Source organism: Phycicoccus sp. CSK15P-2, assembly GCF_016888005.1.
Lineage (GTDB): Bacteria > Actinomycetota > Actinomycetes > Actinomycetales > Dermatophilaceae > Phycicoccus.
In genome coordinates this window covers 55,658-112,089 of record NZ_JAFDVE010000025.1, presented here as the reverse complement: position 1 = coordinate 112,089, position 56,432 = coordinate 55,658, and the positions used below count along the sequence as shown (strand labels likewise).

Sequence of the window (56,432 nt, the reverse complement as noted above, 5' to 3'; positions counted from 1 at the left end):
CGTCGCCGTGCATGTCCTGGCCGGTGTCGGCGGCGAGGTCCTCGAGGTCGCCGGAGCGCGCCTCCTCGCCCTGCACCGTGAAGTACGCGTAGACGTCCGAGCCCATCGACTCCACGAGGTCCAGCGGCACGGTCACCTCCGCACCGGGCTTGTCGCCGACGATCGAGGCGTCCTCGAAGTGCTCCGGGCGCAGCCCGATGATCACCTGCTTGCCGCTCGACTCCGACACCGCCCGGCGCACCGGGTCGGGCATCGTCAGCGCCCCGAGCCCGGTGTCCAGCCGGTCGCCGTCGATCGTCGCCGGCAGGAAGTTCATCGACGGGCTGCCGATGAAGCCACCGACGAAGAGGTTCGTCGGGTGCTCGTACAGCTCGGTCGGGGAGCCCACCTGCTGCACGATCCCGCCGCGCATCACGACGACCCGGTCGCCGAGGGTCATCGCCTCGGTCTGGTCATGCGTGACGTACACCGTCGTCGTCTTCAGCGACTTCTGGATGCGTGAGACCTGGGTGCGCATCTGCACGCGCAGCTTGGCATCGAGGTTGGAGAGCGGCTCGTCCATGAGGAACGCCTTCGGGCTGCGCACGATCGCGCGCCCCATCGCCACCCGCTGGCGCTGCCCACCGGAGAGGTTGGCCGGCTTGCGGTCCAGGTGCTGGGTCAGCTCGAGCATCGTCGCGGCCTCGTCCACCTTGGTCTTGATGGTCGACGAGTCCACCCCGGCGAGCACGAGTGGGAAGGCCATGTTGTCGAACACCGTCATGTGCGGGTAGAGCGCGTACGACTGGAACACCATCGCGATGTCGCGGTCCTTGGGGGCCTTGTCGTTGACGACCTCGCCGTCGATCCGCAGCTCGCCCTGGGTGATGTCCTCGAGCCCGGCGATCATGTTCAGCGTCGTGGACTTCCCGCAGCCCGACGGGCCGACGAGGATGATGAACTCGCCGTCGCCGATCTCGAGGTTGAAGTCGTCGACGGCCAGTGCGCCGTCGGGGTACCGCTTGACCACGTGGTCGAGGACGATCTCTGCCATGGGGTGCGCTCCTTTGGTCCGGGTCGCGGGCCTCAGCCCTTGACCGCTCCCGAGGTCAGGCCGGCGACGATCCGTCGCTGGAAGAACAGGACGAAGAGGACGATGGGGATGGTGATGACGACCGCGGCCGCCGCGATGGCCGCCGTCGGCTTCTCGAACGTCGTCGCCCCCGTGAAGTACGACATCGCGGCCGGCACGGTGCGTGCCGAGTTCGTCGACGTCAGGGAGATGGCGAAGAGGAAGTCGTTCCAGCAGGCGATGAACACGAGGATCGCCGTCGTGAACACGCCCGGCAGGGCGAGCGGGGCGATGACCCGCCGGAACGCCTGGTAGGGCGTCGCCCCGTCCATCTGGGCCGCCTTCTCCAGCTCCCACGGGATCTCCCGGAAGAAGGCGGAGAGGGTGTAGATGCCGAGCGGCAGCGCGAAGGTGATGTACGGGAGGATCAGCCCCGGCCAGGTGTCGAAGATGCCGATCGCCGTCTCGATCTTGAACAGCGGGGTGACCAGCGCGATCTGCGGGAACATCGAGATGAGCAGCGAGGTGGCGACGATCGCCTGCTTGCCGGGGAAGTCGAGGCGGGCGATCGCGTAGGCCGCCATCGTCGCGAGCAGCAGGGCGATGCCGGTGGCGATGAGGCAGATGCCGATCGAGTTGACCAGCGCCCGCACGAAGTCGGTGTTGCTGAAGATCTGCGTGTACGCCTCGCTCGTGGGGTTCAGCGGCAGGTAGTTCCCGTCGTTGAGGGTGTCGTCGCCCTTGAGGGACAGCGAGATGATCCAGACGATCGGGACGAACGCGTAGAGCAGGACGACGACGTTCGCGACGCTCCAGCCGATCCGGCGCTGGGGGGTGACGGTGACGGCGGTCATCGCTTCTCACTCCCTCCCGGGGCCGCGGCCCCGAAGAGCTTGACGAACAGGAAGGCGATGATCGCGGTCGTGAGGAAGATGAGCACCGCCATCGTCGAGCCGATGCCGAGGTTCAGGCCGCGGATCAGGTTGTTGTAGGCGACCATCGACACCGACGACGTCTCGTTGCTCCCGCTGGTCAGGACGAAGATGTTGTCGAAGACGCGGAACGCGTCGAGGGTGCGGAACAGCAGCGCCACGAGGATCGACGGCTTGATGAGCGGCACCGTCACCTTCCAGAACCGCTGCCAGGCCGACGCGCCGTCCATCGACGCCGCCTTGAGGAGGTCCTCCGGCACCAGCGCCAGCCCGGCCATGAGCAGCAGCGCCATGAACGGCACGGTCTTCCAGACCTCGGCGAGGATGATGATCCAGATCGAGGGCCATCGGTCGGTCAGCGGGGCGCCGTCGCCCGCGAGCCAGCCGATGCCCTGGGTCCACGCGAAGCGCCAGGAGAACGCGGCCACCACGGTGACGATCGCGTAGGGGACCAGGGCCGAGGTGCGCACCAGCCCGCGGCCCACGATCGTCCGGTGCATGACGATGGCGAGCAGCATCCCGAGGACGAGCTCGGCCGCCGCCCCGATAACCGTGATGAACATCGTGACGCCGAAGGACGTCCACCAGATCGGGCTGCTCAGCACCGTGACGTAGTTGGAGAGCCCGACGAACTCGTTGGCGTCGGGCTGACGCAGGTCGGCCTTGAAGAACGACAGGTAGATCGCGTACAGGATCGGGTATGCCGCGACGGTGAGCATGACGAGGACGGCGGGAGCGCACAGCATGAGCCCGAGACGCTGCTCGGCCCGACGGCCCTCGCTCGCGCGCTTCCGGGCGATGGCCAGGCCCTCGTCCGCCTCGTCGACGGGGTCGACGGCGTCCGTGGGCGGCGGGGCGACGGTGCTCACGGCAGGATCCCCTTCCCGTCGATGGCGTCCTGGATCTTCTCCTCGAGGGCCTGGGCGGTGTCCTCCGGCTGGATCGACGACGGCGGCGACAGCGTCGAGGAGACGATCGTCGAGATGTTCTGGTACAGCGGGGTCTTGGGACGGGGCACCGCGGTCTCCATCTCCTCGAGGATGTCCTCGTACATCGGGTACGCCTCCTGGAACTGCGGGTCCTCGAAGACCTCGCGCAGGACCGGGACGTTGCCGGCGTCGAGCGCGCCGTTGAGCTCGCTCTCGGGGTTACGGAGGCACATGGCCGCCTCGAACGCGAGCCCGGGGTGCTTGCTGTACGTGCTGATGGCGTAGTTCATCCCGCCGAGCGTCGCCTTGGCCGGCGTGCCCTCCGCGAACTCCGGCAGCTTCGTCCAGGCCAGGTCCTCCGCGACGTCCGGGTCGGCCTCGCGCATCGCGGACAGCACGTAGGGCCAGTTGATCGCGAACGCGGCCTCCCCGTTCTGGAGCTGGGCGAAGACCTCCGGCTCCTGGCTGTTCGACAGCGACGCACTGGCCAGCCCGTCGGTCGCCAGGCTCTTGAGGATCTCCAGCGCCTGCACCGTCTTGTCGTCGACCGTCGGCTGCGTGCTGTCCTCGTTCACCAGCGTCCCGCCGAGCGAGGAGAGGATCGTGTTGAAGCCGACGACGTACCCCTCGTACTGGGCGCCGGTGAGCCCGATGACATGGGGCTCACCCTCGGACTTCAGCTCCTCCGAGCGCTGCACCACCTGGTCCCAGGTGGTGGGCGGGTCGGGCACGAGCGACGTGCGGTACCAGAGCAGCTGGACGTTCGTGCTGCGCGGGATGCCGTAGAGCTTGTCCTTCCACGTCGCGGTGTCGATGGGCGGCTGCAGCACGCCCTCGGTCGCCGCCTGCGCCTGCTCGCCCTCGAGCTCGCGGATCCACCCGGCCTCGGCGAACTCGGCGGTCCACGTGACGTCCATCCCGAGGATGTCCATGCCGTCGTCCTGGGCGGCGAGGCGCCGGACGAACTGCTCGCGCTGGCTGTCGGCGTCGCTCGGGATGAGGTTGGGGCGGATGACGTACCTGCCCGCCGCTGCCTCGTTGCACGGGCCGAGCACCTTCTCGAAGCCGGCGTCGGCGGTGCTGCCGTAGATGTTGATGACGGGGACCCCGCCGTCGTCCCCACTGCAGGCCCCCAGGGCCGCGACGAGGACCGCGACCACCCCCGGTCCGGTGAGTGTGCGCAGCCTCATCCGTCACTCCCTCCATTGGAAGCATCACGTGGCGTCAGGGTCACCACGCGACCTTCGTGACGCTAGACCTGTGCCCAGGACCTGGCAAGAGGACGCTCTGCCGAGAGCGACACGCATCGACGGGACTGCTTGTGGCGCAGTGCGGTTCGGCTGTTGAAGGTCAGTGGCACCGGGGGCAGAGGGTTGCCGGCCGGAGCTCAGCGTCCGGCGGCGACGACCGTGTCGAGGACGTCGAGCAGATGGCGTCGCAGACCGTTCGAACGCCCGACGAAGGCCCGCTGCCGGGCGAGGTACTCGGCCTTGCCCTCGGGGGTCTCGATCCGGACCGGGTCGTAGCCCAGCTCGCGCAGGTCGTACGGCGACGCCTGCATGTCGAGGACCCGGATGTCGCGGGCGAGCTCGAACGCGTCGGCGGTGACCTCGCTCGGGACGAGCGGGGCCAGCTTGAAGGCCCACTTGTAGACGTCCATCCCCGCGTGCAGGCACCCCGGCTGCTCGAGCTCGACCTGGCGCTCCCGGGTCGGCGTGAACGTGTTGCGCGGGGCCGCCGACGCCGTGAAGAACCGGTAGGCGTCGGCGTGGGTGCACCGCACGGTGTGCCGGTCGAGCACCTCATCGGTGCCGGCCGGGCCGAGCCGCAGCGGCCAGCCCGGGTGGCGCACGTCGTCCTCCGGGAGCCGGTGCACCATCGCCCACTCGTGCAGGCCGAGACACCCGAGGTGTGGCGGGCGGGACAACGTCGCGGTCAGGAGCTCGCGCACGAAGCGGACGGTGTCGCCACGCGCCTCGAGGAACGACGCGGTGTCGAGGACGACGGCGTCACCGACGACCCGGTGGTGACGCCAGGTGGCGCGTTCGGTGGCCGCCGCGCCCTCCAGCGCGACCCACGGGCCGGGGTGCCATCGGCGCAGCTTCGCGGGGGAGTGGTTGTAGTAGCGGAAGAGGAAGTCCTCGACCGGGTGGCTCCGTCCGTCCGTCCGGCGCGTGCGGTGGCCCCACGTCGCGGCGTCGACCCGGGCGGCGTGGGCCTCGGCCCGCGCCGCCCACTCCGCCGAGGGGAGGACGGTGGTCGTGGTGGACGGCACGGCGTCACCGTACCGGCCGGCGTGGGCTCAGGCCGGAGCCGGCTGGCCCTTGGGGTTGGGGCCGTACTCGTTGTCCGGCTTGCTGTCCTGGAGGCACATGACGAACACGATGATCGCGCCGATGCCGCAGAGGAGGGACAGCAGCCACCACCAGCCGGACCGGCCGGTGTCGTGCAGCCGCCGGAAGGTGACCGCGATGCCCGGCACCAGGACGGCGAGGGCGAAGATCAGGCTGAGGAACCCGGTGGCGGGCTGGCCCATGACCTCGGCGTCGCTGACCTTCAGGCCCAGCGCGCCGTCGACGATGCTCAGGATGATGACGGCGACCGTGACGAACAGCCACCACCACCAGTACTCGCTGCGTCTCGCGCGACCGCTGAAGGTCGCGTACTTCGACAGGACTGTCTTGATCGACTCACCGAAGGACATGACGGGTACTCCCCTCATAGAGACAGGGCACGTCCATGACGGACGTGCCCCTGCGGAAAATGACGCTAGCACCGATGGAAGCCGCCGACGAGTGGGGACATCTGCCGCGGTGTCGTCGTTGAACAGGCACGATGGGGTTGCAGCGGACCCGAGTCGACGCTTCGGAGGCGCCACGTGACACGTTCCTTCCTCGCCGCCGCGCTGGTGGCGGCAGCCGTCCTCGCGGGGTGCAGCGGCGCCGACGACGCGCCCGCGGCGGCCCCGGCCACGTCCTCTCCCGCGCCACCGAGCGAGACCCCCTCGACCACCCCGTCCGCTGCCGGAGACGTCTATCTCGCGCTCGGTGACTCCCTCGCGGCGGGCTACCAGCCCGGTGGGGCCGAGCTGCGCGACTCCGCGTACCCGGCGCTCGCAGCAGCCCGGATCGGCCGCGACGGCGACGACCTGGCCGTCGAGAACCTCGCCTGCAGTGGGGAGTCCACGACGTCGTTCCTCGAGGGCGGGCTGTGCGACTACGACGACGGCAGCCAGATGGAGCAGGCCGAGGCGCTCCTCGCCGAGCGCGCCGGGGAGGTCGCCCTGGTGAGCATCGACATCGGGGGCAACGACCTCCGGCGCTGCGTCGGGCGCGAGCTCACGGTCGACGCGTCGTGCGTGGAGGACGGCCTCGGGACGGTGCGTGAGAACCTGCCGACGATCCTGTCCCGCCTCCGCGCGGCGGCGGGGCCGGACGTCCCGGTGCTCGTCCTCGGCTACTACAACCCCTGGCTCGCCGCGTCCTACCTCGGCGAAGGGCAGGCCGAGCTGGACGCCGCCTCCGACGCCTACTCGGCGCTCGACACCGCGATCACCCGGGCTGCGAAGGGCGCTGGGGCGCAGTCCGTCCCGCTCACGGCGGCGTTCAAGCTCGACGACGACAGCCCGACGACGTTCGGCGGGCGCGAGGTGCCGACGAACGTCGCCCAGGTGTGCACGCTCACGTACATCTGCACCGCCTTCGACATCCATCTCACCGACGAGGGGGCGGCCGTCGTCGCCCGGGTCCTCGCCGACGCCGCCGACAAGGCCGGGGTCTGAGCGGGGCGTCCGCGGTCGTAGGCTCCGAGCATGCGCATCGCGAGGTTCACGACCGGTGAGGACCCCGTCTACGGGCTCGTCGACGGGGCGGGGGAGAAGATCGCCGAGGTCACCGGCGACCCGCTCTACCAGCGGATCGAGCTGACCGGGGCGACCCACCTCGTCGAGGACGTCCGGCTGCTCGCGCCGGTCATCCCACGGAGCAAGGTCATCGGCATCGGCAAGAACTACGCCGACCACGCGGCTGAGATGGGCGGCGAGGCTCCGGAGGAGCCGTTGATGTTCCTCGTGCCGAACACCGCCGTCGTGGGCCCGGGTGACCCGGTCGTGCTGCCGCCGCAGTCCGCCGAGGTGCACTACGAGGGCGAGCTCGCGGTCGTCATCGGGCGGATGTGCAAGGACGTCGAGCCCGAGGACGCGCTCGGCGTCATCTTCGGCTACACGTGCGCGGACGACGTGACGGCCCGCGACCTCCAGCGCTCTGACGGCCAGTGGGCCCGGGCCAAGGGCTTCGACACCTTCTGCCCGCTCGGGCCGTGGGTCGAGACCGACCTCGACCCGTCCGCGCTCTCGGTCGTCACCCGGCTCGACGGCGAGGTCGTGCAGGACGGCTCGACCGCCGACATGGTGCACGGTGTCGCGGCCCTGGTCTCGCACGCGTCGAAGGCGTTCACGCTGCTGCCCGGCGACGTCATCCTCACCGGGACGCCGGCCGGGGTCGGGCCGGTGGCCGAGGGGCAGCGGGTCGAGGTCGAGGTCGAGGGGATCGGGACGCTGTCGAACCCCTTCGTGCGCCACTGACCGACGGGTGTCGGTCACGCGGCACGGTCGTGCCCGTCGGGGTGGCGCGGGTGGCCGCGACCCGGGTCGGCCGCACACGGTGGCCCGTTCGGGAGCCGGGTGAGCGCACGGTCATAGGAGCCGTCGGTGAGGTCCCAGACGACGGATCGGCCACGGTCGTCACGGCGTTCCCGGACCTGCGCCCACAGGCGTCTGCGGTGGACCGTGGTGTGGTGGCGCTGGCAGAGCAGTGCGGCGTTCGCGACGTCGGTGGCACCTCCATCGGCCCAGTGCCGCACATGGTGCGCGCGGGCTCGGTCCGGAGGAGAGGTGCACCCGGGGTATGTGCATCCTCGGTCGCGGAGCCGCAGCAGCCGGCGCTGGGCGCGGGTGAAGAGGCGCGCCAGACGGCCGACATCGAGTACCTCGCCGGCGCTGCCGAGCACGTAGGGGATGACCGCGGCATCGCAGGCGATCTGCCGCAGGGTCTCGGGGGAGACGATCGTGCCGTCGGCAACCGAGCCGATCACCTCGCCTGCCCCGATGCGGGCCTCCAGGTCCGCGAGGTCGACGCCGACGTGGAGGACGGCACCCGCGACCGACGGGTCGCCGGCGGCCTCGGCCGCTGTCGTGGAAGCGGCCCGGCAGAGCTCGGTGAGCGCCTCGACCCGCCGTTGCCCGGCCGGGCGGAGGTCCGGCTCCCCGGTCTCCCCGTTGGGTGCCGGAGCGGACGACGGCCCGATGGCTGCCTCCAGCGTCGCTGCCTGTTCGGGGGTCATCCACAGCTGGTACTCGGTGAGGTCGCCGGACTCGACGTGCGGCATCGAGAGCCTCGCCGCCGATGCGAGCCGCTGCTGCAGGTCGTCGAGGGCTCCGTCGTGACCGTGCTCGGCGAGGAGCTGCGGCCGAAGCCGCCGCATCATCGACGGGCCCCATCGCTCCGCGAGGTCGACGAGCGCGGAGGTGACGGTGGGGACGGCCTCGGTGCGCAGGAGTGGATCGAGCCGGCGTGCCTCGCGCAGGACCGCACACCCGGTGCCCGCCTCGACGCGGCCGAGCCGCACCGCGTTCCAGACGATGCCGATGGGTGAGCAGGCCTCCGGGGCGGCGCCGGTGAGACCGGTCGCGGCGGCGACGTCGACCGCGATGCGGGCCACCGATGCCGCGCCGCCCTGCCGCAAGGACCGCGCGTTCTCGCGGACCCATGCCTGCACCTCGGAGCCGGCTGCCTCGCCCCGTCGGGTCGCCTCGACAGCGACGGTGACCCGGGCAGCCGAACCGGCGGCAGCCAGGTCGTCGACGAGGCCCATGAGCTCGGCCAGCTCGGCGCCCGAGGCCTCGTGCAGGACGTCGTCCAGACCCGCCAGCGCCTCGCGCGCAGCGATGACCCGGGAGCGTCGCTCCGCGAGGTCTGGGGTGCTCGAGGCCATGACTCAGTCTATCGAACATATGTATGAATAGGAGATGTTCGCCGCGCCGAGTGTCCGAGTTCGCCTACAGCAGAACGAGACCGGCTGGTGCCGGTCACGCAGGGCAGAGCGCGATGTCGTCGGATCGCGCCGTTCCGGCCTCTCGACCTGAGCCGCCGGTGACGCCGTCCGAGCCCCGGCTGCCGGCCACGCCCGCCGAACCCCAGCACGTGCGCCACGCCGCGTCTCCTGCACCCGCCCTGTCGTGCCCATCTCCGTCGTGACGGGCCCTCGATGCGCCGAGGTCCGGGCCGGCGTCGGTCCTGCGGCTCCGTGCCGCGCCGCGCTCACTACGCTGGGCCCATCATGACGACCGACACCCCAGCAGCAGCCCCGTCCGGTGACCTCCCCGGGCCCGTCCGCCTCCGCGTCGCCCCGTCGCCCACAGGCGACCCGCATGTCGGCACGGCGTACATGTCGCTGTTCAACCTGGCCTTCGCGCGACAGCAGGGCGGGCGCTTCCTCCTGCGCATCGAGGACACCGACCGCACCCGCTTCCGCGAGGACTCCGAGCAGCAGGTCTTCGACACCCTCCGGTGGCTCGGCCTCACCTGGGACGAGGGGCCCGACATCGGCGGCCCGGCCGCGCCCTACCGGCAGAGCGAGCGGCTCACCACCTACCGGCCGTACGTCGAGCGGCTGCTCGCCGAGGGGCACGCGTACCACTGCTGGTGCTCCACCGAGCGGCTCGCCGAGATGCGTGCCGAGCAGCAGCGGCTCAAGGAGCCCACCGGCTACGACCGGCTCTGCCATGGCAAGACGGAGGAGGAGCGGCGCGCGCTACCGGGATTCAGCGAGACCCCGGTCGTGCGGATGCTCGTCCCCGACGACGTCGAGCTGCACTTCGACGACCTCGTCCGCGGCCGGCTCTCCGCTCCGCGCCCCGACGACCAGGTCATCCTCAAGGCGGACGGGTTCCCCACCTACCACCTCGCCGTCGTCGTCGACGACCACGAGATGGGCATCACCCACGTCGTCCGCGGCGAGGAGTGGATCAGCTCCACGCCCAAGCACGTCCTTCTCTACCGCTGGCTCGGCCTCGAGCCGCCGGCCTTCGCGCACATGCCGCTGCTGCGCAACGAGAACAAGTCCAAGATCAGCAAGCGCAAGAACCCCGAGGCCCGGCTCACCTGGTTCGAGGAGGAGGGCTACCTCCCGGAGGCGCTCGTCAACTTCCTCGGCCTGCTCGCCTACCCGCCGGCCCAGGACGCCGACGGCAACGACGTCGAGGTCTTCACCTTCGAGGAGTTCTCGGCGCGCTTCGCCTGGGGTGAGGTCAACCCCGTCGGGCCGATCTTCGACCTCAAGAAGCTCGACTGGCTCAACGGCGTGCACATCCGCGCCCTCCAGCTCCAGGACTTCGCCTCGCGCCTGCTGCCGTTCCTCCAGCGCGACGGCGTGCTCGGCGAGGCCCCCTCGCTCGGCGAGCTGGCGAGGCTCGAGGCCGTGGCCGAGCTCATCCAGACCCGGATCGCGCACCTCACCGAGGCGAGCGACCTCGTCGGGCCCTTCTACGTCGCCGACGACGCAGTGGCCGTCGCCGACGACGCCCGGGCGCAGCTGAAGGACGACGCCGGGACGGTGCTCGACGCCGCGACGACCGCGCTGGCCGACGTGCCGGACCAGCACGACGGGCTGCTCGGCTCGGAGCCGTCCTGGCGAGCGGAGACCATCGAGGCCGCCCTGCGGGCCGCCGTGATCGACGGGCTGGGGATCAAGCCCAAGTTCGCCTTCGGCCCGCTGCGCACGGCCGTCTCCGGTCGCCGGGTCAGCCCTCCGCTGTTCGAGTCGATGGAGATCCTCGGCAAGACCGCCACGCTGACCCGGCTCGCGGCGCTGCGGGCCACCCTGTGAGCATGCTCGCGGGCCCGCGCGTCGAGGCCGTTCTCCTCGACGCCGACGACACCCTCTACGACACCCGCTCGGCGATGCACGCCGCCGGCGCGGCGGCCGCCCGCGCGCTCTGGCCGGACGCCGACCCCGAGCGGCTCGCTGCCGCGGGCGTCCGGTTCCGCAGCGATCCCGAGGGACACTTCGTCGCCTACTCGCGCGGCGAGATCGAGTTCGACGAGATGCGCCGCGCCCGGGTCGCCGAGCTCGCCGGCTGGCTCGGGCAGAGCACCGAGCGGGACTGGTGGGACGGCTTCGAGCAGACGTACGAACCCGCGTTCCTCGCCGGGCTGCGGGCGTTCGACGACGTCGCACCGGCGGTCGAGCGGCTGCTCGCCGCCGGGGTCGTCGTCGGCGTGCTCACGAACTCGTCGTCGACGTACACCGACCGCAAGATGCACGCCGCAGGCCTCGCGGGTCTCTTCGACGTCGTCTGCACGCGCGACACCCTCGGCTTCGGCAAGCCGGACGAGCGCGCCTTCCACGAGGCGTGCCGCCGGATGGGGGCGCTGCCTGCGACGACGATGCACGTCGGCGACGAGCTCGCGGCCGACCCGCTCGGCGCCGCGGAGGCGGGTCTCGCGGCGGCCTGGCTCGTCCGGGACGGCCAGCCGGACGAGCGCGCCCTCCGGCTCGTCGAGGCGCGCAAGGTGCCGGTCGTCCGCTCGCTCGCCTCGGTCCCGGAGCTGGTGGACGGCGATGCCGCGCGATTTGGGCCGGGCGCGGCCGCCCGGTAGTATCGCCACTCGGTTCGCCGGTCGGAGACCCTCGCGGGAGACTGGTCGGCATACCCCTTGGGGTATGGTGTAATTGGCAACACAGGTGATTCTGGTTCATCCGTTCTAGGTTCGAGTCCTGGTACCCCAGCTCTCGTCCCGGCCGTGGCCGGGGCGATTCGGAGAAAGCCCTCCCGTTCGGTAAGGTTCTCTCTCGTTGCCCGGCCGCCTCGCGGTCCAGGCGACAGCCACGGCCCCGTTGTGTAGTGGCCTAGCACGCCGCCCTCTCAAGGCGGTAGCGCGGGTTCGAATCCCGTCGGGGCTACATCGGTGGAAGGCCCGGTCCGGTACGGACCGGGCCTTCGTCGTCCCCGGCCCGGGTCATCCGCGCTGCTCACGCACCCGGGCAGCCATCGCGCAGACGCGGGCGTCCAGCTGCGCGTCGCCCGTGGCGGCGTGGACCAGCCACGCGCGGCGCAGGTCCCTGGGCGTCGGCCAGCGGTTCTCCCAGGTCACGAGATGCTCGACCAGCAGGTCGAAGACGTCGTCGCACAGGGTCGGGGAGAACACGACGACCGGCGTGCGGGAACGGGTCAGGTGGGCGGCCCGGCGAGCGGCGAGGGCGCCACCACCGACGACCACCGCGGCACGGTCGGGGCGTGGGAAGGCGAGCAGCCGGGTCCGGTCTCGGACGGCGCGGGGTCCGGGGTTCGGTGGCACGGTCGGGCCCTCCTCCTCGTGGAAGGTCGGATCGTCGTTCCCGATGGTCCCACGTCCGCGGCCGGCTGGGACAGGCCCGTGTCGGGAGGTGGGACGAGCGGCCGCGGTTGCGGACGCGTGCCTCACGCACGCCCCTGTCAGGCGTTGAGACTCAACACCGTCAGGGCTACCCGGGTCGACGGCCCGGGCCGTCGCCGTCCGTGCGTCGGACGTCGTTCTACGCGCTCAGGTCGGGGCGAGCGTCGTGAGCAGTGCGGCAAGGACTAGCACGACCGAGCCGGCCGCCGCCTCACGGCGCAGGGCGCTCCTGAGCGCGGCCGTGCGCCGGTGCACCGGACGCACCCGGGTCGCGGTCCCACCGCCGTCGACCGAGTGGGGGGCCGCTTCCGCCGGTCGGCGCAGGTCGAGCACCGCGCGGTGGGTCCTGGCGGCACACGCGACCAGCGCGGCGACGAAGACGAGCTTCGCGGCGAGGACGGCTCCGTAGGGTGAGGTCAGCGCCGCGACGTCCAGCCCGTCGGTGAGCCGGTAGGCGAGGACCGACCCCGTTCCGAGAGTCACGACGGCGCAGTTGCGGGCGGTCCGCGAGAAGGCGGCGGCGGCCTCGGGATCGGGCTCCCGCTGCCTGGCGCCCAGCCAGAGCCAGGCCAGACCGCCGATCCACAGGCTGACGGCCCCGAGGTGGACCATGCCGACGAGCAGGGTCATCAGCGCCCACACGTCCCCGGCCGAGTGCGAGGACCCCACGACTCCGAGCAGCAGCGGGATCGCCGCCGCGAACAGGGCGTTCTGCCGGTTCGGAGAGCGCGGTCGGTCCGGTTCGTCGTGACGAGACCAGGCGATCATCGCCGCGAGGACGGCGGTCGCGGCCGCCATCCGGAGACCGAGGAGGCGCCCGGCCTGGGTGGCGGCGATGCTCCCGAGGGACGGGTACGCCTCCACGCGCATCGACGCGACGACCAGGACGGCGCCGAGCAGGACGGCCCCTGCGCCCGCCGCCGTGTGGACCCGCGCCCGACCCGACCTCGTCGACCCGGGCCAGACCCAGGTCGCGACGTAGCCGAACCCGAGACCGACGAGGCCGACTCCGGTCGCCAGCGCCCCCAGCGCCGCGAGGGCACGGGCGACTGGTCCGTTGCTCGGGGATCCGCCACCCTCGATGCGGACCACCGGCGCGTCACCCACGGCGAAGGCGAAGACCGAGCGAACGGAGTGCCCGTCCGGGCCCTGCGCCGCCACGGTGACAAGGTAGCTGCCGTCCGACAGGGCGGGGAGGTCGAGGGTGCCGGAGGATACGGCCGGGTCGGTCGAGTCGCTCGTGAGCGGTCCACTGACCAGCACCTCACCCGCTGCCGAGGTGACCTCGACGTCAGTGTCCCGGAGGGGCAGGGGTTCGGAGAAGGCCACCTGGAGCGCGGCGGGCGGTGCCTCGAGGTGGGCGCCATCCCGGGGGCTCGTGAGCTCGATGCGGGTGTGCGCGTGCGCCGCTCCCGGCGCGGACAGGGCGGCCACGGCGAGGAACAGGACGATGCATCGGAGTATACGCCGGGGCATGTCGGCCTAACGTCCCGCCCCGGCCGTCCGGCCGCGGCGCAGGACCATAGTGACGACCATGGGGATCGTGACGATCGTGTTGTAGAACAGGTGCAATTCGACCCGGGGGACGAAGAACTGGAGCAGGCTCATGGGCACGGGACTGCCGCCGAGGTTGTGCCCGATGGTCGCCTGGCCAAAGAGGAGTAGGTGCTCGGCGTGGTGCCAGAACTGGAGCACGAACGAGAGCATCCACCACTGCCGCGCGGCTCCGGCGAACCCATTCCGCAGGACCCACAGGCCGACGACCATGACGAGGGCGTAGCCGTAGTGCATGAGCTCGGAGGTCACGAGCCACGGGAATGCCAGCCCGAGGACTCCCTGGGCCTCGGGGACCGGCCACCCCAGGGCGTAGATCTGCACGGCTTGGACGATGTGCTCGCTCCAGTGGCCGAGCACGACGGCGCCGAAACCGATCAACAGGACCGAATGGGAGCTGCGCACGAGGTCGTCGACCCGGGCGGCGACGGAGATGGGGACGGAGAGGCTCATCGGAGCACCTCCTGCGCCCGGATCGTGGAGGCGGCCTGGGGGTGCGGGAAGAACCAGCGTACGAACCGGTCCCAGTTCGTCTCCCCGATAAGGCCGCGCATCGTGCCGAGGAGGCGGACCGGCAGCCCGATCCGGTACCGGATCCTCGGTTGTCGGGCGCCGGCGGCACGGACCACGCACCGGGCGACGGCCTCCGACGTCACGGCAGTTCGCCCCCGGCCGGTCGGGCGTTCGGTCTCGCGGTAGGTCTCGTGCCAGCGGACGAAGTGCTCCCAGAACGGCCCGTAGACCTCCTCGCGCCCGCTGAGCCCGAGAGCGGACACGTCATCGGGGACGAACCCGCCCCGGATGGGCGAGGGCTCGACGACGACGACGTCGAGGCCGAGGTTGCGCACCTCGAGGCGCAGGGCGTCGCTCAGACCCTCAAGGGCATGCTTGGACGCCTCGTAGTACCCGCGGCCCGCCGTGCCGAAGAGCCCGAAGATCGACGACATCATGACGATCCGGCCGGACCTGGCGGCGATCATGTCCGGCAGGACCATCCGGGTCAGCTCGAAGGTGCCGAAGAGGTTGGTCTCGAACTGGTCGCGGGCGGCGTCGATCGAGGTCTCCAGGACCGTGCCGTTGAGGCTGTACGCGGCGTTGTTCACGAGGAGGCCGACCGAGCCGTGGTGATCCTGGATCTCGGTGACGACCTCCTTCATCGACTGGGGGTCAGTGAGGTCCAGACGCCGGGTGTGGATGCCGCGGGCGGCGAGATCGCCCATCACCTCCGGGTCCCGCCCCGTCGCATACACCTCCCAGCCCTGCTCCTGGAGCAGGATGGCGAGGTGCCGGCCGGTGCCCGAGGAGAGACCGCTCGTGGACCCACACCCGGTGACGAGTGCGGCGCACGAGACCGGGCTCCACGACAGGGGAGGTGCAGTGGTCGTCGACATGGCTCAGGCCGTCTCTCGGTCGAACTTCTCAATCGTGTTCCAGAAGTTCTGGCCGGCGGTGGGGGCCTCGGCGTCCTCGTAGCGGTCGTGGTGTCGCCACCAGTCCCAGGGGTGGTCCAGCTGCTCCTCCTGGCGGCCCATCGGCGTGAGGTCGAGGTAGTTGTAGAAGTTCTTGAAGATGTCGCCGCCGCGGTCGAACACCGAGTAGGTGTAGTAGACGTCCTCGCCGTCGCGGATGAAGACGCTCACGCCGGGGATGTCACCCTCGTCGGTCGTGACGCCGTAGTCCCGGTTGAAGACGTCCCCGACCGTGGTGAACCAGGGGATGTCCCACCCCATCCGGTCGGCGAACGCGGTGAGCCGGTCCTGCTCGGCGCGGCTCGTCATGACGAACGTGGTGTCCCGTGCGTTCATGTGGGCCAAGTGGCCCACAGAGTCGGCCTGCATCGAGCAGCCGATACACCCCTCGCTCCACTCGGGTTGGAACATGAAGTGGCGCACGATGAGCTGCCGGCGGCCCTCGAAGAGTCCGAGCAGGGTGGTCTCGCCGTCGGGGCCGACGAACCGGTAGTCCTTCTCGACCCGGACGACCCCCATCTCGCGACGCCGCGCCGAGACCTCGTCTCGGAGCCTGGTCGCCTCCTTCTCAAGATCGAGCAGCTCCTGACGCTCTGCCACCCACTCCGTTCGCGTGATGACCCGGTTCATGGCGACCTTCCTTCCGATGGTACTGGCGTATTCGAGACGATCCTGTCCCGAACCGTCCGGGTGACGCTTCTTCCAGATTGCTCAAAAGCGCTGTGCGACAGGGATTTACCTGGCATCGACTGGGAGACCTCACGGCTCGGCGGCGATTGCCGCGATCTCGTCACCCGCCTGCACGGTGCGTCCGGGAGCGACGTGGACGGCGGTGACCACTCCGGCGCGGTCGGCGAGGACCGGGATCTCCATCTTCATTGACTCCAGGAGCGCGACCTGGGTCTCGCGGTCGACGGCACGGCCGATGTCGACGTCGACCTGGAGCACCGTGGCCACGAGCTCGGCCCGGACGATGAACTCGCTGTCCACGGCCGGGCCCTCAGGGGGTGAGCGGCCGCGCGAGCAGGTCGCGGCCGCCGGCCGCGTCGCCGATCCAGGTCGTCTCGTCGTCCGGGACCGATCGCTTCCACAGGGCGAGGTACAGGTGCTCGGCCGGTCCTCCGAGCGAGGCGACGACCGGGCCCTCACCGATGATCCAGTGCTGGAGCGTGTCGGTCGTGTGGAGGACGACGGCCCGGTCGTCGGGCAGGGTCAGCCGCCCCTGGTGGATCCCGAGCGGGACCGTGCCGTTGACGACCTCGTCGATCCCGTCCGCGGCCAGGTCGGTGTCGATCGGGCCGGGCCTGCGGATCGAGGCCTCGACGTCCCGGCGGTGCACGGCGTTCTCCAGCGCGGCCCGCCGCTGCCAGAAGCCGACCGTCGCGTGACCGGGGGCGAAGGACCACGCCGGATCGGTGGGGTTGCGGTCCAGGACCTCGAGCAGGCGGCGGCCGCCGTCGCGGATCCACGTGGCGAGGTCCCCGTCGGCCGGGGGGACCGCCCGACGGTCCGGCGCCCGGCCGGTCTCGATCGCCTCCGCCGCCATGCGGTGCACGACGCCGATGTGGAGGACGAGGTCGTAGAGGGTCCAGCCGGGGCAGTCCGGCACCGGTGCCGCCCAGTTCTCGGCCGGGGACAGCAGGTCCGCGACCCGAGCGACGTCCGCGCTCAGCGACTCCAGGTAGCTGGTGGTGAGGACGGGCATGGTCGACTCCTTCCGAGTCAGGTGGTTCGTGGTCGTCAGGCGATCCGCGGCCGCGTGGCCGCTCGACGGGACAGCCGGTGGTAGTCGCCGTCGAGGTAGACGAGCACGTGCTGGTCGTTGCGGTGGCGGTGGAGAGCGAGCACCTCGCCGATGTAGATGACGTGGTCGCCACCGTCGTGGGCCTTCCAGACCCGGCACTCGAGCGTCGACGAGGCCTCGGTGACGACGGGCGCGCCGACGGTGCTGCCCCATTCCCACTCGACCGGGCGGAAGCTGTCGACCCCGGTCCCGCGGGTCGAGGAGGCGAAGTGCCGTGCGGCGTGCTCCTGCTCGCCGGTCAGGACGTTGACCGTGAAGGCGGTGTCCTCCTCGAGGCGCGCGGCCACCTTGGAGCTGCGCCGCGCACAGAACAGGACGAGGGGCGGGTCCAGGGACACCGAGGTGAACGAGTTCGTCGTCATGCCGACGGGATCCGGACCGCCGGTCGCGATGACCGTGATCCCGGTGGCGAACGTCCCGAGCACGTCGCGCAGGTCACGGTCGTCCCACAGGGCGGGGGCGGGGGAGGCGGGCGAGGCATTGACTGGCATGACGTGCTCCTTAAGCCCGGCCGGCGAGGCTGGGGGAACGGGTGGCATAGGGCTCCAGGGCCGAGACGAGGGCCGCGGGCACCCGGGAGGGCGCGGTGTCGCGGTTGTCGCCCCGCATGCAGGCGACCCGTTGGCGACCCCTCGCGACGAGGACCTCCTCGCCTCCGGGCCGGAGGTGGACGTAGTCGAAGGTGAACTCGACCTGGGTCTGGGTCAGGTCGGCCAGGGACATCCGGATGGACATCTCGTCGAACGCCGTCACCTCGTTGAAGTACTCGCAGTCCACCTTGATGGTGAAGAGCTTGAGGTCGTCCTGGAGGTCCGCGAGGACCGCCGGCGCCTTCTCCTTGAGGAACATCTCCCGGCAGCGTCCCTGCCAGCGCAGGTAGTTGACGTAGTAGACGTTGCCGACGAGGTTGGTCTCCTCGAAGCCGATCACGTGCCGGATCTCGTAGTACGCACTCGTCATGACGACGCCTCCTTCGCCACGGCGACCACGTAGACGCCGTCTGGCTCGTTGATCGAGGCGCAGAACGTCTCGACGGTCACGTCGCCGTGGGTGAAGCCGGCCCAGCCCTCGGTGTCGGCGTCCGCGTCGGTGCTGTGGAGCGGCGCGGACGTCACGGCATGGCCGATCTTGACCAAGGCCTCGCGAGCCGCCCAGACCCGCGTCGCACTCGTGTCGGCCGTCTCGTGACGGACCGCCGCGACGTGCTGGGCGAGTCCGTAGCCGTCCTCGCCGAGGAGGTCCTGCCAGACCTCCTCCGGGCGCCCGTCCACCCTCTCGAGGTCGCAGCCGAGCTCGATCTCGCCGAGGACGGCCAGGGTAACGGGCCCGCTGTGGGCCGCGCTGATCCTGTACCCGTTGAGCGCCGGCTTGCCGTCGCCGCGGTACTCGACCTCGACCGGCTCGCCGACGATGGCGCTCACGACCGTGGCCGTCGCCTGGCGACGCTCCGCCGGTGCGGTGTCGCCGTCGCCCACTCCGCGCTGCATCGCGACCCGGAACTCGTCGCCGAGCCGGCGCTCGAGGTAGGGGCCGAGCAGCTCCGGGACCCAGGGGCCCGTGGCACCCCGGTCGCGGACCGCGTGCAGCTCCAGCCCGGTCCACTCGGCGTAGACCGTGCCCTCGAGGTCGGTGACCCACAGGTCGTACCAGTACGAGCTCCCCTCGCGTCGCCGCTCGTGGGCGTGGAGGACGAGGGTGCGGGTCCCCTCCGGAAGCGGCAGCTCCTGGATCCGCTCCGCGGCGGCCGGCAGGAGGGTCGCGTTCGGGACGCAGACCTGGATGCCGTGCATGAAGGCGTCCCGCGCCGCCGGGCTCGCGAGGAGGAGGTCCTGCGGGCTCTGGTGGCCGAACCACGGCTGTTCGTCGCCGAGGCCGATCCGCGCGACGGCGGAGGTCGCCGAGATGCTCTGGTAGCCGGTGATGACCTGGAAGCGGGCACCCTGGAACATGATCGTCCCGTAGAAGTCGTCCGCCACGTCCATCGGCACCTGCATGTCGTGCACCGTGCTCGGCGGGCTCGTGAGCTCGGGCGCACCGGAACGCGCCGTCGCCGCGAAGTGGTCGGTGTGGAACCCGGTGTCCCGGGTGCGGATGACGACGTCCACCGTGTCGTCCCGGCGCAGCGCGGCGACCCGCACGGTGAGGGTCTCGCCGTCGGGGACGACGATCGGCTGGTCGAAGCGCACGTCCTCGAGCCGGACCGGCTCGCCGGTGTCGAGCAGGGCGCCCGCCACGTGGGCCATCGCCTCCATCCCCATGACGGCGGGGAAGAGGAGCGCACCGTCGAGGTCGTGCTCCAGGAGGTAGGGGTCGCTCGTCGTCGCGAGGTCGGCCTCGACGACGAGCTCCACCCCGGGCACGTGGACGAGCGGACGCTCGAGGAACCGCCAGAGGGGCAGCTCCTGCTCGTCGTAGGAGATCGTCGGGAGCGAGCCGGTGCGTCCGACGACGACGACCGAGGTCGGCGTCGTGGGGTCGCCGAGGAGCGCGCGGAGGACCCCGAGCCCCTCGTCGAGCGGGATCGGCTGGATCCCGTCCCGCACGAGCGAGTCCAGGACCCCCAGGCGCTCGCCCATCCCGGCGCCGGCCCAGACCGACCACTCGATGGTGAGGCACCGGCAGTCCGGGAGGTCGACCGCAGCCGCCTCGACGGCGCGCCGCAGGTCGTCGTTCGCCGTCGCGTAGTGCGCCTCGCCGCGCAGCCCGGCCCGGCCGATGATGCTGCCGAAGGCGAGCAGCAGGCGCAGCCCGTCCCGGTCCACCGCGTCGAGCACGGCAGCGAGCCCGGCGACCTTGGTGTCCCAGGTGCGTCCGAAGGCGTCGGGGTCGAGCGTCTCGAGCGGTGCCGGCTCGTTGAGGCCGGCTCCGTGGAGCACACCGGTGACCCGGCCGAGCTCCTCGCCCGCCCGGTCCACCGCCGCCCGCACGGCCTCGCGGTCCGTGACGTCGGCGACGTAGTAGCGCGCGCGGACCCCGGCGGACTCCAGCCGCCCGAGCGCCTCGGCGACCGTCGGCGAGTCGGCCGCGCTCCGGCCGAGGAGGGCGAGACCACAGCCGGTCTCCGTGGCGAGCGTCAGGGCGCACTCGATCGTGATGCCCTGGGCGCCGCCGGTCACGACGACGACGTCGTCGGCGCCGAGGACGGCGCGGTCGGTGTCGCCGAGCTCCAGCGGGGTGAGCACGGGGACGGTCCGGCTGCCGTCCGTGCCGTACGCGACCTCGCGGAACGAGGTGGTGGCGGCGACGTCGGCGGCGATCTGCTCCGCCCAGGCCGGGTCGGGGTCCGGCGGCAGCTGGACGACCGTCGTCGGGATCTCGGCGTGCTCCAGATGGAGGGTCTTGGCCAGGCCGGCCGATCCCCGGACACCGTCGAGCGTCACGAACCTCGTCCCGCCGGCGATCGCCTCGCGCGCCGCCTCGAGCAGGTCGGCGGGCTCGACGCCCTCACCTGCGGAGCCGGAGCGGACGACCACCCCGCCGACCGGCAGCAGCTCGCGGAGCCGGGCGAGGACGCGCTCGGCGACCTCGTCGGACCGGCCGACGAGCCGCCACTGTCCCTCCCCGGGCTCGGCGGCCCGGGGCTCCCCGACGGCCGGGGCCGTGCGGGCCCGGACCGCGAACGCGCGCACCCAGGGGCCCACGCCGGCCGCGGCCTCGCCCGCCTCGGTCGGCGCCTCGGCGCCGTCCGCGGCCTGGAGGACCTCGGCGATGTCGCTCACGGTGGCCGTGGCCATCGTCGTGTTGAGCGGAGGAAGGCTCACCCCCAGCGCTCGCGCGGCCTCGCCGGCGATCTGGGTGACCGTGATGCTGCTCAGGTGCAGCTCGTCCAGGGGACGGGTCTCCGGGGTGACCTGGCTGAGCGGCAGCTCGACCCGCTCGGCGAGCAGGTGGCGCAGGGTCTCCAGCGCGTCCCGGCTCTCACCGGCTCCGGCGTCGGTCGACGTCTGCACGGCGTCGTCACCGGCCGGCTGACCGGCGACCTCCGGCAGGTGGTCGACCTGGGGGGCCTTCTCGCAGGGCGACTCGAAGAAACGCAGCTCGCGCTCCAGGTCGACCGGGCGGGCGTAGCGGTCCGCGACGAGCGGGTGCAGGTCGACGTCGGCGCCGACGGCGTACGCCGCGCCGACGGCGGACAGGACACCGGACAGGCTGTCACCGTCGGTCGTGAGGGCGACGGCGGGCACGTCGGGGCAGATGTCCCGGGCCAGGGCCGAGAGTGCCTGGCCGGGCCCGACCTCCAGCAGGAGGTCGCACTCCGCGCCGAGACCGCGCAGCGCGGTGCCGAAGCGGACCGGCTCGCGGACCTGCTCCTCGAGCAGGGCCGGGACCTCGGTGCCGACGGGCAGGGCGTCGCCGCTGACCGTGGAGTACAGGCCGGTCCGCTCGACGGCGCTCGTGCCGGCCGCATCGTCGAGGTAGCAGCGCAGCCGGTCCGCCGCGGGGGCCACGTCGGGGGAGTGGAAGGCGTGCGACACGTTGAGCGGGGTCGCGTCGATACCCTTCCCCTGGGCCGCCTGGACGAGGCTGTCCACCGCGATCGTGGGACCGGAGACGACGGTCTGGCGCGGGCCGTTGAAGCCCGAGATGACGACCGAGGTGTCCGCGATGAGCGGCTCGACCTCCTCCGGAGCGCACCGCAGCGAGGCCATGGCCCCACCGGCCGCGGACGCGGACGCCATGATCCGACCCCGCTCGGCGGCGGCCGCGAGCACCTGGTCCTGGCTGAAGGCGCCGGCCCAGTGCAGCGAGGTCAGCTCGCCGAGGCTGTGCCCCACGCAGCCGACGGCGTCGACCCCGAGCTCCTCGAGGAGGCGGAGCCCGGCGAGCGAGGCCGTGACGATGCGCGGCTGCGCGGTCTCGGTCGCGGCTCCCGCCGCGCTGCGCCCTGCGGCGTCGTACAACGCCTCGACGACGGGGAACCGGCGTGCGACGGCTCCGCCGTCACCGTGGCCGGGAGCGCCCTGGCCCGGGAACATCAGCCCGAGCCGGGGGGCCCGGACGGCGGCACCGAGGAACCGGCCGCCGGCCGGGTCGACGAGCGAGGTCTCCCCCTCGTCGACCCGGTCGGCGAGGTCGCGCATCCGGGCCGCGGCCTGGACGGGGTCGGCGCTGACGACGGCCGCGCGGTGCCGGTGACCCTCGTCGGACGACAGGAGCGCGGCGGACAGGTCGGCGAGCTCGCCGTACGACATCGCGCCTGCGCGCTCCGCGAGCGTGCGGAGCCGGTCGGCGAGCCGCGCCGGGTCCGGGGCGGACACCACGAGCAGCTCGGCGTCCTGGCGCCCCCGCGCGACCCGGCGGGCGGTGCGGAACCGGCCGACCGACGACGGGGCGGGCGGCCCCTCCATCGTGATGTGCCCGTTGATGCCGCCGAAGCCCATCGACGACACCGCGGCCCGGCGCGGCCCCTCCGGCCACTCCTCGGGCTCCTGGGCGAGCCGGATCCCGGCCCCCTCGGCCTCGAACAGCGGGTGGGCGCTCGTCGTGCCGGTGACCGGAGGGATGACGCCGTGGTGGATCGTCAGGGCCGCCTTGATGAGTCCGGCCACGCCGGCGGCGGCCTTCGTGTGGCCGATGTTGCCCTTGATCGAGCCGACCGGGACCGGCGGGCCCCCGGCCCGGCGCCGCGCGGCGTCGAAGACGCCGAGCTCGGTCTCGTCGCCGAGCTTGGTGCCGGTGCCGTGGCCCTCGACGTAGCCGAGGCTGTCGAAGCCGTACCCGGCCATGTCGTAGGCGCGCTCGATGGCCAGGCGGTGGCCGCTCGCCTCCGGGCGGGTGATGCCGCCGATTCCGTCCGACGAGTAGCCCCAGCCGGTCAGGGTGGCGTAGATCCGGTGCTCCGAGGCGAGGGCCTCCTCCTCGCGCATGAGGACGAGCACGCCGCAGCCCTCGCCCGGCCAGAAGCCGTTGGACCGTCGGTCGTACACGCGCATCTCGCTCGTCGACAGGGCGCCGGTCTTGGCGAACCCGACGACCTCGAAGGGGTCGATGGACAGGTCCACCCCGCCGACGACCGCGGCGTCGAGGTGCCGGTTGGTCAGCGCGTCCGCCGCGTTCGTCACGGCGAGGATCGAGGAGGAGCAGGCGCCGTCGACCGTGTAGCCGCCGCCGCCGAAGTCGTAGTAGTTGCAGATCCGCCCGGCGATCGTGTTGGCGAGGCCGCCGGCGAGGGTGTCCTCGGTGATCGGCGGGAACGCGCTCTTGTACGAGGCCTCGTAGGAGGCGAGGAACTCCGCGATCCGCTCGGGATCCCAGTCCTGCTCCTCGAGGGCGGCCGCCAGGGTCCGCCGGACGTAGGGCCAGCGCAGCCGCATCTGGCTGGCGCGGCTGAACTCACCGGTGAGGGTGTTGCCGAGGATGACGCCGGTCCGGGTGGTGTCCAGGCCGCTGCCTCCGGTGTGGCCGGCGTCGTCGAGCGCACGCTCCACGGTGTCGAGGGCGAGCCAGTGGGTGAGGTCGGTCGAGCGGTAGGTGCTGCCCGAGACGCGGTACTTCGTCCGGTCGAACTCCCATCCCTCGATGACGGCGGCCTTCGTCGCGTAGTGCCGGTCCGGCGTCGCGGCGTCCTCGGAGTAGTAGTCGGAGCTCATCCGCTCGGGGGGCAGGGCACGGAAGGCCCGGCGCCCGGCCAGGACGTTGTCCCACAGCGTGGCGGTGTCGGGGGCGTCGGGGTACTGGCAGGCCATCCCGACGACGGCGATGCGGCTCATGCCGGCACCCCCTCACCGACGGGGACCCGGCGCGCTCGGCGGCGGGAGAGCAGGTCGTAGCCCCACCAGCCGATGCCACGGGCCAGGCAGACGATGGTGACCGCGAAGAACAGCGTGTAGACGACGTTGAAGACCACGAGGAGCCCGTAGACGAACGCGGTGGCGGAGCCGAACATGAACTGGGCTCGCGCCTTGAACGGGGTCGTCCCGGGGTCGGAGATCATGTAGTTGGTGAAGAGGATGAACGCGATCCCGCTCATGACGCTCAGCGCGGACATGAGGGCCACGTCGAAGACCCAGTGCCGCACCACGGCCTGGATGACGAAGCCGCCGAGCCAGCCCACGATGAGCGGGACCTTCTTGGTGAGCGTCGCGTTGAGCACCGTCCCGGCCGTCGCGATGATGAGCGGGATGCCGATCCGGATGAACGAGTTGACGTTCTCACCGAACTGGTACGGGGGAGCCACGCTGATCCAGGAGCCGAAGGCGAGCAGGGCCATCGTGATCCCGAAGTTCGACGGGTTCATGTAGTGGCGCATCCGACCGTTGATCGGAGCCTGGAGGACGTGCTTGGCCGTGACCCCGGCGACGACCCCGAAGAGGATCGGCAGCAGCTGGTTGTTGGCGTAGAGCAGCATGTTGACCGCGATGGCCGTGATGTGGCTCGGCAGGAGGAACTCGTAGAGCCCGCGCAGGCCGCGGCCCCGGAACCGGGCCTCGCGCTGCTGCGCCCAGGCGCTGAGCGACTCGAAGGTGAGCTCGGTCGTGTACGCGGTGAGGATGGCGAGGATCGGCCAGAGGTAGGGCTGCTCGAAGCCGAGGAGCCAGTACCCGAAGATGTTGAAGACCGAGACGGAGATCGCGAAGTTGCGCAGCGCGAGGTACCGGGGGTCGGCCGGGGGCTTGGCCTCGGGCCGGGCCGGAGCCGGGACGGGGCGCGCCGTGGTCGGCTCGGCGGTGGGGATCTTCGGAGGAGCGTCGGGGGAGAGTGCGGTGCTCACTTCGTGTACTCCTTGACCTGGTCCGTGAGGAGGAGGGTGTGCCGGCCCGGCAGGAGCCGGACGGGCTCGGAATGTGCTCGGCCGCTCCGGTCGAGCCAGGCGACGGTGGCCGTGACCGGCCCGTCCGAGTCGCCGAGGCCGACGTGGACGGTGAAGGCCCGCTTGCCGCTGTGGCCGCTGCCGCCGTCGAGCTGGGTCACCTGTTCGCGGCCGTCGGCGTCGCGCACGGTGACCGTGGCCCCGTACGCCGGGACGGTCGAGGACCCCGTGAGGCTGTCGCGGCGCAGCGAGAGCTCGAGGCTGCGGCCGACCGTGGAGGTGTTGCGGTAGAAGACCGGCTCGTCCCACTGGTAGGCGACGGCGAAGTCGAGGACGCCGGTCCCGGTCGTGTCGCCGATCGCGATGCCGCGGCTGGGGGTCTCGATGTCCGTGCCGATCTCGTGGGTGATGTTCGTGAAGCGGCCCGAACCGTCGGGGGCGTAGAAGGCCAGGGGCTGATGACCCGCCAGGTCGTCGCCCGGCTGCTGGTTCGGCCACATCGAGGGCTCGCGCACGAGCACGTCGTTGGCCGTCGCGAGCTCCTGGAGCCACGCCCAGCGGTTGTGCTCACCCTTGACGAACCCGGCGGTCTGGATGACGTCGGGGGAGCCGGAGTTGCGGAAGTCGCCGGCCTTGACGTCCCAGGACCATCCCGTCCACGCCATGCCGCGCTCCTGGGCGGTCTGGGTGAAGGGCGCGTGCCCCCGGGCCAGGTGTGCCGTCATGTCCTCGCCCGAGCGGGCGTCGTTGCGCCAGACGAAGTTGCTCTCCTCGAGCCCCCATGCCGTCGTGATGTTGCTGACGACCATGTCGAACTTGGCCCTGCCGTCGAGGTCGACGAAGTCGACGCCCATCCCCTTGAACGAGCCCTTGCCGACGACGAAGGACTTGGGGGTCGTCGGCCCGCGCGACCCGACCGCGGTGCTGAACTGGATCCGGCCGCGGGTCGAGGTGTTGCGCAGCAGGTGGTCGTGGCCGAAGTCGTTGGCGACGTACACCTCGGGGAGCAGGTCGCCGGTGAGGTCGGCGCCGGCGAGGCCGAGGGCCCACCCGCTCGCGTCCTCGTAGGGCACCGCGTCCTTGTCCTCGACGTACTGCGGACGTCCGTCGGCGTCGTTGCGCACCCAGCGCAGGACCCGCATGCCGCCCCCGTTGTTGGCCCGGGAGAGCGAGTCGTTCATGTAGACGTCCTTGCGTCCCGACGGGTCGAGCACACCGGACTGCGGGAAGTAGTTCCCCACGATGATGTCCGGGTGGGAGTCGCCGTCGAGGTCGCGCACGAGGACGGCGTTGGTGTTCCACGGCTCGCCTGAGTAGTCCCGGCCCTCCGCCGAGGACGGGACGAGCTCGACCTCCTCGTATGCAGAGGTGCTCGGCATCCGGACGTCGTCCTTGGCCTGGAAGACGATCGGGGTGCGGCCCCAGTAGTAGACAAGGATGTCGGTACGGCCGTCCTCGTCGAAGTCCCCCGGCGCGCAGCCCATCGGCGCCATGATGTCGCTCGTCGGGAGGTGCTTCGGCGCCAGGACGAACGGCTCGAAGCGGTCCTCGGCGGGAGCCGTCGGGGTGTACGTGACGACGACGCTGTCGGTGCGGGTGTCGACGAGACACATGCCGCTGTCGCGTCCGTGCCCTGCCAGGTCGTTGATGGCGATGCCGGCCCCGACCGAGGAGATCCACGAGCGGATGTGGTGGTACGACGGGTTGACGGTGCGGACGGTGCGCTTCTCGAGCGCGTCGTAGCCCGGCGGCATGGCGATGTCCATCCGCTCGAACGAGTACCCGTCCGCGGTCGGCGTCGGGTCCGGGTTCGCAGCGCTGACCGTCGCGGCCCCGTACAGGACGGCGAGCACGAGCACGGCGGCGAGCCCTGGTGTGTGACGGCGGAATTGCATATCGGAAGTCCTTCCCCGGAGTAGTGGTGTACGACACCATTGCTGGTATTCACGCTTTCACTGCCCCCGCGGTAAATGCTTCTCCCAAATTGCTCAGCGAAACTCCGAAACAATGTCAGGCGCATATTGCGAGCCGACGGGAACGTCGGTCCGGAACGGGGTGGCAGGGATGGGTCAGGCGGCCCTTTCCTCGATCTGGGCGGCCACCTTCTCGCCGATCATGATGCTCGTGAGGTTGGTGTTGGCACTGGCGATGTTCGGCATGATCGAGGCGTCGGCGACGACGAGCCCCTCGATGCCGTGGACCCGTCCGTACTGGTCGACGACCGCGGTGTCGTCCTCGGCCGGCCCCATCTTCGCCGTCCCCACCGGGTGGTAGCTGCTGTCGAGGGTCGCCTTGAGGTAGACCCGCACGAGGTCCTCGTCGTCGACGTCCTCGTCGCGCAGGATGAGCTGCCGCTCGCGGTTGGCCATGACGTAGTCGTGCCGCATGAGCCGCGCGCACTCCCGGATCCCCTCGACCATGGTGTCGACGTCGTCCGGGTGGCTGAGGAAGTTGAGGTCGATCTGCGGCTCGCTGCGCGGGTCGGGGTCGGTGAGCCGCAGCCGGCCCCGCGACTTCGGCCGCTGCTGGCACACCATGACCCCGTTGATGAGCGAGGCCTGCGAGAGCCGCTTCAGGTGGGGGAACGGGTCGAGGCTGAAGTGGTTGACCATGTAGTACTGCATGTCGTTCGTCGTCTCGCCCGACCGCGACGTCGTGCGGAGGATGCTCTGGAGGAAGGCGTTCTCGCCGTCGAGGGTGCCGTCCTTGGGGATGATGAAGATGCCGCTGCGGGGGTGGTCGACGAGGTTGAGCCCGACCCCCGGGAGGTCGCGGGTCACGGGGATGCCGAGCGCCTCGAGGTCCTCGCGCGGGCCGATGCCGGACCGGAGGAGGATCGCAGGCGAGTTGATCGCCCCGCTCGCGAGGACGACGGTCCCTGCGGTGACGGTCTCGACGGCCCCGGAGGAGCTGCGCACCTCGACCCCGACGGCTCGGTCCCCGGACACGAGGACCCGGTCGACGGTGGCCTGGGCGAACACCGTGAGGTTGGGCCGGCCGTCCGACGGGCGGAGGTAGGCCTCGGCCGTGGACACCCGGCGGAACCCGTCCCGGCGGTTGGACGGGATCGCGCCGAAGCCCGTCGCGTCCGGGTCGTTGTGGTCACGGACCCGGTCGTAGCCGGCTGCGGCGCACGCCTCTTCGAAGGCGTTCTGCCACCGGGTCATCTCGTCGGGGCGCCAGCGGCGGATGGGGATCGGGCCGGTCCCCCCGTGCAGGGCGCTGTCGCCGTAGTCCAGGTCGGTCTCGAGGGCCCGGAAGTACGGCAGGACCTGGTCCCAGGCCCACTCGGGGTTGCCGAGCTCGGCCCACTCGTCGAAGTCCGAGGGCATGCCGCGCAGGGCGATGGTAGCGCCGACGGCCGAGGAGCCGCCGGTCACCCGTCCGCGGGGCAGGCGGATGTCGCGGCCGCGGAAGATGTCGGCGCGGTACCCCCAGTCGTGCGCGTCCAGCGACATCCGGTTGCCGTTGCGCAAGTCCTGGGGCAGCGCGTCGACGTCGGCGTAGTCGGGTCCGGACTCGATGACGGCGACGCGTCGGGCGGGGTCCTCGCTCAGCCGCGCGGCGAGCGCGGCGCCGGAGGATCCGCAGCCGACGATGAGGACGTCGAATGGTGCGTGCATGGGTTGCTCTCTCTGCTCGGGGATGTGGCTCTCCACACCTCGCGGGTGGTCAGGCGGCCGTCTGCGATCGGGCCTCCTGCCGGGACCGGACCGCGACACGGAGGCCCCGCGCGGGTCTCAGGGTGAGGAGGGGCTCCATCCGCGCCGCCCTGGCGGGAGGGTCGAAGGCCACCTCGCGGCACAGCCGGGTCAGCGCGATCGTCGACTCCGTGAGCCCGAGGCTGCGCCCGATGCAGCTGCGCGGCCCGGCGCCGAAGGGGATGTAGGCATACCGGCTGGAGGCCGGGAACTCGTCGAGGAAGCGGTCCGGGGCGAAGGTGTGCGGGTCGGTCCAGAACCGGGCGTCGCGATGGAGCGCGTAGGGGCAGACGAGGACGTCCGCGCCGGCCGGGACGGTGTAGCGGCCGACGAGGTCGGCCGACTTGGCTCGTCGGCTGATGAGCCACACCGCCGGGTACAGGCGCAGCACCTCGTGGATGACCGCGGTCGTGAACGGGAGCCCGGCGACGAGCCGCTCCGGTTCGGCGCTCACCCCGTCTCCGAGGGCCACCTCGGCCTCGGACCGGATCCGGGCCTGGACGTCGGGGTGGCTCGCGACCAGGCTGATCGCCCAGCCGAGGGTGCTCGCCGTCGTCTCGTGCCCGGCGAGGAGCATCGTGATGAGCTCGTCCCGCAGGCGGCGACGGGGCGCGACCTCCCCGGCCGGCTCGCGGAGCACCGCCGTGACGAGGGTGTCGCCGGGCTCGTCCCGGCCCCGGTCGACGAGGTCGTCGACGACGTGCTCGAGGTAGCGCATCGCCCGGTCGAACCGGTGGTTCGACGGCAGCGGCGCCCACGTCGGGACCGCGTTGAGCGTGAGCATCTCGCGGATCGCGTGGGCCTGCACGGTGTCGAAGGAGGCGCCCAGCCGGTCGTAGCGGGTGAGGTCCTGCCCGATGAGCGCCGGTCCGAGGACCCGGATCGTGTAGTCGGTGAGCACGGCGCGCACGTCGATCTCGGTGCCGCTCGGCAGGTCCCCCAGCCGGTCGGCCAGCGCGAGCGCCTCCTCCTCGACGATGGCGGTCTGGGCGGCGGCCTGCGAGCGGCCGAAGAGCGGGCGCATCGTCGAGCGGGCTCGCTGCCACGCGGCGCCCTCGTTCGTCAGGAGGCCGTCGCCGAGGGCCTGGCGGGCGTGCGACTGCCCGATGCCCTTCTCGTAGTTGTCGGCGTTGTGCGTCAGGATGTGCTGGGCGTCCTCCGGGCGGCTGAAGTAGTACAGGTGACGGCGGCCGAACGGGAGACGCACGGCGTCGTGCTGCTCGGCCAGCCGGCTCATGAGGGTCGGCCGGTCGCTCACCATCCCCGCGAGCGCCCGGACGGCGCCGCGGCGGGACAGGGTCGGGGGATGCTCAGGCCGACTCACTGAGCTCTCCGCAGTGGCTCATGATGCGGTCGCGCCAGACATCGAACGAGGCGTCGCCCCCGACGTAGCGGGTGTCCGGCCGCGTGCCGAGGGCGATGTCGGACGCCTCGACGACGGACAGGCCGGTGAGCGCCCGCACCGCCCGTTCGGTGTCCGGGGTGACGTTGCCTGCGCGGCGCCGGGCCTCCGCGGCGAAGACCGACCCCTGGAACAGGCTCGGGCGGAGCGGACCGGCGCGCCGGCCCAGCTCGGCGAGCTGCTCGTCGTTCGCGCCTCCGGCGTACGTCGCGGCGAGCCCGACACCGGAGTAGAGGTCCCCACGGCGGTCGGGCGCGAAGGTCTCGACCCGGTGCGCGACCCGGCGGGGGTAGGCGCCCTCGACGAACCACAGGGCGCGGCCCACCCCCTGGTCGATGGCGTGCCGGGAGTACCCGGTCTCGTCCCAGGCGGGCCAGGGGAAGTGGTCCTCGACGCGACCCTCCGCGAGGTACTCCTCGGTGCGGAAGTACGTCTGGTGGAACCCGTAGCCGTCGAGCGCCAGCCAGGTGAGCACCGGGTCCTCCAGGCCTCGGGTGGCGGCCTCCCAGCGCGCCTTGGGGAGCCGGGCCAGGGCCCAGCCGGCCCCGACGTACACCATGTACACGTGGCGGGCGCCCTCGTGCTCGAGCAGCCGCCGCATGTGGTGGCCGCGGGCGCCGGGGACGGCGTCGAGCATCGCGAGCGCCATGCCGGCCCCCTCGTAGGCGAAACCCCGGCGGAGCGGGTCGATCGCCTCGAGCCCGTGGACGAGCCGGTCGGTCGTGCGCGTGCTGGCGGCGAGCGAGAAGCCGTCGAGGAAGCCGTGGCCGGCCCGCTCCAGGTTCGCCCGGGCCTCGGGACGCGGGGCGGCGAACCCCCGCCTGACCAGGTCGACCTCTCGTCGGGGCGGGGTCATCAGCCGTCCCCGGAGCGCCAGGAACGGCTGTGCGGGGATGTCGAGAATTCTGCTCATGGACATGGGGTCTCCTCTTATGGCCTCGGTCCACCGTGGCAGCAGCACCGGGGATCTGGCTTTCGCGAAATTGCTCTGCGGCGGTCCCGTGCTCGGTCCGCATATCCGGTGGGCAATCTGGAAGAAGCGAATTGCTCCGGCCCTCCCCATTGTGGTGACGAATCGAATTGCCACAAAAGGAGATTCCCGTGACGATCCAGGTGACCCTCATCGACGAGAACGACGCCGGCCCGGAGCTGGCACCCCTCTACGGGGCGATCAAGAGCTCCCTCGGGATCGACTTCGTCCCCGACATGTTCCGGCTGCTCTCCACCCGGCCCGACCTGCTGGGCGCGATCCTCGGCGGCTACCAGGCGGTCTTCCTCGGCGGGTCGGTCGACCGGCGCACGAAGGAGGTGGTGGCGGCCTGGACCTCGGGTCTCAACCAGTGCCCGTACTGCGTCGGGACGCACAACTACTTCGCCCGCGCCTTCGGGGGCAGCCCCGAGCTCACCGCGGCGATCGAGCGGGGGGCCCCGGTCTCCGAGCTCCCCGTGGACGAGCCGCTGCGGACCCTCCTCGCCTTCGTCGAGAAGGTCACGCGGACGCCGTACAAGGTCGTGGAAGGGGACTGGGCCGACACCATCGCCGCGGGCTGGACCCGTGACCAGGTGCTCGAGGTCCTCTTCACGTCGGCCCTGTTCTGCACGATCACCCGGCTCGTGGACGTCACCGGCCTCGGGTCGAGCGTCGACCAGAGCCGGATCTCCGAGTTGCAAACCGACCGTGCGTCCGGTTGAGTCGACAGGAACCTGTCGTGAGCGGACGCCTCCGACACCAGGTGCAGCGTGGCCCGCGGGGCACTCCGAGCGAGTCGGACACGAGAACCACACCAGCGACCAGAGGGGGATCCATGCTCCTGGGCACGACCTCACCGGGACGCCCGCGTGCCCTCGCACCGGCTCGCCGTGTCGTCCGCCTCACCGGGACCACGCTCCGGCTCGGGGCCCGAGCCCTGGCCCGGGCGACCGCCAGCCCGCCGGGGGAGCGCCGCGAGGCCGCGCTCGTGGCCGTGGCCGACGGCTGGTCGGGCCTCGGCCCGGTGGCGGTCAAGCTGGCCCAGCTCCTCGCGACGCGGCGCGACATCCTCCCACCGTCGGTCTGCGACCGCCTCGAGGCGCTCTGGGGCCAGGGCCCACGCTCCTTCGACCGGGGCGACGAGCCCGTCGCCCTGCGGCTGGCCGCCGCCTCCGGTCAACCGGCCGGCACCGAGTTCTCGCTCGTCGGCAGCGGGTCCATCGCCTACGTCCTCCACGCCACCCGGCCCGACGGCGGGCATCGGGCGGTCAAGGTGGTCAAGCCGGGGGTGCGCGAGGCGGTCGACGTCGACCTCGCCCTCGTCCGCGGTGTCGCGCGGGTGCTCCAGCACCTCCCGGCGTTCTCCGGCATCCCGGTCCGGGCGATGGTCGACCACCTGGCGTCGGCGATCGAGGCCCAGACCGACCTCGTGGCCGAGGGCCGCAGCCTCGTGGAGCTCGGGGCGGCGTTCGCCGACCTCGGTCACGTCCGCGTCCCGCGCCACGTCCGGACGGAGAGCTCCGCGGACACCCTGGTCATGGAGTGGGTACCGGCGGCCGGCGGCGTCGCGCGACCGTCCGAGGAGCGGGCCGAGGACATCATGGTCCTGGTCTACGAGATGCTCTTCACCCACGGCCTCGTCCACGTCGACCTCCACCCGGGCAACCTCGACACCCACGGGGACGAGGTCGTCGTCTACGACGCGGGCTTCGTCATGCGGGTCGACCACTCGACCCGCCGCTCGCTCGGCCTGTTCTTCCTCGGGCTGGCCGTCGGCGACGGGCAGGCCTGCGCCCGGGCGGTCGTAGAGTCCTGCGAGCAGGTCCCGCCGGACGCGGACCTCGACGGGTTCACCGAGGCGATGCAGACCGTCGTCGACGCCAACACCGGTGCCCGCTCCGGGGAGTTCAACGTCGTGTCGTTCTCGCAGGACCTCTTCACCGCCCAGCGGGCGTTCGGCCTCTACCCGGACGCCTCCTTCGTCTTCCCGCTCATGTCCCTCGTCGCCGTCGAGGGTCAGGTGCGGGCGCTCCACCCCGGGCTTGACTTCCAGTCGCTGTCCATCCCGTACGTCGGCGCGGCCCTGGAGGCCCCACACCCCGACAGTCCCCGAAAGGAGCTCATCCATGGATGACGACGCCGTCCTCGACGCGATCAAGTTCATGTGGCTCAACTACGACCAGGAGCTCACCCTGGACCGGTTGGCCTCGCATGCCATGTACAGCAAGTTCTACTTCCTGCGCCGCTTCAAGAGCGCGACCGGCGTGACACCCGGGCGGTTCCTCACGGCGATCCGGCTGGCGCGCAGCAAGCAGATCCTCGCGCACGACCAGTCGATCTCCATCACCGACCTGTCCCTCGCCGTGGGCTACGACAGCATGGGCGCCTTCAGCACCAAGTTCCACCAGGTCGTCGGGATGACCCCCTCCGAGTACCGCACCCTCCACCGGGAGGAGCGGCCGGACATCGTGTCCTCGTGGGCGGAGCAGTACAAGCGGCTCACGCTGCCCGCGAGGACCGGGAAGCCGCTCGTGGCGGGCACGGTCGAGCCACCGGCGGACGCGACCCGGGACGCGCTCACGTACATCGGTGTCTTCGCGAGGGACATCGCGACCGGACGCCCGGTCGCCTGCACCGTGCTCCCGGCCGACCAGCGCGAGTTCGCCGTCCACGGTGCCGCGCCGGCGGGGGAGTGGAGGGTCCATGCGGTGACGCTCGACCCCGAGGCGGCCGAGCCGACCGCGACGGCGACGGCGACGGTGCCGCGCGCCCCGCGGGCGCAGGTCGAGGAGGACCCCCGGACGGCCGCGGCGAACGACGTGACGCTGCGGATGGCCGGCGTGGGCGGCACGTCGCTCCCCATCCTCACCGCGCTCCCGGAGCTGCACTCGCGGGCGGTCGTGTCGGGAAGCCTCGAGCACGAGGCCGCCCCGCCGTCCGGCTACAGGGCAATGCAGGAGAAGCGCCGGGTCGTCGCGGCCGTCCACGCTTAGGACGTCCGGTTCCGACCCCGGGAGGCCCGATGTCCACCCTCGCATCCACCCGTCCGTGGAGCAGCGCAGCACGGGACCCGCGGGCCCCGGAGACGCGGCTCGACCGGCTCTTCACCGGCCCCCGGGAGGCTCTTGCGGACGCACCCGGTTCCGGGGTCGTCGCGGGGACCGGAGAGATCCACGGTCGCCGTGTCGTCGCCTTCTGCACCGACCCCCGGATCATGGGCGGAGCGCTCGGCGCGGAGGGCTGCTCGGTCATCGAGGCGGCCTACGAGACGGCCATCGCCCACGACCGGCCCGTCGTCGGGATCTGGCACAGCGGAGGCGCTCGGCTCGCGGAGGGGGTGGGGTCGCTCGACGCGATCGGGCGGATCTTCGCGGTCATGACGCGCAGCTCCGGTCGCATCCCCCAGCTCTCGATCGTCCTCGGCCCGGCCGCCGGCGGCGCCGCGTACGGCCCGGCGCTCACCGACCTCGTCGTCCTCGCTCCCGAGGCGCGGCTGTTCGTCACGGGCCCCGGGGTCATCCAGTCCGTGACCGGGGAGTCGGTGAGCATGGAGGACCTCGGCGGCCCCGAGGTCCACGACCGGCTCTCGGGGGTCTCCCACGTCGCGGCCCGCGACCTCGACGACGCGTTCCGGGTCACCCAGGACCTCGTCGGCCTCGTCTCACCCTCCCTCCACGGCGCCGACCCGGTCGAGGACACCGACCTCGGCGCCGTCCTCCCCGAGAACCCCCGCCGCGCGTACGACGTCCAGCTGCTCGTCGAGACCCTGCTCGACGACGGCTCGACCCTCGTCCTTCAGAAGAACTGGGCACCCAACATCCTCACCGCGCTCGGCCGGCTCGGCGGCGCGCGCGTCGGCGTCATCGCGAACAACCCCCTGCGGCTCGGGGGGTGCCTGGAGTCCCGGTCCGCCGAGAAGGCGGCCCGGTTCGTCCGCATGTGCGATGCGTTCGGGATCCCGCTCGTCGTCGTCGTCGACGTGCCCGGATACCTCCCGGGGAGCCGGCAGGAGGGCGACGGCGTGCTCCGCCGCGGCGCCAAGCTCCTGCACGCCTTCAGTGGGGCCACGATCCCGCGGGCCACGCTCATCACCCGCAAGGCCTACGGCGGGGCCTACATCGCGATGAACGCCCGCTCTCTCGGCGCCCAGGCCGTGTACGCCTGGCCGGGCGCCGAGATCGCGGTGATGAGCGCCGTCGCGGCCGTGCGGGTGCTGCACCGCAAGCGGCTCGCCGAGGTCGAGGAGGCGACGGCCCGCGAGGAGCTCGAGGCCGAGCTGGCCCTGGAGCACGAGGCCGAGAGCGGTGGGCTGGCCCGCGCCGTGGAGCTCGGGGTCGTCGACGAGGTCATCGCCCCCGACGCGACGCGGTCCCGCCTCGCGGAGTGGCTGCGGTCCGTCTCGACGGCCGGCGTGCCCCGCGGTCGCCAGCGCAACATCCCGCTCTGAGCGAGACAGCAATCGGGAAGAAGCAATTCGCGGCGCCGCACGTGAGGCTGGAGGCGTTCCGGAAAACTCCCGAGATCTGAGGAGCACCACCATGACAGCCGTGGCCAACCCCACGAAGGAAGACCTGCTCAAGGGCGTGGACGACGCCATCTCCGTCATCAAGGAGCGGGCGTCCTGGTCGGCGGAGAACCGCCGCCTCCACGAGGACACCATCGCCGCGCTCCAGGACGCGGGTGTCTTCCGGATGCGGGTCCCCGCGCAGTACGGCGGGCTCGAGACCGATGCCAAGACGATGGTGGAGGTCGCCGACCGGCTCGCCCAGGCGGACGGGTCCACCGCGTGGCTCGTGGCCTGCTCGTGGATCGCGACCTGGGGGCTCGGGCTCTTCCCCGACCACATCCAGGACGAGGTCTTCTCCGACCCGGACTCGCAGGTCTGTACGACGATCGGGCCGGGCAGCGCGGTCGCGACCCCGGCCGACGGGGGCGTCGTCGTCAACGGCTCCTGGCCGTGCATCAGCGGCGCGCACCACAGCACCTACCAGCAGATCGCGGCGATCTACATGAACCCGGACGGTGAGCCGTACCCGGTCATGGGCCCGGTCCGCATCGACGACCTGGAGATCACCGACGACTGGGACACCCTCGGCTTCCGCAGCACCGGAAGCGTCGGCACCAGCGCCAAGGACCTGTTCGTGCCTAAGGACCGCCTCATGCCGGCGCCCGCCGTGGTCTCCGGTCAGTCCGCCTCCGAGCGCAACGCCGACACCGAGATGTACCGCGCACCGTTCATCGCCATGGGCTCGGCCGCGACCGTCGGGTGCGCGACCGGCATGGCCAAGGCGGTCCGCGACATCTTCATGGAGCGGCTGCCCGGGCGCGCGGTCACGTACACGGAGTACGGCAAGCAGGCCGAGGCTCCCGTGACGCACCTGCGGGTCGCGGAGGCCATGCTCAAGATTGACGAGGCGGAGTTCCACGCCCGCCGGCTCGCCGAGACCGTCGACGACAAGGCCGCCTCCGGCGAGGAGTGGTCGATGGTCGAGCGCGCCCGCTGCCGCGCCGACGAGGGTGCCGCGGTGCGCCTGTGCATCGAGGCCGCGGAGATCTTCGCCGCCGCCAGCGGTGGGTCCTCGGCCTACAAGCGGGTCCCGATCCAGCAGATCGTCACCGACCTCAAGACCTTCTCGCTGCACGCGATGATGGGCCCGGACGTCAACGCGGAGATCTACGGCCGCGTCTTGTGCGGTCTCGAGCCCAACACCTACTTCATCTGACCCCGCCGGCGGCTGCCCACCCGATCCGTCGGTGCGGCAGCCGCCGGACGACCATGTCCGACGTCACCGAGGAAGACCACATCATGACCACCGAACAGTCAGGTCACGTCCGTTTCGACGGTCGTCAGCGAGCCATCCTCCTGCTCCTCATGGGAGCCGGGTTCCTCCTGTCCGCCGACTTCTCGATCCTCAACGTCGCGATCCCCGAGATCGGCGCGGGGGTCGGGCTCCAGCTGCACCAGCTGGCCTGGATCAGCACGGCCTTCGCCCTGCCGGCCGCGGGGTTCACCCTCCTCTTCGGCCGGTTCGCCGACCTGTTCGGGCGACGGCGGATGTTCATGACCGCGATGGTCCTGCTCGTCGTCGCGTCGGTCATCGGCGGCCTGGCCACCACCCCGGCCGTGCTCCTCACCGCCCGGGCCCTCCAGGGTCTGGCGACGGCGATGGCCATCCCGGCCAGCATGTCCCTGCTCACGACGACCTTCGCGGAGGGCTCCCTCCGAGAGCGCGTCCTCGGCCTGAACGGTGCGCTCCTGTCGGGTGGCTTCAGCTTCGGGGCCCTCGCCGGCGGTGCTCTCGTCAGCTCGCTCGGCTGGCGGTCGGCCTTCTGGATCAACGTCCCCGTGGCCCTGGTCATCCTCGCCGCCGCGCCGGTGCTCCTCCGCGAGAGCCGGACCCCGGGTCGGGTGGTCCTCGACGTGCCCGGCGCCCTGGCGGTGACCGGCGGTCTGCTCGCGCTCGTCTACGGGATCGTCGAGGGGGTCTGGCCGCTCGTCGGACTCGGCGTGCTGCTCCTCGTCGCCTTCTGGGTCATCGAGATGCGCGCGACGGCGCCGCTGGCCCCCGTGCAGATCCTGCGCCGCGGGTCGGTGACCTGGGGCAACCTCGCGGGTCTCACGATCTTCGCCATGGAGACGGGGATGATCTTCCTGATGACCCTCTACCTCCAGAAGGCGATGGGTCTCTCCCCGCTCATGACGGGGGTCGTCTTCGGCGTCCCCGGGCTCATGGCCATCGTCGCCGGCATCATCGCGGGCCGGCTCATCGGCGCGTTCGGCAACGTCAGGCTGCTGGCTCTCGGGATGACCGTCCAGAGCCTGGCGATCCTGCCGCTCGTCTTCGCCGGCACCTCGCGCAGCGCCCTGTTCGTCATCGTGCCCTGCCTGTTCGTCGGGTTCTTCGGGCACGTGGCCGCCATCGTCGCCTTCACCGTGACGGCGACGTCCGGGCTCCCCGACGAGGAGCAGGGTCTGGCGACGGGCCTGACGTCGATGACCCAGCAGGTGGCGATCACGGTCGGCACGCCGGTCCTCAGCGCGATCGCCGCGAGCCGGGTCGACGAGGCGGCCGGAATCCGGTTCGCCCTGGTCGTCAACGTCGTCCTCACCCTCGTTAGCATGGCAGTCGTGTGGTTCGGACTGCACGCGCCGTCGCGGCGACCGGTCCAGAGCCCGACGCTCGACAAGGTGGAGGTGTGAGCCGCCCCGACGCCACCCACCCACCGCAACAGCATCTCGCCCCCTGGGGCACCGACTGGAGGGAGTCACATGTCTGACCTGTCGTGCACGTACACGATCTACCTCGCCGCCTCCGCGGAGGAGGTCTGGGACGCGTTCACCGACCCCGACCGCACCGGCACGTGGTGGGGCCACCGCAACGAGTCGGACTGGCAGGAGGGCTCGGACTGGACCCACGTTCGGGCCGACCGCAGTGGTGACGACGGGGGCGGGACGGTGCTCGAGAGCCGCCGACCGTCGCGGCTGGCGTTCACCTTCCCGACCGGTGAGCCGTCGACGGTCTCGTTCGACATCGTCGAGCACGGCGACATCGTGCGGCTCACGATGAACCACACGGATCTGCCGAACGAGCAGATTCAGGGGGTCGTGTCCAAGGTCTGGCCGGCCATCCTGTCGAACCTCAAGTCCTACCTCGAAGGCGGCTCGGTCATGCCCAGCTCTCCGTTGGAGGCCATGGACGCCTAGTCGCGCCGGACCGAGATGAGCGAATCCGCACACCACCTCACCCCGTCAGACCAGGACCTGGCCGCATCGCTCGGCGCGTTCACGAGCCGACTCGCCGTACACCGCCACGTCCGCCTGCGCTACGTCATCGGTGGCGAGGGTCCCCTCCTCGTGCTCCTGCCGAGCTGGCCGGAGACCTGGTGGACCTTCCGCAAGGTCATGCCCGCCCTCGCGGCGGCGAGACGGACCGTCCTGGCGGTCGACCTGCCCGGGATGGGCGCCTCGGACCCGCTCCGCGGCGGATACGACCGGAAGGCGATGGCGGCCCGGATCCGCGACCTCGTCGTCGGCCTGGGCTACCGGAAGGCCGACGTCGCCGGCCACGGGATCGGCGCGCAGGTCGCGTTCAGCCTGGCCGCGAACTCCGGCGACCTCGTCGACCGCGTCGTCCTCATGGAGTCGGCGCATCCCGACGAGGAGCTGTACACCCTGCCGCTCGTGCCGCGGCGCGAGGTGGACCTACATCCGTGGTGGGTCGCGCTGCACTGGGTGCCCGACCTCGCCGAGACGGTGCTGCGCGGGCCGATGCGCCCGTTCGTCGACCTCGTGCTCGATGCCGAGCTCGTCGACCCGACGAACGTCGCCGACCTCGACCGCGAGGTCTACGCGGCCGCGCTCCAGTCGCCCGGGGCAGTCTCGGCGGCGGCGGGGTGGTTCCGCAGCCTCGCCACGGACATCCGTGACCTGGAGGGCTACGACCAGATACCGCACCCGACCCTGGGGCTGGCGTCCTGGGCCGGTGACGGCACGGTCTCGCGCCGGCTGAAGTCCGCCCTGGCCCGCCAGACGCGGGACGGGTCGGTCGTCACGATCCCGGACAGCGGTCACTTCTTCCCCGAGGAACGCCCGCGCCTCGTCGTGGCCGAGATGCTCAACTTCCTCGAGTGACCGCGATGCTGCGGCGTGCCACGCCGGGCTCTGGTCGAGGAAACCGGTTCTGTAGGAGGGCAATCTGTGCGTAGCCCGGCCTCGGCGACGGTGTGAGGCTGAGAGTCCGGGCCCTGCCTTGGACCGTCCAAGCGCGCACTACGGGCCCGCGACAGAAGGGAAGCCGATCGTGACGACGACCATGGAACGGCCGACAGCACCGAGCGACGAAGAACGGGCCGCCTCACTGGGAGACGGCTTCGAGAGTGCATTCGAGACCGTGGACGGGGTGCGGCTGCACTACGTCTCGGGTGGCTCGGGTCCCCTCCTGCTCCTCCTGCCCGGCTGGCCCCAGACCTGGTGGGAGTTCCGCAGGATCATGCCGGCGCTGGCGGGCTCCCGTCGCGTCGTGGCCCTCGACCTGCCGGGCATGGGTGCCTCGGACAAGCCGGAGGGCGGATACGACAAGAAGTCCATGGCCCGGGTGGTGGCAGGGTTCATCGAGCAGCTCGGGTACGAGCGCGCCGACGTCGCCGGCCACGACGTCGGCTCCCAGGTGGCCTTCGCCCTCGCCGCCACCCACCCGGAGCGGGTCGAGCGGGTCGCGCTGCTCGACATCCTGCATCCCGACGAGTCGAACTACGAGTTCCGGATGCTCCCGCACAAGGACATGCCCCTGTTCCCCTGGTGGTTCGCGTTCAACCAGGTCCAGGGGCTGCCCGAGCGGCTCATCGAGGGCCGGGCCCACCACCTCATCGACTGGGTCTTCGACACCTTCCTGCCGGACCCGGAGGCGGTCTCGCCGCTCGACCGGGCGGTGTACGCCGACGCGTACGACTCGCCCGACGCGATCCGTGGCGGCAACGGCTGGTACCAGGCGTTCCCCCAGGACATCGAGGACCTCGCCGACTACGACCGGCTCACGATGCCGGTGCTCGGGATGGTCTCCGGTCTGGCGGACGGCATGTTCGCCGCGCACATGCAGCAGACGCTGCCGCAGCAGGCGGCCGATGCGCGCGTCGTCGTCATCCCGGAGGCCGGGCACTACTTCGTCGAGGAGGCCCCGGACGAGGTGATCGAGGAGTTCCGCCGGTTCTTCGCCTGACGGGACGCGGGGTCCCGAGGCACGGGCGAGGCCGGGGGGCGCGGGGGGGCGGGGGGGCGGGGGCGGGGGGGGGGCGGGGGGGGCGGGGGGGGGGCGCCCCCCCGGGGGGGGGGGCCCCCCCCCCCCCCCCGGGGGGGGGGGGGGCCCCCCCACCCGGGGGGGGGGGGGGGGGGGGGGGGGGGGGGGGCCCCCCCGGGGCGGGCCCCCCCCGTCGACGGTGGGGTGCGGATCAGGCCGTGTCGACGTACGAGCCGCGGAGGTAGGCGTGCACCTCGTCCTCCGGGACCCGGAACGATCGGCCGACACGGATCGCCGGGAGCTCCCCGGCGTGGACCATGCGGTAGACCGTCATCTTCGACACGCGCATGATCGTGGCGACCTCGGCGACGGTGAGGAACCGCACTTCCCCGAGCTGGCGCTCCGTGGACATCGTGACCTCGTTATTCCGCCGTCGCAGGTGCCGGACATCAGCACCGGCATGCTTCCCTGCGTCGTGCTGTCGCAACCATAGGGGCAGTTGTGACGGCTGGGAAGGGAAATGGCCAGATTGACAGCCGATTGTCCAGTCGACACGCCGAACGGACACCCGTTGTTTCGGGTGTCGCACCATCCGGCTCAGTCGAACCAGGGGTCGAGCCCGTGGTGCGGGAAGACGGCCTGCCGGGTGGCGAACACCGCGTGGTCGACCGGGTTGTCCGGGTTGTGTCCCATCGTCCACGGCTGGACCCAGATGGGCAACCGGTCGGCGGGCAGGTCCCCCATCCGCCTCGGACCCGGCCGGCCGAACAGCCGCTGGACGTGCGCCCGCCAGTCCTCGGGGACGGGCGTGCCGAGCTGGACGGGGGTGTGTGCGGCGATGGCGGTCAGGTGCGTCCAGGACCGGGGGACGACGTCGACGAGCTCGTAACCGCCCCCGCCGACCGCGACCCAGCGTCCGTCGCACACCTCGTGGGCGAGGTCGTGCAGCTCGTCGTGGGCCCGGCGCTGGGCGTCGACGGTGATCGCGAGATGGGCGAGCGGGTCCTCGAGGTGGGTGTCGCAGCCGTGCTGGGTGACGAGGACCTCGGGGCGGAAGGCGCGGACGAGCGGGGGCACGACGGCGTCGAGGGCGCGCAGCCACGAGGCGTCCGTCGTCCCCGGGGGGAGCGCGACGTTGGCGGCGCTGCCCCGTGCCTCGGGGCCGCCGACGTCGCCGGGCCAGCCGGTGCCGGGGAAGAGGTGCCGGCCGTTCTCGTGGAGCGAGACCGTGAGGACCCGGGGGTCGTTCCAGAACACCCGCTCGACGCCGTCTCCGTGGTGGACGTCGATGTCGACGTACGCGACGCGGTCGACGCCGTGGTCGAGCAGCCACTGGATGCCGACCGCGATGTCGTTGTAGATGCAGAAGCCGCTCGCGTGCGTCGGCATCGCGTGGTGCAGGCCTCCGCAGAAGTTCACGCCGTGATCGGTCTCGCCCTCCCAGACACGCCGGCAGAGGTCGACGGTCCCCTGGACCACCCGGGCGGACGCGTCGTGCATGCCCACGAACGCGGGGTCGTCGTCGGTGCCCAGACCACGGCGAGGGTCGGCGAGCCGGGGGTCGTCCGAGGCGGCCCGCACCGCCGCGACGTACTCGGCCTCGTGCACGGTCGTGAGGAGCTCGTCCGGAGCCACCGCGGGTGCGACGACGTCGACGTGGTCGAGCACCCCGAGCGCCCGGGCGAGCCGGGTCGTGAGGTCCAGGCGCACCGGGCCCATCGGGTGGTCCGGGCCGAAGTCGTAGGCGCAGAACACGTCGTCCCACACGACGCTCGTCCGATGGCCCATGGATGCACGCTACTCGCCGGGCGGTCCGTGGCAGGCTGGGCCCGCAGCCAGTGACTCCGGGAGGTCGAGATGGGTAAGGGCTCGCGCACCGACGACGAGGTGCTCGTCATCGGGCTCGGCCGGTTCGGCGCCGCCGCGGCGCTCGAGCTGCGGCGGCTCGGCCACAAGGTCACCGTCATCGAGAAGGACGGCTTCCTCGCCGAGAAGTTCCTCGGCCGGATCAGCCAGGTCGTCCACGGCGACGCGAGCGACGCCGGAGTCATCCGGGACGCCAAGGCCGGGCGCTTCCCCATCGCCGTCGTCGCGATCGGCTCGTCGGTGGAGGCGTCGGTGCTCGCGGCCGCGAACCTCGTGGACGCCGGGGTGCCGGCCATCTGGGCCAAGGCGCTCTCGCCGGAGCACGCCCGCATCCTCGACCGCATCGGCGTGCACCACATCGTCCGCCCGGAGGCCGACACCGGACGCCGGGTCGCCCATCTCGTCGGCGGCCGGATGCAGGACTACATCGAGTTCGACGACGGCTTCGCCATCGTCAAGATGCGCCCCCCGACCGAGACGATCGGGTTCACGCTCGAACAGAGCCAGGTGCGCAGCAAGTACGGCGTGACGGTGGTGGGCGTGAAGGCCCCGGGGGAGGACTTCACCTACGCGGTCCCCTCGACGAAGGTGTCGGCGCACGACACCCTCATCGTGAGCGGCCCGACGACGCTCATCGAGCGGCTCGCGGCCCGCCCGTAGCTCAGAGGCTCGGGATGCCCCCGCGGTCGCCGCCGAGAGCGAGGGTCATCGCGACCTCCTCCTCGCCGTCGTCCTCGGAGCGCACCCGCATCGGACGGCGGTGACCGGTGGGCCGGAAGCCGAAGCTGCTCGCGAACGCGACCGCCCGGCCGTTCTCGGTGCCCACCCAGTAGTAGAGCTGGCCGCGGCCCTGCTCGGCCGCCACCTGGGCGCCTGCCTTGACGAGACGGGCGGCGACACCGCTGCCGCGCGCCTCGGGACGCACCCACAGCCCGAAGAGCTGGGCGACGCCCTCCTCGTCCGCGTAGTCGCCGACGCTCGCGATGCCGAGGCCCTCACCGTCGCGCTCGGCGAGCAGACGGGTCGAGCGCCTCATCCGGGCCAGCCAGAAGTCGTCGGGCTCCGCCTCCTCGTCGGCGTGTGCCGCGACGAACGCCTCGGGGGACTCCGACAGCGCGGTCAGCCGCATGGAGCGGTACTGCTCCCACTCGTCCACGCCCAGCGGGCGGACCGTGATGTCGCTCATGGCACGTCACCTTCTCACGACACCCTCAGGGTGCGGCAACCGGGGGAAACGAACTGGCGTCAGCGCAGGTCGAGCGCCATCCGCTCCTCGACGCAGGTGGGGTCCCACGGCATGGTGCCCGTCTCGCCGGTCGGGACGAAGCCCCGGCGACGGTAGAAGCGTGCCGCGCGGCCGTTCTCGCGGGCGGCGTCGAGGAGGACGCGGGTCCACCCCTGCCGCCGGGCCTCGGCGAGCGCCGTGTCGACGAGGGCGTCCGCGGCCCCGGTGCCGCGCGCCGGGGCCGCGACCCACATCCCGACGAGGTGGACCTCGTCGTCGGCGAGGTGTGGGGCGTGCCAGAGCCCGACAGTGCCGACCGGGCGCTCTGCGTGCCACGCGAGCCAGGTGAGGCCCGTGGACGCGGCCCGCTCGCGCCACTCCTCGTCGGTGCGCGCGGCGCTCTCGGCGTACGTGGTCCAGAACGCGCGGGGGCTGTCGAGGAGCGATGCCTGCCGGACGTCCCGGTAGGCCCGCCAGGAGTCCTCGGTGACCCGCTCGACCCGCAGGGCAGGTCCGATGCCGGGGGCGGCGCCCGGGTCTGTCGGCTGCCCGGCGGCGTCAGCCACCGGCGAGCTCGCGGCTGCGGGTGGCCGCGGCCTCCATCGCGCTGATGAACGCGGCGCGGACCTTGTGGTCGTCGAGCTCGCGCAGCGCGGCGGCGGTCGTCCCACCCGGTGAGGTCACCTGCTCGCGCAGGACGGTGGGGTGCTGGCCGGTCTCCCTGATCATCGTCGCGGCCCCGTAGAGGGTCTGGACGACGAGGTCGGTGGCCGTCTGACGAGGCATCCCGAGGACGACGCCGGCCTCGATCATGGCCTCGACGACGTAGAAGATGTACGCGGGACCGCTGCCGGAGATCGCCGTGACGGCGTCCAGCATCCGCTCGGGGACCTCGACCACCTTGCCCGTCGCGGCGAGCAGCTCCTGGGCCTCGGCGAGGTGCTCCGGCGGGCAGTGCGCGCCTCCGGAGACGGCGGCCATCCCCTGGTCGACGAGGGCCGGCGTGTTCGGCATGACCCGCACGACCGAGCGGCCCTCGGGCAGCCGGGCCTCGAGGAAGCCGGTGGTGATCCCCGCGGCGAGGCTGACGACGAGGTTGCCGGGGTCGACGTGCGGCGCTATCTCGTCGAGCAGGGTGCCCATGTCCTGCGGCTTGACGACGAGGACGAGCGTGTCGGCCGCGGCCGCGGCCTCGGCGTTGTCGAGGACCCGGACGCCGTAGCGCTCGGTGAGCTCGGCCGCGCGCTCCGGACGGCGCTCGGTGATGACGAGGGCGTCGACCGGACGGCCGGCGCGCAGCAGCCCCGACAGGAGCGTCTCGCCCATGACCCCGGCCCCGAAGATCGCGACGGTTCCCATGGCTCCTCCTCTGTCACGCTGCGACCGGCAGGGCGCAGGAGCGACGTCGTGGTGGTGTGTGGTGCGGCGCTCGACCCTAGCCGTCAGCCGCTCGAGGCGAGGGACCGGAGGAAGAAGCGGACGTTGGCCGGCCGCTCGGCGAGGCGCCGGACGAGGTAGCCGTACCAGTCCTCGCCGAACGGGACGTAGACCCGCATCTGGTGGCCGCGGTCGGCGATCCGCTTCTGCTCGACGGCCCGGACGCCGAGGAGCATCTGGAACTCGTAGGAGTCCGGGGTGCGGCCGTGGTGGCTCGCGAGCGCCTGGGCGATCTCGACGAGCCGGGGGTCGTGGCTCGCGACCATCGGGTAGCCCTCGCCGGCCATGAGCACCTTGAGGCAGCGGACGTAGGAGAGGTCGACGTCGTCGCCGTCCTGGAAGGCGACCGACGACGGCTCGTTGTAGGCGCCCTTACAGAGCCGGACGCGGCTGCCCTCCCCGGCGAGGTCGCGACAGTCGGCCTCGGTGCGGTGCAGGTAGGCCTGGAGGACCGCACCGACCCACGGGAAGTCCTCGCGCAGCGCCCGGACCGCCTCGAGGGTGCGGTCGGTCGTCGTGTGGTCCTCCATGTCGAGGGTGACGGTCGTGCCGGCGCGCTCGGCCGCCGCGCAGATCTCCCGGGCGTGGTCGAGGGCGATGGCGTCGCCGTCCCCGGGGATGGACTGGCCGACGGCGCTCAGCTTGACGCTGACCTCGGCTGCGCCGAACCGGGCGAGGTCGGCTTCGGAGAGGGCGTCGAGCAGGGCCACGTAGGTGTCCCGGGTGTGCTCGGCCTGGGCGCGGTCGGTGACGTCCTCGCCGAGATGGTCGATCGTCGCGAGCCGGTTCGTCGTGCGCAGCCCGCCCGTGACCCGGACGGCGTCGGGCACCTCCTCCCCCGCCACGTAGCGGGCGACGACGGCCCGGCTCATCGGCGCCTTGACGACGGCCGATCGCACGGTGTCGGACTCGGAGATCTGCAGGAGCGCTCCGCGGAGCAGGTCTGAGGCGTCCACGGTCAGCAGGCTATCGGGGACGTCAGGGGGTACGGCGACGCAAGGTCAGGCTGCCGAGCACGAGCGCCGCGGCGACCCAGAGCAGCATGACGCCGAGGCTCGGCAGGACGTCCCCGAGCGGGTCGGCCGTGGCGGTGACGTCCTTCATCGCGTCGACCGCGTAGGACAGCGGGAGGACGTCCGAGACGGTCTCGAGGACGCCGGGCATGCGGTCGCGCGGCATGAGCAGCCCGCAGAGGAGGAACTGCGGGAGGATGAACGCCGGCATGAACTGGACCGCCTGGAACTCCGTGCGCGCGAAGCCGCTGGCGAGCAGCCCGAGGGCCGTGCCGAGCACCGCGTCGACGACCGCGATGACGACGAGCAGCCACACCGGGCCGGCGATGTCGAGCCCGCAGACCCAGATCGCGAAGCTGCTGGCGATGACGGCCTGCAGCAGCGCCATGACCCCGAACGCGAGGGCGTAGCCGAGCATGAGGTCGCCCTTGCCGAGCGGTGTGGTGAGGAGCCGCTCCAGGGTGCCGGTGGTCCGCTCCCGCAGGGTCGCGATGCTCGTGACGATGAACATGACGACGAGCGGGAACACCCCGAGCAGCGCCGGACCGATCCGGTCGAAGACGTCCCCCGGGGCGTCCGAGTAGACCCACGCGAGGAGGCCGAGGAGCACGCAGGGCACGACGAGCATGAGGGCGACCGTTCGGTGGTCGCCGCGCAGCTGGCGCAGGATGCGGCCGGCGGTGGCGAGGGTGATCCGCGGGTTCACGAGGGCTCGTCCTCCTCGTCGACGAGGTGCCGTCCGTGGTAGCCGCCGTCCGGGGTGCCATCGTCCGGGGTGCCACCGTCCGGTCGGCCACCGTCGGGGGCGCCACGGTCGGCGGTTCGGCCACTGTCGGGGGTACGGCCGCCCGCCTCGTCGACGAGGGCGAGGAACGCCGACTCGGCGTCCTCGGCCCCGGTGCGCTCGAGGAGCTCGGCGAGGGTCGAGTCGCTGAGGATGCTGCCGTCGCGCAGGAGGAGCAGGCGGTCGCACCGGACCGCCTCGTCCATGACGTGGCTCGAGACGAGCAGCGTGCGTCCCTGCTCGGCGAGGCCCCGGAAGATGCTCCACAGCTCGCGGCGCAGGACGGGGTCGAGCCCGACGGTCGGCTCGTCGAGGACGAGGAGGTCGGGGTCGCCGACGAGCGTGCACGCGAGGCTCGCTCGCGAGAGCTGCCCGCCGGAGAGGTTCTCGACCCGGGCGTCGGCGTGTCCGGCGAGGTCGACGGCCTCGACGGCCCGGTCGGCGGCCTCGGGGTCGACGCCGACGACCCGGGCGAAGTAGCGGACGTTGGCGCGCACCGAGAGGTCGGCGTAGACGCTCGGCGCCTGGGTCAGGTAACCGACGCGGCGGCGCAGGCCGGGTGACCCGGCGGGCTCGCCGAGGACGGTGACGGTCCCGCCGGCGACCACCTGGACGCCGACGACGGAGCGCATGAGGGTCGACTTGCCGCCGCCGCTCGGGCCGAGCAGCCCGACCACCTGGCCCTCGGGGACGCGTACCGAGAGGTCCGGCAGGACGTCGCGTCCACCGCGCTGGACGCGCAGGTGCTCGACGACGACGGCGTCACTGTCCATGCACTGACGATGGCACCTCCGCGGCCTGTCGTCGAGGGTCCCCGCGGGGTGGCGGCGGGGCGGTGGCCGGTCAGCCGGGGACGGGCTCGAGGTGCAGACGGGCGAAGGCGAGCGACTCGGCGAGGTCGAGCTCGCGTCGTGCCTGGTCACCACGCCGGGTCCCGACCTCGACGACGACGTCGCCCGCGAAGCCGCCGGACGCGAGCCGCTCCAGGACCGGTCCGCACGGCTGCCGCCCTCGTCCCGGGACGAGGTGCTCGTCGCGCGCGGACCCGGTCCCGTCCGCCAGGTGCAGGTGGGCGAGGCGGCGCCCCAGCGCGTCGACCATCGCAAGCGCGTCGGAGCCGGCGGTCGCGGTGTGCGACAGGTCGAGGGTGACCGAGTCGTAGGGCTGCGGCACTGGGTCCCAGTGCGGGAGGTAGGCCTCGAGCTCGCGCGAGCGCGGCGCCCGCCACGGGTACATGTTCTCGACCGCGAGCCGGATGCCGCTGTCGTGCTCGCGCAGCGCGATGCCGTCGACGAACCCTCGGGCGTACTCGCGCTGCCACCGGAACGGCGGGTGGAGGACGACGACCTCCGCCCCGACCTCGTAGGCGAGCTCGACGGAACGGTCGACCTTCCCCCACGGGTCGGCACCCCAGACCCGCTGGGTCACGAGGAGCGTCGGGGCGTGGACCGAGAGGATGCGCATGCCGTGGTGCTCGGCGAGCCGGCGCAGCGCACCGGCCTCCTGGGTCAGCGGGTCGGTCCAGACCATGACCTCGACGCCGTCGTAGCCGAGCCGGGCCGCGGTGGCGAAGGCCGCGGCGCAGCCCTCGGGGTACACCGAGGCGGTGGCGAGCCCGACGCGCGGCGCCCGCACGGGCACGGGGTCGGGGTCGGGACCGACCGGCACGTCAGCCCATCCGGTCGAGATGGCGCAGGAGGATGCCCTCGCGCAGCGCCCACGGACAGATCTCGAGGTGCTCCAGGCCGAGGAGGTCCATCGTCGCCTCGGCGACGATGGCTCCCGCGAGCATCTGCCGGGCCCGGGCCCGGGAGACGCCCGGCAGGTCGGCGCGCTGGGCCGTCGTCATGGCGGCGATCTCCGGCAGCTTCGCGGTGAGGGTCTCCAGTGGCAGGAGCCGCTCGGCGTACATCCCCTCCGAGCTGGGTGCGGCCCCGCAGATCCGGGCGAGCGAGCGCATCGTCTTCGACGTCCCGACGGCGCGGTCCGGTGCACCGGCCTTGGCCATCGGGCGCAGCTCCTTGGCGATAGTGGCCCGGACCTGCCGGCGCGCGGCACGGACGTCGTCGAGGGCGGGCGGGTCGCCGGGCAGGAGGTCGCGGGTGACCCGCCCGGCGCCGAGCGGCACGGACACGGCGACGTCGGGGTCCTCGTCCATGCCCATCGCGAGCTCGAGGGACCCGCCGCCGATGTCGGCGACGAGCAGCGTGCCGGCGGACCACCCGAACCATCTCCGGACGGCGAGGAAGGTCAGTCGGGCTTCCTCCTCGCCGGTGAGGACGTCGAGGCGCACACCGGTCTCGTCGGCGACGTGGGTGAGGACGTCGTCGCCGTTCGGGGCCTCCCGGATGGCGCTGGTCACGAAGCCCCGGAGGTCCTCGGCGCCCTGGTCCTCGGCGACCTCCTGGCAGCGGGCGACGAACTCGGCGAGCCGGTCGCGGCCCTCGTCCGCGATGTGGCCGTCGTCGGTGACGTGCTCGGAGAGGCGCAGGTCGATCTTGTGCTTGCTCGCCGGCAGCGGCTGCGCGCCCGGGTGGGCGTCGACGACGAGCAGGTGGACGGTGTTCGAGCCGACGTCGATGACCCCGAGGCGCATGGGAGCAAGGTAGCCGGTACGGCGTGGGCCGGGACGGCGTGGCGCCGGGCCGGCGCGGCATGGCCCGGGTCACTACGGCGTGGCGCCGGGCCGGTGCGACGACCCAGCGTGCTTAGGGTGGACACGTGCCGGAAGCCCCCCTCGACATCCCGCGGACCTGGGCGGAGTTCGTCGACCCGGACGAGCCCGGCCAGCGCTTCCGCGTCGACCTCACGTTCCTCACCTCGAGCTGGACGTGCATCTTCGGGGCGGGCTGCCGGGGGATCTACGCCGACCGGCCGGACGACGGGTGCTGCACACTCGGCGCGCACCTCACCGACCGCGACGACGTCGAGCGGGTGCGCCGGGTCGTGGCCGAGCTCGGCGAGGACGAGTGGCAGCACCACCCCGGCCACGGCAAGCGCGGCGACAAGGACCCCGCCCGGCTCTCCGCGTGGAGCGAGAAGGAGGACGGCGCGCGCAAGACCCGCACCGTCGACGGCGCGTGCATCTTCCTCAACCGGCCCGGCTTCCCCGCCGGGGCCGGGTGCGCCCTGCACCAGCACGCCGTGCTCACCGGGACGCCACCGCACGAGGCCAAGCCGGACGTCTGCTGGCAGCTTCCCGTCCGTCGCTCCTACCGCACCGTCGAGCGGCCGGACGACACGAGCTACCTCGAGATCACGATCGCCGAGTACGACCGCCGCGGGTGGGGGCCGGGTGGTCACGACCTCGACTGGTACTGCTCGTCGAACCCCGAGGCGCACGTCGGCCGCGAGCCGGTGTACCGGGGCAGCCGGGCCGAGCTCGTCGAGCTCATGGGGCAGGCCGCGTACGACGAGCTCGTCCTGCACTGCGAGGCGCACCTCGCGATGGTCCGGCATGCGCGCTCGGCCGGCGCGCGCAAGCTCATCCCACTGCTCGTCCACCCGGCGACCGCCGAGGCCGGCACGCTCGGGGGGCGACGCGAACGGGTCAAGCGGCGCCGCGGGACCACCGCGCTGCCGGACCCGGAGACCACCGAGCCGGAGAAGGGCACGGCCTCCGGCAAGGACACCACCTCCGGGAAAGCCACAGCCTCCGGCAAGAACACCACCTCCGGGAAGGGCGTCGCGTCGGGGAAGGGCACCGCCTCCTCGCGCCGGCCCGGGCATCGTTCGTCGCGGGGCTGACCGTGGCGGGCTCACCCATCCGCAGCCCCAACATCTGGGACACCCCCGACGTCTACGAGCTGGAGAACCTCGCGTCGGACCGGGCGGGCGTCATCGACGGCGCCATCGAGTCGCTCCATCCGCTCCGCGGCGCGACGCTCGTCGACGTCGGCTGCGGCACCGGCTTCCACCTGCCTCGGTTCGCCGAGCGCGGGGCGTCGGTCGTCGGGGTCGAGCCGCACCTCCCGCTCGTCGTACGCGCAGCCGACCGGCTGCGGGCGCGGGGGGCGAATGCTCGGTATCCATCGGCTCGAGTGGTCGCGGGGTCGGCGGAGGCGCTGCCGCTCGCGGACGCGTCGGTCGATGTCGTGCACGCGCGGTGGGCGTACTTCTTCGGGCCGGGCTGCGAGCCGGGACTCGCCGAGCTGGCCCGGGTGGTCCGGCCGGGAGGGGTGGCCTGCCTCGTCGACAACGACGCCACCCGCTCGACGTTCGGCGGATGGTTCTCCACCGCCTACCCGGCCTACGACCACGACGCGGTCCAGCGGTTCTGGGACCGCCACGGCTTCACGACGGAACGGCTGACGATCCGGTGGACCTTCGACCGGCGCGAGGACCTCGAGTCCGTCGTCCGGATCGAGCTGCCTCCCGGCCCGGCCGACCACGCCCTCGCCGGCCACGACGGGCTGGAGGTCGACTACGCCGTCGCGCTGCGCTGGCGGCGGTACTGAGGGTCGCTCGTGCGCGCTGTCCGCCGGCAGCCCACCACGAGACCCTCAAGGTTCCTCGTCGACCCAGGTCCCGTCACGCATGAGCGTGCGTCCGGCGAGCTCGTTCTCCTCGCGCCACGCCTGCACCCTCGTCGGGCGTAGGAGGTAGGCAGCGTAGTCAGGCCCCGAGGCGCGCGGGTCCCAGCCCGTGCGCTCCGCGAACCGCTGCCACCGTTCGGCAGGGACCTCCTCGAGGACGACCTGGTCGGCCGTGGCGTCGACCATGACGACGTCACGAAGGCTGCCGAGCGCTGCGCGGCACCGGCCCGTGTCTCGGAGGTTGGTCCCGGCGGGGCTTCGGCGGCTCGTGACGACCAGGATCGTCCGCCCGTCCCAGTCGAAGGACAGCGGGACGAGACCGGGCACCGCGCCGGACGACGCCGTCGCCATCCAGAGGTCGACGTCCTCGTGCAGGTGGCGGCGCGTGTCGGCGAGACGTGTGGCGATGTCGCGTGGATCCGGGCGCATCACGGTCCTCGGTCGACGAGCAGGACTGGCGGAGGTGAGACGGGGCTTTCAGAAGGGTGGCGGACCGGCCCCCGACCCGTCTACCCCGGAAGCCCACCTTCCCCATCCGGACGGCGGACCGGCCCCCGAACCGACGACCTCTCCGGCCGACGCTCTCCATCCGGACGGCGGACCGGCCCCCGAACCGACGACCTCTCCGGCCGAGGCTCTCCATCCGGACGGCGGACCGGCCCCCGAACCGTCTACCCCTCCGGCCGACGCCCTCCGTCCTGACGACGGACCGGTACCCGAACCGTTCACGTCTCCGGCGGGCGTCCCTCGGCGGGACGACTCTCGGTGCCGGCATGCTGCCCAGGAGTCGGCGAACCGCAGCCCGCTGCCCGAGAGGTCACGAATCGACACGCCCGGGTGGCGCACCTCACCGCCCCTGGCGGCCGCGCGGCGAGCAGCGACCCAGTGCTCGACCACGAACTCGAGCGCGCTGTGCGGCACGTTGCCGCGTGCGCCGGCACGACCGGGAACCGGCACCTCGGACGTCACCGGGGTTCGGCCCGGAGCCGGCTCGCCGGCGGCGCTTCCGCTACCACCTGACACACCCGGACCGAGCTCAGGCAGGCCACCGGACCGGGGCACACCATCGGGTACGGGGACATCATCGGGCTCGCTCGTGCCGGCTGCCACAGACGCCGATCCGACTCCCGGCAGCACGATGCCGGCGAGGTGGTCGACGGGCAGGGTCGTGCGCTCCCGCCCGGTGGGGTCGACCCAGGTCATCGTCGCGTCAGGGTGCAGTGTGGCCACCCACCCGAGGCGCTGTTTGACGCGATGGTGCCTCCGGCAGAGACACGCCAGGTTGTCCGCGCAGGTCGCTCCGGTGGGCCAGGGCCGAACATGGTCGACGTCGCAGAAGCGCGCCGCCACGTGGCATCCGGGGAACCGGCACCGGCCGTCGCGAGCCCGGACCAGCTCGGTGAGGCGCGGGCCCGGGCGGTAGGCATCCGTCCCGAGCACGCCGGCGGGGTCGGCCAGCGCACCCGTCCCGGGGTCGCACTCGGCGACGCGCTGTCCCGTACGCCCGGCGGCCTCCACCGTGGTGCGCAGCCACGACCGTTCGACGAGCACCGGACCACGGGACCGCGAGACGTTCACCTCCACGAGGTCGTCGCCCGCGACAGCACGTGCTGCCGACCGCGCCGAACGACCCGCCGACACCGCCGGTGGTCCCGAGGGCTCCGGCACCCGCCCCGGCTCCACCAGCCGCTCCGCCCCCAGCACCCGCACCCGCTCCTGCTCCTGCTCCTGCTCCGGCTCCGGCTCCGGCTCGGAGGTGTACCCCGCCGGGGTGGTGAGGACGACGCTCACGTCGACCGTGGCGCTGCCCTCGACGAGATCGGTGAGCGCCTTGGCCCGCGCCCGGTCGACGTGTGCGCACACCCCGTCGGCGACGTACCGCTGGGCCAGCGCGTCGACGGCCGCCCACGCCCGACACGCCTCCTCGGAAGGGAAGGTCCCGTGCCAGGTGTCGACGCCCGGCTCGGACGCCCACCGCTCCAGGCGGGACTCGGACCGCGCACGCTCGGCGCGCTTGCGCACCAGGTCGGGGCTGATCCGCGCGAGCATCCGCCGGGCCCGCCGCCGCAGCCGGGGCGCGTCCTCACGGCCGAACCACGCGGCGAGCGCAGCCACGACCGTGGACGCGACGTCGGGCGGTGTCTCCTCGAGCTCGTACGCGACGACGGACGCCCGGTAGGCGTCGACCCCGCCGGCAGCCATCGCGTCGTGCAGGCCACGCAGCCCGGTGTGCGAGTCCGTCCCCTCGGGCCCGTCGGCGGCCAGCCGGACCGCGTTCCGCACGCGGGTCTCGGCCGCTGCCGCGGTCACGCACAGGGCGCCGGACACCACCGCAGGGGCGTCGAGGGCGAGATGCCCGAGCGCGCGGTGGGTCTCGACGACCTCGCCGGTCTCCAGCACCTCGGGCTCGATCGCCGCGAGCCGGGCGATGGCGGCGTCCTGAGCGGCGGTGGCGACGTCGACGACCGCCTGCAGCCCCGCGACGGCGTCGGACCACTGCGCCACCGAACCGCACGTCTCACCCGGGGTGAGCGCACCGTCGAGCGCCGCACGTGCCGCCTCTGCGGCAGCCGACACCTCGGCCGGACCGACCGTCGCCCCCATCGCTTCCCCCTCCCCGGATGCCCCGACCCTACCCTTAATCGAACACATGTACAACCCGAGACTCCGACCCGCGAGCACCCACCCGCCCCCGAAGCGGACGGCCGCTCGTCACTCCCCCGCGGCCGGCTGGTCCAGCCGCGTCGGACCCTCGTGCGCCACGGCCGTCCGGACGCGTTCGACGTGCGGCTCGCTCATCGGCGGCAGGTCGTCCAGCCCGAACCATCCGACCTCGCTCGACTCGTCGTCCGCGACGTGCGCCTCCCCCGAGACGTACCGGCACCGGAACGTGTGGTCGACGTACTGCGTGCGGTCGCCGTTCGGGTACTCCACGACCCGCGTGACATTGACCCACGCGAGGAGGTCGACCTGGGCCACCACGCCCGTTTCCTCGAGGCACTCGCGCACCGCCGTGTCGGCCGGATGCTCGCCCGGGTCGCAGATCCCCGTCACCGGCGTCCACTCCCCCGTGTCGGCACGCCGGACCAGCAGCACCCGCTCTCCGTCGACGACCACGGCCGTCACCCCCGGCAGCCAGAGCATCGCGTGCCCGACCTTCGCGCGCAGGTCGAGGATGAAGTCGGGGGTCGGCACGGCTCAGCCCTCGTACCGGGGACGCCGGATCTCACGGATCTCGCCGAGGCGGCCCCACTCGTCCGCGCCGAGCCGTGACAACGGGTCCAGGGCGCGGATGTCGACGTGCGGGCGCCGGAGCATGTCGTCCGAGGCCGCGACCGTGTCCGACACCGCGACGTGCAGCACGAGCCCCACGACGACGAAGCAGTTGCCCGTCGGCCGGACCTCGTGCAGCCGGCACTCGAACGCGACCGGCGCCCCGGCCACCCGCGGCGGTGCCACCGTGAGCGACGGCTCGCGCTGCACACCCTCGGCGTCGAACTCACCGATGTCCGGGGGGTAGTCGGCCGACGTGGCGTTGGCGACCTCGAACATCGGCTCGGGCACGACGTTGACGACGAGCTCCCCGGTGGCCTCGACGTTCGTCAGCGTGTCCTTGCGCCCCACCGACGTGAACGCGAGCATCGCCGGGTCGGTGCTCGCCACCGTGAAGAACGAGTGCGGCGCGAGGTTGTCGACCCCGTCCGCGGACCGCGAGGACACCCAGGCGATCGGACGCGGCACGACCGAGGACGTCATGAGGCGGTAGGCGGCAGGCGCCGGCATCCGCGACTCCTCCGGACCGTGCTGGATCGCGAGCTCGTGGCGCATCCCCCGACCCTAGGACCTCACCCCTCGGCCGCTGCCCCTGCGTCCAGGTCGAGGGCGATGTCGACGATGGGCGAGGAGTGCGTCAGCCCGCCGACCGAGAGGTAGTCGACGCCGGTCTCCCCGTACTCCCGCACGACGTCCAGCGTCAGCCCGCCGGTGGCCTCGAGCTCGACCCGCTCACCCGTCGCGCGCACCGCCTCGACCGTCTCGCGCAGCAGCGTGGGGGACATGTTGTCGCAGAGCAGGAACCGCGCCCCGGCAGCGACCGACTCCAGCGCCTCGGCGGTGGTCGTCACCTCGACCTGCACCTCGACGTCCGGGTAGGCCCGGCGCACCGCCTGGTACGCCGCCGTCAGCCCGCCCGCGGCGAGCTTGTGGTTGTCCTTGACCATGGCCACGTCGTACAGGCCCATCCGCTTGTTCGTGCCGCCGCCGCAGCGCACGGCGTACTTCTCGAGCGCGCGCATCCCCGGGGTCGTCTTGCGGGTGTCGAGCACCGTCGCGCCGGTCCCGTCCAGCGCGTCCGCCCAGCGCCGGGTGTGCGTCGCGACGCCGGAGGTCCGGCAGAGGACGTTGAGCACGGTGCGCTCGGCGACGAGCGTCGTACGGGTCGAGCCGCGCAGCGTCGCGAGGTGGTCCCCGCGCGAGACCCGGGCGCCGTCCTCGACGTGCAGCCCGACCTCCACCGCTCCGGTCCCCAGCCGCCGGTCGACCGCGCCCAGGACGAGCGCGGCCACCGGCAGACCCGCGACGACCCCGTCCGCCCGGGCGACGACGTGCGAGACCGACTCCTGGGCCTCCGGGATGGTCGCGAGCGTCGTGACGTCCCGCCCTCCACCCCCAGAGGTCCCGAGGTCCTCGTCGAGGGCCCGCTCGACGACGAGCAGCGCGTCGTCCGTCGGGAAGCGGTGGTCGTCGGTCACGTCGGCTCTCCCGTCCGCTCGCCCATCGGCTCGGCCGCCGGCCGCTCGGCCACCCGCAGCGGGCCGCCCGGCTCGCGGACGACCTCCTGGT

53 protein-coding genes, 2 tRNA genes and 1 pseudogene (2 of these 56 running past the window's edge) are annotated in these 56,432 nt (G+C 72.3%); 18 read left to right on the top strand and 38 right to left on the bottom strand.

What is annotated here, in order from left to right; translation table 11 throughout:
* From JQN72_RS15335 to JQN72_RS15310, 6 genes are all read right to left on the bottom strand, one after another.
* Positions 1–1,033 carry the 5' portion of an ABC transporter ATP-binding protein gene (locus JQN72_RS15335; protein ID WP_204135995.1) on the bottom strand. Its footprint begins 152 nt before the window's first position, so 1,033 of the gene's 1,185 nt are visible here — the first part of the coding sequence; it begins with the start codon at positions 1,031–1,033; its stop codon lies off the left edge, out of view.
* 32 nt (positions 1,034–1,065) lie between these two features.
* The gene (locus tag JQN72_RS15330; protein WP_204135994.1) at positions 1,066–1,905 is read right to left on the bottom strand and encodes a carbohydrate ABC transporter permease; all 840 of its coding nucleotides are present in this window, start codon (positions 1,903–1,905) and stop codon (positions 1,066–1,068) included.
* Positions 1,902–2,852 carry a sugar ABC transporter permease gene (locus JQN72_RS15325; RefSeq protein ID WP_307812728.1) on the bottom strand — a complete coding sequence of 317 codons (951 nt, stop codon included), beginning with the start codon at positions 2,850–2,852 and terminating at the stop codon, positions 1,902–1,904. The genes JQN72_RS15330 and JQN72_RS15325 overlap by 4 nt, the downstream gene beginning before the upstream one ends.
* Positions 2,849–4,102 (bottom strand): ABC transporter substrate-binding protein, encoded by a 1,254-nt coding sequence (locus tag JQN72_RS15320; protein ID WP_204135993.1) that lies wholly within the window; start codon positions 4,100–4,102, stop codon positions 2,849–2,851. Before JQN72_RS15320 ends, JQN72_RS15325 begins: the two co-directional genes overlap by 4 nt.
* A gap of 197 nt (positions 4,103–4,299) precedes the next feature.
* Positions 4,300–5,187 carry a 3-methyladenine DNA glycosylase gene (locus JQN72_RS15315; protein ID WP_204135992.1) on the bottom strand — a complete coding sequence of 296 codons (888 nt, stop codon included), beginning with the start codon at positions 5,185–5,187 and terminating at the stop codon, positions 4,300–4,302.
* 27 nt (positions 5,188–5,214) lie between these two features.
* A complete protein-coding gene (locus JQN72_RS15310) occupies positions 5,215–5,616 on the bottom strand; it encodes a DUF805 domain-containing protein (protein ID WP_204135991.1) in 402 nt (133 codons plus the stop codon).
* A 174-nt stretch (positions 5,617–5,790) separates the two neighbouring features.
* Here JQN72_RS15310 and JQN72_RS15305 point away from each other — a divergent pair, with 174 nt between their 5' ends.
* Positions 5,791–6,693 carry an SGNH/GDSL hydrolase family protein gene (locus JQN72_RS15305; RefSeq protein WP_204135990.1) on the top strand — a complete coding sequence of 301 codons (903 nt, stop codon included), beginning with the start codon at positions 5,791–5,793 and terminating at the stop codon, positions 6,691–6,693.
* A gap of 30 nt (positions 6,694–6,723) precedes the next feature.
* Complete coding sequence (locus JQN72_RS15300; RefSeq protein ID WP_204135989.1) at positions 6,724–7,494, top strand: fumarylacetoacetate hydrolase family protein; 771 nt, start codon at positions 6,724–6,726, stop codon at positions 7,492–7,494.
* Positions 7,495–7,508: 14 nt separating this feature from the next.
* Here the strand turns inward: JQN72_RS15300 and JQN72_RS15295 are convergent, their stop codons facing one another.
* Positions 7,509–8,903, bottom strand: coding sequence for an HNH endonuclease signature motif containing protein (locus JQN72_RS15295; RefSeq protein WP_204135988.1), 1,395 nt, complete (start codon positions 8,901–8,903; stop codon positions 7,509–7,511).
* A 345-nt stretch (positions 8,904–9,248) separates the two neighbouring features.
* On the opposite strand from JQN72_RS15295, the gene gltX reads away from it, so the two are divergent.
* The 4 genes from gltX to JQN72_RS15275 all read left to right on the top strand — a co-directional run bounded on the left by gltX (position 9,249) and on the right by JQN72_RS15275 (position 11,873).
* A complete protein-coding gene (gltX, locus tag JQN72_RS15290; RefSeq protein ID WP_204135987.1) occupies positions 9,249–10,796 on the top strand; it encodes a glutamate--tRNA ligase in 1,548 nt (515 codons plus the stop codon).
* Positions 10,797–10,798: 2 nt separating this feature from the next.
* Positions 10,799–11,569, top strand: a complete 771-nt coding sequence (locus tag JQN72_RS15285; protein ID WP_204135986.1) for an HAD family hydrolase — start codon at positions 10,799–10,801, stop codon at positions 11,567–11,569.
* 58 nt (positions 11,570–11,627) lie between these two features.
* Positions 11,628–11,699: transfer RNA gene (locus JQN72_RS15280), tRNA-Gln, on the top strand.
* A gap of 101 nt (positions 11,700–11,800) precedes the next feature.
* Positions 11,801–11,873 (top strand) — tRNA-Glu (locus tag JQN72_RS15275).
* A gap of 56 nt (positions 11,874–11,929) precedes the next feature.
* On the opposite strand, the gene JQN72_RS18540 is transcribed toward JQN72_RS15275, so the two are convergent.
* The 15 genes from JQN72_RS18540 to JQN72_RS15200 all read right to left on the bottom strand — a co-directional run bounded on the left by JQN72_RS18540 (position 11,930) and on the right by JQN72_RS15200 (position 30,939).
* Positions 11,930–12,268 carry an NAD(P)-dependent oxidoreductase gene (locus JQN72_RS18540; protein WP_204135985.1) on the bottom strand — a complete coding sequence of 113 codons (339 nt, stop codon included), beginning with the start codon at positions 12,266–12,268 and terminating at the stop codon, positions 11,930–11,932.
* A gap of 225 nt (positions 12,269–12,493) precedes the next feature.
* The gene (locus JQN72_RS15265) at positions 12,494–13,822 is read right to left on the bottom strand and encodes a copper resistance CopC/CopD family protein (RefSeq protein WP_204135984.1); all 1,329 of its coding nucleotides are present in this window, start codon (positions 13,820–13,822) and stop codon (positions 12,494–12,496) included.
* A 6-nt stretch (positions 13,823–13,828) separates the two neighbouring features.
* Complete coding sequence (locus JQN72_RS15260) at positions 13,829–14,353, bottom strand: hypothetical protein (protein WP_204135983.1); 525 nt, start codon at positions 14,351–14,353, stop codon at positions 13,829–13,831.
* Positions 14,350–15,291: an SDR family oxidoreductase gene (locus JQN72_RS15255; protein ID WP_204135982.1), complete on the bottom strand. Its 942-nt coding sequence runs from the start codon at positions 15,289–15,291 to the stop codon at positions 14,350–14,352. Before JQN72_RS15255 ends, JQN72_RS15260 begins: the two co-directional genes overlap by 4 nt.
* Positions 15,292–15,294: 3 nt before the next feature.
* Entirely contained in the window at positions 15,295–15,999 is a 705-nt protein-coding gene (locus JQN72_RS15250) for a DUF899 domain-containing protein (RefSeq protein WP_204135981.1), read from the bottom strand.
* Positions 16,000–16,128: 129 nt separating this feature from the next.
* The gene (locus JQN72_RS15245; RefSeq protein WP_307812725.1) at positions 16,129–16,359 is read right to left on the bottom strand and encodes a biotin/lipoyl-binding carrier protein; all 231 of its coding nucleotides are present in this window, start codon (positions 16,357–16,359) and stop codon (positions 16,129–16,131) included.
* Positions 16,360–16,369: 10 nt separating this feature from the next.
* Positions 16,370–17,074: a maleylpyruvate isomerase family mycothiol-dependent enzyme gene (locus JQN72_RS15240; RefSeq protein ID WP_204135980.1), complete on the bottom strand. Its 705-nt coding sequence runs from the start codon at positions 17,072–17,074 to the stop codon at positions 16,370–16,372.
* 35 nt (positions 17,075–17,109) lie between these two features.
* Positions 17,110–17,664 (bottom strand): flavin reductase family protein, encoded by a 555-nt coding sequence (locus tag JQN72_RS15235; protein WP_204135979.1) that lies wholly within the window; start codon positions 17,662–17,664, stop codon positions 17,110–17,112.
* A gap of 10 nt (positions 17,665–17,674) precedes the next feature.
* Entirely contained in the window at positions 17,675–18,133 is a 459-nt protein-coding gene (locus JQN72_RS15230; protein WP_204135978.1) for a thioesterase family protein, read from the bottom strand.
* On the bottom strand, positions 18,130–23,883 hold the full coding sequence (locus tag JQN72_RS15225) for an SDR family NAD(P)-dependent oxidoreductase (RefSeq protein WP_204135977.1): 5,754 nt from the start codon (positions 23,881–23,883) through the stop codon (positions 18,130–18,132). Before JQN72_RS15225 ends, JQN72_RS15230 begins: the two co-directional genes overlap by 4 nt.
* Positions 23,880–24,884 carry an enediyne biosynthesis protein UnbU gene (locus tag JQN72_RS15220; protein WP_204135976.1) on the bottom strand — a complete coding sequence of 335 codons (1,005 nt, stop codon included), beginning with the start codon at positions 24,882–24,884 and terminating at the stop codon, positions 23,880–23,882. Before JQN72_RS15220 ends, JQN72_RS15225 begins: the two co-directional genes overlap by 4 nt.
* Positions 24,881–26,818: a CRTAC1 family protein gene (locus JQN72_RS15215; RefSeq protein WP_204135975.1), complete on the bottom strand. Its 1,938-nt coding sequence runs from the start codon at positions 26,816–26,818 to the stop codon at positions 24,881–24,883. Before JQN72_RS15215 ends, JQN72_RS15220 begins: the two co-directional genes overlap by 4 nt.
* A 174-nt stretch (positions 26,819–26,992) precedes the next feature.
* Complete coding sequence (gene mftG, locus JQN72_RS15210; protein WP_204135974.1) at positions 26,993–28,546, bottom strand: mycofactocin system GMC family oxidoreductase MftG; 1,554 nt, start codon at positions 28,544–28,546, stop codon at positions 26,993–26,995.
* Between the two features lie 49 nt (positions 28,547–28,595).
* Positions 28,596–29,948, bottom strand: coding sequence for a cytochrome P450 (locus JQN72_RS15205; protein WP_204135973.1), 1,353 nt, complete (start codon positions 29,946–29,948; stop codon positions 28,596–28,598).
* The gene (locus tag JQN72_RS15200; RefSeq protein WP_204135972.1) at positions 29,935–30,939 is read right to left on the bottom strand and encodes a DUF1702 family protein; all 1,005 of its coding nucleotides are present in this window, start codon (positions 30,937–30,939) and stop codon (positions 29,935–29,937) included. The genes JQN72_RS15205 and JQN72_RS15200 overlap by 14 nt, the downstream gene beginning before the upstream one ends.
* 188 nt (positions 30,940–31,127) lie before the next feature.
* On the opposite strand from JQN72_RS15200, the gene JQN72_RS15195 reads away from it, so the two are divergent.
* From JQN72_RS15195 to JQN72_RS15155, 9 genes are all read left to right on the top strand, one after another.
* A complete protein-coding gene (locus JQN72_RS15195; protein ID WP_204135971.1) occupies positions 31,128–31,718 on the top strand; it encodes a carboxymuconolactone decarboxylase family protein in 591 nt (196 codons plus the stop codon).
* Between the two features lie 113 nt (positions 31,719–31,831).
* Entirely contained in the window at positions 31,832–33,130 is a 1,299-nt protein-coding gene (locus JQN72_RS15190; protein WP_204135970.1) for an AarF/ABC1/UbiB kinase family protein, read from the top strand.
* The gene (locus JQN72_RS15185) at positions 33,123–33,989 is read left to right on the top strand and encodes a helix-turn-helix transcriptional regulator (RefSeq protein WP_204135969.1); all 867 of its coding nucleotides are present in this window, start codon (positions 33,123–33,125) and stop codon (positions 33,987–33,989) included. Before JQN72_RS15190 ends, JQN72_RS15185 begins: the two co-directional genes overlap by 8 nt.
* Before the next feature lie 29 nt (positions 33,990–34,018).
* Positions 34,019–35,443 carry an acyl-CoA carboxylase subunit beta gene (locus JQN72_RS15180; RefSeq protein ID WP_204135968.1) on the top strand — a complete coding sequence of 475 codons (1,425 nt, stop codon included), beginning with the start codon at positions 34,019–34,021 and terminating at the stop codon, positions 35,441–35,443.
* 91 nt (positions 35,444–35,534) lie between these two features.
* Positions 35,535–36,719 carry an acyl-CoA dehydrogenase family protein gene (locus JQN72_RS15175; protein ID WP_204135967.1) on the top strand — a complete coding sequence of 395 codons (1,185 nt, stop codon included), beginning with the start codon at positions 35,535–35,537 and terminating at the stop codon, positions 36,717–36,719.
* Between the two features lie 83 nt (positions 36,720–36,802).
* On the top strand, positions 36,803–38,197 hold the full coding sequence (locus JQN72_RS15170) for an MFS transporter (protein ID WP_239100706.1): 1,395 nt from the start codon (positions 36,803–36,805) through the stop codon (positions 38,195–38,197).
* A 69-nt stretch (positions 38,198–38,266) separates the two neighbouring features.
* Positions 38,267–38,701 (top strand): SRPBCC family protein, encoded by a 435-nt coding sequence (locus JQN72_RS15165; protein WP_204135966.1) that lies wholly within the window; start codon positions 38,267–38,269, stop codon positions 38,699–38,701.
* Between the two features lie 15 nt (positions 38,702–38,716).
* On the top strand, positions 38,717–39,628 hold the full coding sequence (locus tag JQN72_RS15160; protein ID WP_204135965.1) for an alpha/beta fold hydrolase: 912 nt from the start codon (positions 38,717–38,719) through the stop codon (positions 39,626–39,628).
* 169 nt (positions 39,629–39,797) lie between these two features.
* On the top strand, positions 39,798–40,712 hold the full coding sequence (locus JQN72_RS15155) for an alpha/beta fold hydrolase (RefSeq protein WP_204135964.1): 915 nt from the start codon (positions 39,798–39,800) through the stop codon (positions 40,710–40,712).
* A 229-nt stretch (positions 40,713–40,941) separates the two neighbouring features.
* Here JQN72_RS15155 and JQN72_RS15150 read toward each other — a convergent pair whose 3' ends face one another.
* A complete protein-coding gene (locus JQN72_RS15150) occupies positions 40,942–41,142 on the bottom strand; it encodes a helix-turn-helix domain-containing protein (RefSeq protein WP_204135963.1) in 201 nt (66 codons plus the stop codon).
* Between the two features lie 185 nt (positions 41,143–41,327).
* Positions 41,328–42,518, bottom strand: coding sequence for an acetoin utilization protein AcuC (locus JQN72_RS15145; protein ID WP_204135962.1), 1,191 nt, complete (start codon positions 42,516–42,518; stop codon positions 41,328–41,330).
* A 69-nt stretch (positions 42,519–42,587) separates the two neighbouring features.
* Here JQN72_RS15145 and JQN72_RS15140 point away from each other — a divergent pair, with 69 nt between their 5' ends.
* Positions 42,588–43,256: a TrkA family potassium uptake protein gene (locus tag JQN72_RS15140; protein WP_204135961.1), complete on the top strand. Its 669-nt coding sequence runs from the start codon at positions 42,588–42,590 to the stop codon at positions 43,254–43,256.
* Position 43,257: 1 nt separating this feature from the next.
* Here JQN72_RS15140 and JQN72_RS15135 read toward each other — a convergent pair whose 3' ends face one another.
* The 8 genes from JQN72_RS15135 to JQN72_RS15100 form a co-directional block, all read right to left on the bottom strand.
* Positions 43,258–43,782 (bottom strand): GNAT family N-acetyltransferase, encoded by a 525-nt coding sequence (locus tag JQN72_RS15135; RefSeq protein ID WP_204135960.1) that lies wholly within the window; start codon positions 43,780–43,782, stop codon positions 43,258–43,260.
* A gap of 59 nt (positions 43,783–43,841) precedes the next feature.
* Positions 43,842–44,387 carry a GNAT family N-acetyltransferase gene (locus tag JQN72_RS15130; RefSeq protein ID WP_204135959.1) on the bottom strand — a complete coding sequence of 182 codons (546 nt, stop codon included), beginning with the start codon at positions 44,385–44,387 and terminating at the stop codon, positions 43,842–43,844.
* Positions 44,380–45,180, bottom strand: coding sequence for a pyrroline-5-carboxylate reductase (gene proC, locus JQN72_RS15125; RefSeq protein ID WP_204135958.1), 801 nt, complete (start codon positions 45,178–45,180; stop codon positions 44,380–44,382). Before proC ends, JQN72_RS15130 begins: the two co-directional genes overlap by 8 nt.
* Before the next feature lie 83 nt (positions 45,181–45,263).
* Entirely contained in the window at positions 45,264–46,214 is a 951-nt protein-coding gene (locus JQN72_RS15120) for a proline dehydrogenase family protein (protein ID WP_204135957.1), read from the bottom strand.
* A gap of 22 nt (positions 46,215–46,236) precedes the next feature.
* Positions 46,237–46,977 (bottom strand): ABC transporter permease, encoded by a 741-nt coding sequence (locus JQN72_RS15115; RefSeq protein ID WP_204135956.1) that lies wholly within the window; start codon positions 46,975–46,977, stop codon positions 46,237–46,239.
* Positions 46,974–47,828, bottom strand: a complete 855-nt coding sequence (locus JQN72_RS15110) for an ABC transporter ATP-binding protein (RefSeq protein WP_204135955.1) — start codon at positions 47,826–47,828, stop codon at positions 46,974–46,976. The genes JQN72_RS15115 and JQN72_RS15110 overlap by 4 nt, the downstream gene beginning before the upstream one ends.
* Before the next feature lie 70 nt (positions 47,829–47,898).
* Positions 47,899–48,723: a sugar phosphate isomerase/epimerase family protein gene (locus JQN72_RS15105; RefSeq protein WP_307812723.1), complete on the bottom strand. Its 825-nt coding sequence runs from the start codon at positions 48,721–48,723 to the stop codon at positions 47,899–47,901.
* A 1-nt stretch (position 48,724) separates the two neighbouring features.
* Complete coding sequence (locus JQN72_RS15100; RefSeq protein ID WP_204135954.1) at positions 48,725–49,651, bottom strand: Ppx/GppA phosphatase family protein; 927 nt, start codon at positions 49,649–49,651, stop codon at positions 48,725–48,727.
* 125 nt (positions 49,652–49,776) lie between these two features.
* On the opposite strand from JQN72_RS15100, the pseudogene JQN72_RS15095 reads away from it, so the two are divergent.
* Together JQN72_RS15095 and JQN72_RS15090 are read left to right on the top strand one after the other, a co-directional pair.
* Positions 49,777–50,577: pseudogene (locus JQN72_RS15095) on the top strand (hypothetical protein); the annotation flags it as partial.
* 227 nt (positions 50,578–50,804) lie between these two features.
* On the top strand, positions 50,805–51,512 hold the full coding sequence (locus JQN72_RS15090) for a class I SAM-dependent methyltransferase (protein ID WP_307812722.1): 708 nt from the start codon (positions 50,805–50,807) through the stop codon (positions 51,510–51,512).
* A gap of 45 nt (positions 51,513–51,557) precedes the next feature.
* On the opposite strand, the gene JQN72_RS15085 is transcribed toward JQN72_RS15090, so the two are convergent.
* From JQN72_RS15085 to JQN72_RS15060, 6 genes are all read right to left on the bottom strand, one after another.
* On the bottom strand, positions 51,558–52,019 hold the full coding sequence (locus JQN72_RS15085; protein ID WP_204135953.1) for a pyridoxamine 5'-phosphate oxidase family protein: 462 nt from the start codon (positions 52,017–52,019) through the stop codon (positions 51,558–51,560).
* Between the two features lie 48 nt (positions 52,020–52,067).
* On the bottom strand, positions 52,068–54,194 hold the full coding sequence (locus JQN72_RS15080; protein ID WP_204135952.1) for an HNH endonuclease signature motif containing protein: 2,127 nt from the start codon (positions 54,192–54,194) through the stop codon (positions 52,068–52,070).
* A 108-nt stretch (positions 54,195–54,302) separates the two neighbouring features.
* Complete coding sequence (locus JQN72_RS15075; RefSeq protein ID WP_204135951.1) at positions 54,303–54,785, bottom strand: NUDIX domain-containing protein; 483 nt, start codon at positions 54,783–54,785, stop codon at positions 54,303–54,305.
* Positions 54,786–54,788: 3 nt separating this feature from the next.
* Positions 54,789–55,418 (bottom strand): flavin reductase family protein, encoded by a 630-nt coding sequence (locus JQN72_RS15070; RefSeq protein ID WP_204135950.1) that lies wholly within the window; start codon positions 55,416–55,418, stop codon positions 54,789–54,791.
* A gap of 17 nt (positions 55,419–55,435) precedes the next feature.
* Positions 55,436–56,341: a carboxylating nicotinate-nucleotide diphosphorylase gene (gene nadC, locus JQN72_RS15065; RefSeq protein WP_204135949.1), complete on the bottom strand. Its 906-nt coding sequence runs from the start codon at positions 56,339–56,341 to the stop codon at positions 55,436–55,438.
* On the bottom strand, positions 56,338–56,432 hold the end of the coding sequence (locus tag JQN72_RS15060) for an L-aspartate oxidase (protein WP_307812720.1). The gene runs 1,627 nt beyond the window's last position; 95 of the gene's 1,722 nt are visible here — the last part of the coding sequence; the start codon falls outside the window, past its right edge; it ends in the stop codon at positions 56,338–56,340. Before JQN72_RS15060 ends, nadC begins: the two co-directional genes overlap by 4 nt.

What these genes read in the sequence shown, in the direction of transcription:
- JQN72_RS15330 (WP_204135994.1), bottom strand. Translation starts at nt 1,905, where the DNA reads ATGACCGCCGTCACCGTCACCCCCCAGCGCCGGATCGGCTGGAGCGTC.
- JQN72_RS15320 (WP_204135993.1), bottom strand. Translation starts at nt 4,102, where the DNA reads ATGAGGCTGCGCACACTCACCGGACCGGGGGTGGTCGCGGTCCTCGTC.
- JQN72_RS15310 (WP_204135991.1), bottom strand. Translation starts at nt 5,616, where the DNA reads ATGTCCTTCGGTGAGTCGATCAAGACAGTCCTGTCGAAGTACGCGACC.
- JQN72_RS15300 (WP_204135989.1), top strand. Translation starts at nt 6,724, where the DNA reads ATGCGCATCGCGAGGTTCACGACCGGTGAGGACCCCGTCTACGGGCTC.
- JQN72_RS15295 (WP_204135988.1), bottom strand. Translation starts at nt 8,903, where the DNA reads ATGGCCTCGAGCACCCCAGACCTCGCGGAGCGACGCTCCCGGGTCATC.
- gltX (WP_204135987.1), top strand. Translation starts at nt 9,249, where the DNA reads ATGACGACCGACACCCCAGCAGCAGCCCCGTCCGGTGACCTCCCCGGG.
- JQN72_RS15285 (WP_204135986.1), top strand. Translation starts at nt 10,799, where the DNA reads ATGCTCGCGGGCCCGCGCGTCGAGGCCGTTCTCCTCGACGCCGACGAC.
- JQN72_RS15265 (WP_204135984.1), bottom strand. Translation starts at nt 13,822, where the DNA reads ATGCCCCGGCGTATACTCCGATGCATCGTCCTGTTCCTCGCCGTGGCC.
- JQN72_RS15260 (WP_204135983.1), bottom strand. Translation starts at nt 14,353, where the DNA reads ATGAGCCTCTCCGTCCCCATCTCCGTCGCCGCCCGGGTCGACGACCTC.
- JQN72_RS15255 (WP_204135982.1), bottom strand. Translation starts at nt 15,291, where the DNA reads ATGTCGACGACCACTGCACCTCCCCTGTCGTGGAGCCCGGTCTCGTGC.
- JQN72_RS15250 (WP_204135981.1), bottom strand. Translation starts at nt 15,999, where the DNA reads ATGAACCGGGTCATCACGCGAACGGAGTGGGTGGCAGAGCGTCAGGAG.
- JQN72_RS15240 (WP_204135980.1), bottom strand. Translation starts at nt 17,074, where the DNA reads ATGCCCGTCCTCACCACCAGCTACCTGGAGTCGCTGAGCGCGGACGTC.
- JQN72_RS15235 (WP_204135979.1), bottom strand. Translation starts at nt 17,664, where the DNA reads ATGCCAGTCAATGCCTCGCCCGCCTCCCCCGCCCCCGCCCTGTGGGAC.
- JQN72_RS15230 (WP_204135978.1), bottom strand. Translation starts at nt 18,133, where the DNA reads ATGACGAGTGCGTACTACGAGATCCGGCACGTGATCGGCTTCGAGGAG.
- JQN72_RS15225 (WP_204135977.1), bottom strand. Translation starts at nt 23,883, where the DNA reads ATGAGCCGCATCGCCGTCGTCGGGATGGCCTGCCAGTACCCCGACGCC.
- JQN72_RS15215 (WP_204135975.1), bottom strand. Translation starts at nt 26,818, where the DNA reads ATGCAATTCCGCCGTCACACACCAGGGCTCGCCGCCGTGCTCGTGCTC.
- mftG (WP_204135974.1), bottom strand. Translation starts at nt 28,546, where the DNA reads ATGCACGCACCATTCGACGTCCTCATCGTCGGCTGCGGATCCTCCGGC.
- JQN72_RS15200 (WP_204135972.1), bottom strand. Translation starts at nt 30,939, where the DNA reads ATGAGCAGAATTCTCGACATCCCCGCACAGCCGTTCCTGGCGCTCCGG.
- JQN72_RS15190 (WP_204135970.1), top strand. Translation starts at nt 31,832, where the DNA reads ATGCTCCTGGGCACGACCTCACCGGGACGCCCGCGTGCCCTCGCACCG.
- JQN72_RS15185 (WP_204135969.1), top strand. Translation starts at nt 33,123, where the DNA reads ATGGATGACGACGCCGTCCTCGACGCGATCAAGTTCATGTGGCTCAAC.
- JQN72_RS15180 (WP_204135968.1), top strand. Translation starts at nt 34,019, where the DNA reads ATGTCCACCCTCGCATCCACCCGTCCGTGGAGCAGCGCAGCACGGGAC.
- JQN72_RS15175 (WP_204135967.1), top strand. Translation starts at nt 35,535, where the DNA reads ATGACAGCCGTGGCCAACCCCACGAAGGAAGACCTGCTCAAGGGCGTG.
- JQN72_RS15170 (WP_239100706.1), top strand. Translation starts at nt 36,803, where the DNA reads ATGACCACCGAACAGTCAGGTCACGTCCGTTTCGACGGTCGTCAGCGA.
- JQN72_RS15165 (WP_204135966.1), top strand. Translation starts at nt 38,267, where the DNA reads ATGTCTGACCTGTCGTGCACGTACACGATCTACCTCGCCGCCTCCGCG.
- JQN72_RS15160 (WP_204135965.1), top strand. Translation starts at nt 38,717, where the DNA reads ATGAGCGAATCCGCACACCACCTCACCCCGTCAGACCAGGACCTGGCC.
- JQN72_RS15150 (WP_204135963.1), bottom strand. Translation starts at nt 41,142, where the DNA reads ATGTCCACGGAGCGCCAGCTCGGGGAAGTGCGGTTCCTCACCGTCGCC.
- JQN72_RS15145 (WP_204135962.1), bottom strand. Translation starts at nt 42,518, where the DNA reads ATGGGCCATCGGACGAGCGTCGTGTGGGACGACGTGTTCTGCGCCTAC.
- JQN72_RS15140 (WP_204135961.1), top strand. Translation starts at nt 42,588, where the DNA reads ATGGGTAAGGGCTCGCGCACCGACGACGAGGTGCTCGTCATCGGGCTC.
- JQN72_RS15135 (WP_204135960.1), bottom strand. Translation starts at nt 43,782, where the DNA reads ATGAGCGACATCACGGTCCGCCCGCTGGGCGTGGACGAGTGGGAGCAG.
- proC (WP_204135958.1), bottom strand. Translation starts at nt 45,180, where the DNA reads ATGGGAACCGTCGCGATCTTCGGGGCCGGGGTCATGGGCGAGACGCTC.
- JQN72_RS15110 (WP_204135955.1), bottom strand. Translation starts at nt 47,828, where the DNA reads ATGGACAGTGACGCCGTCGTCGTCGAGCACCTGCGCGTCCAGCGCGGT.
- JQN72_RS15100 (WP_204135954.1), bottom strand. Translation starts at nt 49,651, where the DNA reads ATGCGCCTCGGGGTCATCGACGTCGGCTCGAACACCGTCCACCTGCTC.
- JQN72_RS15085 (WP_204135953.1), bottom strand. Translation starts at nt 52,019, where the DNA reads ATGCGCCCGGATCCACGCGACATCGCCACACGTCTCGCCGACACGCGC.
- JQN72_RS15080 (WP_204135952.1), bottom strand. Translation starts at nt 54,194, where the DNA reads ATGGGGGCGACGGTCGGTCCGGCCGAGGTGTCGGCTGCCGCAGAGGCG.
- JQN72_RS15070 (WP_204135950.1), bottom strand. Translation starts at nt 55,418, where the DNA reads ATGCGCCACGAGCTCGCGATCCAGCACGGTCCGGAGGAGTCGCGGATG.